We start from the raw sequence: 42,624 nt of genomic DNA on the forward strand, positions 1-42,624 counted from the left end.
CATCTGGCTGCTGAACGGCATGGAGCTGGTGAAGGACGAATTCACCGCGCCGGAGTTGGAGAGTTACAAGCATCGCTTCTTCATTCCGGAAGCGGAGTTTCTGATCGAGAAGGTCGGCGTCACGCCGAACATCATCTGCTGGATGAAAGCGGCGGCCGGCATGATCGGCCTGTTCTTCGACGAGCGGATCTGGTGCGAGCGCGCCGCCGAGGGCGAATACGGCATCAAGAAGAAGCTGGCCGACGGCTTGCTGCCGGAAGGCTTCTGGTACGAGGCGTCCATGCACTATCATTTCTACTGCGCGGAAGGGATGACCTACTATCTCGCCTTCTGCAAAATCTACGGCTATGATTTCCCGGAGATGGAGGACGGACTACTGCGGATGTACCGTTATCCGGTCAACTACGCGTTCGCGAACGGCGAATTTCCGAATCCGAACGACGGCTGGCCGCTGCTCAAGTTCGGCAATTACGCCCAGGCGTACGAATGGGTCCGCAACGTGCACGACGAGGCCGCTTTTCGCTACGCGCTGTCGTTCTGCTACGACGCGCACGACGAGTCGCTGCCCGGCGCCAATATCGGCGGCACGGCCCGTCTGCTCTTCGGCCGCGACTGGGAGAACGAGCGATTCGACCATTTGCCGTCCGGCAGCGGATTGCCCGAAGGCGGCTCCAGATACGATCCGTCGATCTACTTCGCCATGTTGCGAAGCGGCCGGTCGGAGCTGTTCATCAAATACGGCTTCGTGCTGCGCGGCCATTCCCATGCGGATATCATGAACTTCGAGCTGTTCTTCAAGGACGAGGTCATGTCGCGCGACATTTCCAACAGCGGATACGGCTCCGACCTGTTCCGCGAATGGCAGCGCAAGACGATCGCCCACAATTCCGTCATGATCGACCGGCAGACGCAGCCGAATCGCCCGCCCGGCCAAATGCTCGCGTTCGACGAAGACGGCAGCGCCTGCAGCGTCGCCGCGGACGAGGTCTATCCGGGCTACAGCTTCGTTCGCAGCATGCGGCTTCATCCGAACCGGCTGGAGGATCTGTTCGAGGTGATGCCGGCCGCGGGAACGGACGAGTCGGAGGCGCATACGATCGACTGGTTCTTCCATTGCACCGGCGAGCTAAGCTCGGAGCTGCCGTTCGAGCCGTGCGAACGGCCGGGCAGCGAGGACGGCTACCAGCTCATGCTGGAGACGGCCTCCTGCGAGACGGACGCGGATTGGGAGGTGCAGTGGACGCTGGACGACAAGAAGGTGACGCTCCGCATGGAGGGCTGCCCCGGCACGAGCGTGTTTATTTTCAAAGGCTACGAGCACCGGCTCGATCTCGTCCGCTGGGGCGTGATGGTGCGCCGCGTCGCCGGCTCGGCGGCGTTCAAGGCCGAGTACCGCTGGGAAGAAACGAACCAATAGGAACGAACAGGGCGAACAGGAACGAACAGGACGAACAGGACGAAGAGGACGAGCGGAACGAACAAGTCGAACAGGAACGAATAGGAACGAATAACAGGGCGACCGCCCCGGCAGGAGAGAAGCCGCCTTCGACAGGCGCCTTCTCTCTTTTGCCGGGGCCGCTTCATAATAGGCCAGCCGCAGAGCCGCACGGCGGCCGAAAAACGTGGAGGAATGAACATGGATGCGCATGGTGGCATGAGCAAAGAAGAGATTTGCACGCATTTGGGCGACGATTACGACCGTTATCTGGGCGCGATCGTGCCGCCGATTTTTCAAAACTCGCTGTTTACCCGCAAAACGCAGGATCACGGCTACAGCTATACCCGCGCGTCGAACCCGACGATCGAGATCGCCGAACGGAAGATCGCCGCGCTCGAGGAAGCCGAGGATGCCCGCTGCTTCTCGTCCGGGATGGCGGCGATTACGGCCGCGTTGATGAGCGTCATGGAGAAGGATTGCCACATCGTCTGCCCGGCTAACGTATATCCGCCTACGAAAGCTTTCCTGGAGAGCTACATGGCGAAGTTCGGCGTGGAGACGACGTTCGTATCGGGCGAAAGCATCGCGGAATTCGAGCAGGCGCTGCGTCCGAACACGAAGGCGATCTATCTCGAGACGCCCTTGTCGAACGTATTTACGCTGCAGGACCTGCGCGCGATAGCCGCACTCGCCAAGTCGAGGGGGATCACGACGATCGCCGACAACTCATGGGCGACGCCGCTGTACCAGAATCCGATCGGCTGCGGCATCGATATCGTCGTGCACTCGGCGTCCAAATACATGGGCGGCCACAGCGATATCATCGCCGGCGTCATGGTGGGCACGAAGGAGCGGATGGAGCCGGTCACCCATCGCGAGCGGGGCATGTTCGGCGCGTCGATGGACCCTCATCAGGCATGGCTGCTTATTCGCGGCCTGCGCACGCTGCCCGTGCGGATGCGCCAGCATCAAGAAAGCACCTTGCGCATCGCGGCTTTCCTGGAGGAGCACCCGCTCGTGGAACGAGTTCTCTATCCCGGGCTGCCGAGCCACCCTCAGTATGAGCTGGGACGCAGCCAGATGAGCGGTTATTCCGGCCTGCTCGGCTTCGTTCCGAAGGGCAGCCGCGACGAGATCGCGCGTTTCATGAAATCGCTCCGCCTGTTCCAGGAAGGCCCGAGCTGGGGCGGCTTCGAAAGCCTCGTCAACTCCCCGGGTCTCTGGATGGACGAGGAAACCTCGCGCCGAACCGGCATTCCGCAAGGACTGCTGCGCGTTTCCATCGGACTCGAGCATGCCGATTCCCTGATCGAGGACATCGACGCTGCGCTTGCCGGCTTGAAACGGACATAACCGGCCTTTCCACTCGGCCGCGGGGACACGGGCGTATTTATCTCCGCCGACGTCAAGAAACCTAATAAAAAGTAAAAATCCATATATGTAAAACGCTTTCATTCCTAGGTAAACTTAGACTATTCCAAACGGAAAGAGGGGAGCCAAGTGGAAGCGCAAACCAATAAAAGTCCCGCTCTTCCCTACAAGGCGGACATCGACGCCGGCGCGGCCCGAAGTCAAAGCACGCTGTGGAAACGAATCCGCAAAAACCTCGATTTATATCTGTGCCTGGCACCGGGACTCATCTACTTCTTTATTTTCTGCTACATTCCGATGTTCGGACTGCTGATCGCCTTCAAGGATTACAACATGTTCGAGGGCGTCCTCCGAAGCCCGTGGAACCATTTTGCCTACTTCAAGGAAATGGTTCATCTGCCGGACCTGCACAAAATCATTCGCAACACGCTGATGCTCAACGTCCTCGGCCTCGTATTCGGCTTTCCCGCGCCGATCATCCTGGCCATTCTGCTTAACGAAGTGCGCAGCAAATACTTCAAGCGGGTGACGCAATCGCTGCTGTACCTGCCTCACTTCATGTCGTGGGTGCTCATGGGCGGCATGATCTACGCGTTGCTGTCGCCGAAGTACGGCATCATCAACCAGGCGCTGAAATGGATTGGCCTGCAGCCGGTCTATTTCATGGGCGAGAATTCCTGGTGGGTGACCGTCTTTATCGGGTCGGGCATCTGGGCGGGCGTCGGCTGGGGAACGATCATTTATTTGGCCGCGATGACGACGCTCGATCCTCACTTGTACGAGGCGGCATCGATGGACGGCGCGGGACGCTGGAAGAAGATCATGCATATCACCATTCCCGGCATCATGCCGACGATCGTCATTCTACTGATTCTGAACCTCGGCCACATGGTGTCGATCGGCTTCGAGCAGCCGTACGCGCTGATGAATCCGCTCGTGATGGACGTGGCGGACGTGCTCAGCACCTACATTTACGATCTCGGGATCCGGCAGGGCGGCTTCGGACTGACGACGGCGATCGGCATGATTCAGTCGTTGATCAATCTCGCGCTCATCCTCGCCGCGAACTACGCCGCGAACAAAATGGGCCGCGAAGGAATCTGGTAACGGCATCGGCAGTTCATTTTTCGGCAAGAAAGGGGAACATTCCATGGCGCATCAGACGGAAACGGCCGCCAGGCCGCCGCAACGCATCAGACGGCGATATTCCATGTGGGACGTAAGCTTCAACATCTTCAACTACACGATCATCAGCGTGATCGCCTTCATCTGCATCTTCCCGTTCGTCAACACGATCGCGAACGCGTTCAGCAGCAGCCATGCCATTCAATCCGGCAAAGTCTTCCTGTGGCCCGTCGGCATCCAGTTCGACGCGATGAAGTCGGTCTTCTGGGACGACAACGTGATCCGGGCCATGCTCGTCACGATCTACGTCACGGTCGTCGGCACGGCGATCAACATGGTCATGACGATCCTCACGGCGTACCCGCTCTCGCGGAGAGATCTGGTCGGGCGCAAATATTTCATGAACTACATGATCTTCACGATGATGTTCGGCGGCGGGCTCATTCCGAGCTATCTGCTCAACAAGGAGCTGGGGCTGCTCAATACGCTGTGGTCCATCATGATTCCCGGAGCCGTCAGCGCGTTCAACGTCATCATCATGAAATCGTTCTTCCAAAACATGCCCGAGGAGCTGCGCGAAGCGGCCATCATGGACGGCTGCGGCAACATCCGCTATCTGCTGCGCATCGTGCTTCCGCTCTCCGGCGCCGTCATGGCGACGATCGGCCTGTTCTATGCCGTCGGTCACTGGAACAGCTACATGGGAGCGGTCATCATGATCGACAATCCCGATTTGTATACGCTTCAGGTCCGGCTGCGGAACATTCTGCTCCTCTCGCAGATGGACACCTCGCTGGAGGTCATGCAGCAGCAGGGCAAGCTTCAGGTCATCGAGGAGTCGCTCAAGGCGGCAACCGCCGTCTTCGCCACCGTGCCGATCCTCATCGTGTACCCGTTTCTCCAGAAGTATTTCGTCAAAGGTTCTTTCCTAGGGTCCGTCAAAGGCTGACGGTCCGCCAACGAACGACAGGAACGGGAGCGGATTTCGCGGCTCTCCTAGATATAAAGGCCCGGCCGCCGGGAGAGGAAGCAGTACAGAAGCAGTACAAGGCGCGGCGTATTCCGGACCGAAGGCAACCATTCCTGTAAATCAATAAGAGGAGGAAATACGGTGGTCAAACTCAAACCGGGGGTTATGTTGATCCTTGCGCTCATCTTTGCTTTCACCATGGTGCTGGCAGGCTGTTCGAATTCCAATAACGGAAACGGCAATACGAACGGCGCGGCAGCCGGCACGAACAACGGCGCGGGCAACGGCGAAACGGCACCAGCCGACGACGAAGGAACGAAAGCGGCGAACGAACCAAAGACAGAAACGCCGGCCAAAATGACGAAGCTGCGCGTCATGATCTACGATCGGGGCAACGCGCCGGAAGGCATGAAGCTGACGGAAGCGCCGCTGATCAAATGGGCGCAGGAGCAGGTGAAGCCGCTCGGCATCGACCTCGAGTACGTGGCGGTTCCCCGCGCGGAAGCGGAAGACAAGCTGAACGTATGGCTGGCATCGGGCCAAGCGCCGGACATTATTTTCACCTACGACGTCAATACGCTGTTCAAATACGCCGAGCAGGGCGGGATTTGGCAGCTCGACGATCTGCTTGCCCAATACGGTCCGCAGATCCAGAAGAACAATCAGAAGGCGCTGGACGAATCCGGCACGTACAAAGGCAAACGCTACGCCATTCCGGCGCTTCGCGCCAACCCGCATGTCGGACCGGCGATGAAGATTCGCCAAGATTGGCTCGACAAGCTCGGCATGAAGGCGCCGACGACGGTCGACGAGCTGTATAACGTGCTGAAGGCGTTCAAGGAGAAGGATCCTGGCGGCGTAGGCAAGGATAATGTCGTACCGTTCGCGTTCCCGGCGATCGGCAAGGCGTTCATGTACGCGCTGTCCGGCGCCTTCGGCGTAAACCCTCAGTTGATGAACAACGGCACCGACATGTTCGGCGGCATCTGGCAGGACGGCAAATTCGTCTCCAACGTCGCCACGCCGAACGCGCTCGAGATGTTCAAGTTCCTGAACAAGCTGTATAAGGAAGGCCTTATTCCGAAGGAATTCGGCACCGACGTCAACAACCAGCAGTTTAATCAATACGTGGCGCAAGGCGTCACCGGATTCGTGGAAAACAACGATTCCGGCTGGGGGCTGACCGATTCCACGCGCAAAGCGGTTCCGGACGCGAGATGGATGCCGATCGATCCGCTCAAGACGGCGGACGGCAAGCAATATGCCGGCGGCGCCCCGGATTACGGCATGTCCATCATGGTGCCGAAGGCGAGCAAGGAAGAGCAGGCGATCGCCGCGGTCAAATATTTGAACTGGATGGCCGACCCGGCCAATATCATGACGCTGCAGTCGGGTATCGAAGGCGTGCATTACAAGGTTAACGCCGACGGCACGCATGAGGTTATCGATCCTGCGAAGAACGCGAAGGAAGTCGACTGGTACGCAGGTCCCGGCGACCTCGAGATCATTCAGCAGGGTCAGCCGATGAGCACGCCCGATCAGTTGAAGATCGCCGGGGAGAACGCCAAGCTGTTCGACATTGATTACTATGTCGCCGTGACGACCAAATACGATTCCGTCTTCGCGAACTTCACGCCGACTTCCGTCATTTTGACCGATCCGCGTCCGTTCGCGCAGAAGAATCAGGAGACGATCAAGAAATTCCTGAACGAATCGATCACGAAAGTCATCGTCGCCGACGATCCGGAGAAGGAATACAACGCGATGATCGCCGGCTGGAAGAAGCTCGGCGGGGAGAAATACGATCAAGAGCTGACCGACGCCTACACGCAGATCGGGTATAAGCCATAAACGTGCCGCGACCCGGCCGGCAGCAAAGGAGAAGGCCGCTGACGCGATCAGCGGCCTTTCTTTCCTTGAATGCAGAGAGCCGGCCCCGAGACGAAATCGAGCCGGAGCCGAGCCGGAGTCCGAGCTCGAGCGGAAGGCGATAATCGAGGCAAAGGCTTACGGAGCGGGAATACCCTGCTGCGCGGGCCTATCGCCGTTATGAGGAGAAGGAGGCCCGAGAGATGACGCTGCGGGTGGTTGGATTGAGAACGGAATATAGGGTCGATCCGTCCGGGATCGACGTCCTGCGGCCGCGGCTGAGCTGGCTGCTCGATTCGGATGCGCGCGGGACGGCCCAGTCGGCTTTCCGCGTGCTGGTCGCAAGCGACCCGGCGCTGCTGGAGGAAGGCCGCGCGGACGTGTGGGATTCCGGCAAGGTACGTTCGGATCGCTTGGGGCCAGTCGGTTACGACGGACCGCAGCTGCAGTCGGGGCGCAGTTACGTATGGAAGGCGAAAGCATGGGATCAGAACGACTGCGATTCGCCGTGGAGCGATCCGGCGAGCTGGAGCATGGGACTGCTGTCGCGCAGTGAATGGAAGGGGCAATGGATCGGGCTGAAGAGCGGCCATAAGCCGACGCATGAACAGCCGAAGCCGGCCGTTTACTTGCGCGGAACCTTTCGGGCAACCGGACAGATTCGGCGGGCTGTCGTTTATTGCGCCGTGCTCGGTGCCTATGAGTTGTATGCGAACGGGCGGCGTATGGAGGAGGGTACGCTGCTTCCCGAATGGACGGATTACAGCATCCGTTTGCACTATCAGGCGTTCGACGTGACCGCTTCGCTGGAGGACGGCGACAACGCGCTCGCGCTGCTTCTGGGTCACGGATGGTATTCCGGTTACATCGGCATGTTCGGTTATCAGCGCTACGGGCAGGACCCGCGCGCGCTGCTGCAGCTGAACATCGAGTACGAGGACGGCTCCCGGCAGAGCGTCGTATCCGGTACGGACTGGAAGGCATCGTTCGGGGCGCTGCTCGCGACCGATTTCCATATGGGCGAGACCTACGATGCCCGCCTCGAGCAAGAAGGCTGGACCGGAGCCGCCTTCGACGATGGCGATTGGCAGGCGGCGCAGCGATTCTACGATTATAAGGGCAGCCTGAACGGCACGGTCATGCCGCCGATTCGCTCGGTGATGACGCTGGAGCCTGTCTCGGTGACCCGCAAAGAGTCCGGACGCTATATCATCGACATGGGCCAAAACATGGTCGGCCGCCTGCGGCTGAGCCTCGGTGGAGCTGCGGGCAGCATCGTGACGGTGCGCCACGGCGAAATGCTGGATGCGATGGGCGAGCTGTACACGGACAATTTGCGGCTGACGCGTCAGACCGACACGTTTATTTTGCAGGGCGGGAAACGGGAGGAGTTCGAGCCGCATTTTACGCTGCACGGGTTCCGGTATGCGGAAATCTCCGGCTGCGATGATTTCGATGCCTCGGACGCAACCGGCGTCGTTTATTCCACCGCACTGACGGCGACGGGCTTTATGGCGACGTCGAATCCGCTGCTCGATCGGCTTGTGCAAAACATCGAATGGACGCAGCGCGGCAATTTCGTCAGCGTGCCGACGGACTGTCCGCAGCGGGACGAACGGCTCGGGTGGAGCGGCGACGCCCAGGTGTTTTTCCGGACGGCCTGCTACTTCATGGATGCGGCTCCCTTCTTCACCAAATGGATGACCGATTTGACCGATGCCCAGCGTCCGACGGGCGCGTTCACGGATTTTGCGCCGTTCATCGCCGGCGGCAAGACGGAGCACGGCGGAGACATGACGTACGACCATACCGCCTCCGCGGGCTGGGGCGACGCGGGCATTCTCATTCCGTGGATGATGTATCAGGTATACGGAGACACCGCGGTCATCGAGCGGCATTATGGCGCTATGGAACGCTGGATCGCCTTCCTGAGCGAGCGCCATCCCGGCCATCTGCGGGAGGACCTTCCGCAGTTCGGCGATTGGCTTTCGCTGGCCGAGGCGCACGGGCCGAGCGGCGAACCCAATACGGCACAGTTCTCGACGACGCCGTACGACGTGTTCGGCACCGCGTATTACGCCCATTCGGCCGACCTGCTGTCGCGAATGGCGGCTGTTATCGGCAGGCCTAAGGATGAAGAACGGTACGCAGACCTGTTCGAAGAGATCAAGGCAGCGTTTAATGCCGCGTACGTGGATGAACGGGGCCGGATCAAGGGCGATACGCAATCGGCCTACGCGCTGGCGCTGGCGATGAAGCTCCTGCCGGAGCGCAAGCGGGAATACGCGGTGCGGCGGATACTCGAGCTGCTGGAAGAGAACGGCTGGCATATGACGACCGGCATCCACGGCACCAAGCATCTGCTGACCGAGCTCGCGGAAGCCGGACGCGAGGATGCCGCCTACCGGCTGCTTAATCAGCAGGAGTATCCGTCCTGGTTCTACTCGGTGCTGCAGGGCGCGACGACGATCTGGGAGCGTTGGGACGGATGGACCGAGGAGCGCGGCTTTCAGCGGCCGGGCATGAATTCGTTCAACCATTACGCGCTCGGCGCCGTCGGCGAATGGCTGTATCGTTACGTCGGCGGAATCGATCTCGACGAGGAGCGGCCCGGCTTCCGGCATATTCGCGTTCAGCCGCGCATCGGCGGCGGCCTGGACCGCGTCGAATGCCGATACGATTCGATCGCGGGGTCGATTCAATGCGATTGGCGCTTGGCCGAGGATGGGAGGCTGGAGCTTGAGGTCGGCGTGCCGGCAGGTTCGACCGCCTCGGTGCGCATCCCGCGGAGGGACGGTCGGCGGGTCATCGAATCAGGCGCCGATGCGGCGAAGGCACCGGGCGTCACGGCTGCCGAAGAGACGGACGCCGCGTTGTTTCTGACCGTCGGCTCGGGCCATTATCGATTCATCGTGGAATAGAGGGACACGCGCTCCCGGCCCTGAATATATACTTTGAATCGATCGTAGAAGGCCGCGGCGGAATGCCGCAGCGAAGGGAGCTGCTCGGTTGAGAACAATCGGATTAAACGGCGAATGGTCATTGTTCTATTATCCGCAAGAGGAGAGGCGCATCCAGCATCCCAATGAACTGGCCGTCTCCGGGTTGAAGCCGATCGCCTGCTCGGTTCCCGGCAACGTGGAGCTGGACCTGCAGGCCGCGGGCGAGCTGCCCGATCCGCGAATTGGCGGCAATATCGGGCTGCTGCGTCAATACGAGACGTACGAATGGTGGTATCAGCGCCGCTTTACCGGTGACGAAGAGGCGGCGAAAGCAAGGACGGAGATGCTGTTCCATGGCGTTGACTGCTTCGCCACGTATTGGTTGGACGGCAAAGAGCTGGGCCGCTCCGACAACATGTTCATCGAGCATCGCTTCGATATCACCGGCATGCTGGAGCCTCGGCGCGAGCATGTGCTGACCGTGCGGCTGACGCCGGCGGTCGCCGAAGCGCTCTCGCGGACGTATGATCCGTCGAGCTTCGCGCTGCCGGTCAATTACGAGCAGCTGCGGGTGCGCAAAGCGGCGCATAGCTTCGGCTGGGACATCTTCGGACGGGCTGTGACGGCGGGTCTATGGCGTTCGGTGGAGATCGTCGTCTCCGATCCGAACGAAATCGCGGACCTTTATCCGGTGACCGTCTCGGCGGGGGAGCGGAAGGCGGAGCTGCGGCTGTTTTACAGCCTGCGCATCAATCCTTCTCTGCTGCTGCCGTCGGCCGTTGCCGGAGGCGGAGGGCTTCAGCTGCGGTTTCGCGGCGCGTGCGGGAATTCCATATTTTCGCATACCATTCCCGTGCGGTTTGCAGCCGGTTGGGCCGAATTTACCGTCAGTGATCCCAAGCTTTGGTGGCCGCGCGGTTACGGAGACCCCCATCTGTACGACATGACCGCGGAGCTCCTTCATGACGGCCGGGTGCTGGCCGTGCACCGCCAGCAGGTTGGCATTCGCACCCTCGAGCTTGTTCGTACGGACGCGGCAACGCTGGAGCGGCCCGGGCAATTCCTGTTCAAGGTGAACGGCCTGCCGATCCTGATCAAGGGCACGAACTGGGTGCCGACCGATCAGTTTCACAGCAAGGGCGCGGCCAATTACGACAAAGCCATCGCGCTTGCCGCCGATCTGAATTGCAACATGCTCCGCAGCTGGGGCGGAGGCGTCTATGAGGATCACGCGTTCTTCGATCTATGCGACCGCGAAGGCATCTTGGTATGGCAGGACTTCGCCATGGCTTGCGCGATGTATCCGCAGGATCCGGAGTTCCAAGAGACGATTCGCCGGGAGGCGACCGCGGTCGTGCGCAAGCTGCGGCGCCATCCTTCGCTGGCGGTCTGGTGCGGGGACAACGAATGCGACGAGATGTACGCGCTGCGCGGACTTGATCCGAACGACAACGTGCTGACCCGCAGGGTGCTCAAGGAGGTCGTCTTCCAGTGCGATCCGTATCGGCCGTACGTGCCGAGCTCCCCGTACATTTCGCCGGAGGCGTATGCGATGAAATCGGTGGATGCCATGCCGGAGCGCCATCTGTGGGGCGTGAGGGATTATTTCAAAAGCGTCTTCTATACGGAGGCGAAAGCGCCGTTCGCCGGGGAAATGGGCTATCACGGCTGTCCGGGGTTGTCGACGATGGAGCGGTTTCTCGACGCGCCGTTCGTCTGGCCGTGGAAGGACAACCCGCAATGGATCGCCCATGCCACCGATCCGGTAGGCACGCCGGATTCCATGTACCGGTTCCGCGTGCAGCTGATGGCGGACCAGATCAACGAGCTGTTCGGGGAATATCCCGACGAGCCGCTGCCGTTTATTATCGCTTCGCAAATCTCGCAGGCCGAGGCGAAGAAATATTTTATCGAACGCGTCCGCCTGCGCAAATGGGAACGAACCGGCGTCCTCTGGTGGAATCTGCTGGACGGCTGGCCGCAGTTCTCCGACGCGGTCGTCGACTATTACGGCGTCCGCAAGCTGGCCTATCATTATATTCGCAGGGTGCAGCAGCCGGTCTGCATCATGGTCGACGAGCCCGAGAATTGGCAGGTGAAAGTCAAGGCCGGCAACGATTCGCGCAAGCCGGCCCGCGGGAAATTCCGGGTGTGGGACGCCGACTCCGGCGAGACGCTGCTCTCGGGCGCCTACGAGGTGGAAGCGAACGGCTTGGCGGAGCTTGGCGCCATACGCGCGCCGCGCAGCGCGCAGCGGATGCTGCTGATGGAATGGGATTGCGACGGCGTGTCGTACGGCAATCATTATTTGCTCGGCAGTCCGGGGTTCTCGCTGGACCGCTATGCCGGCTGGCTGAAGGCGATTGCCGGTCTGCCGGTACCGTTCGATGCCGACGGAATCGGCAAGTAGAAAATACGATCCGTCCCGAAGGGGCGGGCGGAAGCTGGAGGATCGGATGAACAAGCAGGTCTATCTCGATTATGTCAAAGCTGCCGTAGTAGAAGGACGCAGGCAATACGAGGCTGCGATCGAAGGCTGGCGGGAATCCTACAAGCCCGATAAGTTTCTGGGCATGTACAGCCCGCCCGGCAATCTCGGGCTGCAGGCGCAGACGGAGGCTTTCCTGTATCGCATCACGGGCGAGGAGGAGTATGGCCGGTGGGCGAAGCGGGCGCTGCTCGATATCGAATCGTTCAAGGAGATCGTGCCGGAAACGATTCGCAAGCGCCATCCGGAGTATGAGCAGGGAGTTACGTCCTTCGAGCCGATGTTCCAAGGGACGCATTATCTGCAGGGTTATCTCGACTTGAAGGACTCCGGGCTGTTCTCTGCAGAAGAGAAACGGCAGGTCGAAGGCTCGATTCGCAGCGCCATGGAAGCGGTGAAGCACTATCCGGAATGGGGCGCGCATAACCGCTCCATGCTTCGCGTCTTCAACCTGGCGATGGCCGTGAAGGCGCTCGGCGACACGGACGAGACGCGCGAATGGGCGAAGCTGCGCGATTATTTGGCCGAAGAATCGTTCGGAGGATGGTCGATCGAAGATGCCGAACTCTACTTGCCGCTGTGGCTCGGTTCTACGATCATGTACGCGCAGCTGACCGAACGGGAGAACGAATACTTCGCCAAGCCGCAGACCAAGTATTATTTCGATTTTATCGCGCATCTGATCGCGCCCAACGGGCAAATTCCCGATTTCGGCGACGCGAATTTCAATTCGTTCTGGTATTTGTGGCTGGCTTGCTTGGAGAAGGGCGCGTCAAGATACCGGTGCGGCCATATGAAATACGCGGCGAGCCGGATTTACGACTATGCGATGGCGCTGCAGCAGGGACCGCCGTCGATATATCTGGCTGCCTACTTCGCCAACGCCTACGACTGGTGCGACGAGACCGTGGCGCCGGAGCGTCCGGACAGCAAGAGCGAGCTGCTGCTCGACGATCTCGTCGGCAAGAAAATCGCCTTCCGCAGCGGTTGGGACGAGGACGCTTCTTATCTGCTGCTTAATTACCGCGACGAAGGCGACTATGCGGCGGTGCCCCGCGATTATTTGCGCCGCACCATATTGGCTCCCGCGGAGAAAGCCCATCATGGCCATGCCGACGAGAACGCGGTTTGTTATCTCGTGCAGGAGCAGAACGTGCTGCTGCATGACGGCGGCTATCGCGACGGAGCGCCGAACGGCAGGTACCGCGCCGACATCTACCATAATCGGCTCGTATTCCGATATGGCGCGCCGGAAGGCCCATTGTACGACTTCATTCATGACGACGGCTCTTATAAACGGGTCACGACGGAGAAGCTGCATTTTCAGACGTTCGCCGAGCTGGACTACAGCCGGACGCGGATGGTCGACCCGCTGCGCGCCGTCGTCTGGGATCGCTGCGTGACGTATTTGAAGGAGGAAGGCGTCTATATCCTCGTCGATTGGACCGTTTCGCAGGGCGAGGGATTGCTGACAACCGCGAATTTATGGCATCCGTCGTCCGTGCTGGAGGCGGGCGATCGGCATTTCGTCGGCCAAGTGCAGCAAATCCATCAGCAGCCGAACGATCCGCAGCCGATCGAGAACCGCAAGGAGCTGGCCTTGTTGATCGAATTCCCGGAAAGCGGACGGACCATCGGCCGGGAGAAGATCCGGCGCTGCTACGCCGACAGCGACATGGTGTACGAGACGGATACGCGCGCCGTGGAAGCGGGGACGATGAACGTCTTCGTCACCGTGCTGACGCCGGTTCCGACTGGAAGCGACTGTGCGCTTCCGCTGGGACGCGTCGCCATCGCCGAGCAGCCGAAGGACAACGGCCGTCTCGGACTGCGATTCGCGTCGGGAACGCGCGAAATCGAGCTGTGCTACAAGCTCGATCTGGAAGCCGGGCTGCTGGCGACGACCGCGATTCCCAAGTACAGCTGGGAAGCCAGTCGATTGACATACGGCGCGATATCGACGGATGCCGACTTCGCCTTCGTTTGTCGAGGAGGCGGCGATTCCGGACGCTATGGCTTCGTGAACGCTTGCGGACTCGAACGGGATGGCGCGGCGCTCTTCCGAACGCCGCAAATGTCCGCGTATCAATTCGATACCTCGTCGTTCGTGACGAAGGATCATAAGTGGAGGGCATGGGACGGCTCGTTTTAAGCCCCGTGCCTGCCACAATAAGGAGGAGTGACGATGCTTCGTCCTTTCATGGAAATCGAGCATTGGGACGTCGTCGGCATGTCGGTGGAGGAATCGGCCAAGCGGCTGCAGCGGATCGCCTGGCTGGACCGGCAGCTGATGCGCATCGAAGCCGGCCATATGACGGCACGGCCCGAATACGAGATCAAAGGCGCGCTCGGCCGTCTAACCTGGCAGGACGCCGACCATTACGATCAGCTCCGGAGCCGCGGCAAACAGCTGCGGATGAGCCCGTCGGCCTTCGACAAATGTCCGGACGCCGATCTTGCTGAACTGGCGGAGCAGACCCTTCGTTCGCCGACGACGCTTTGCCTGCTCGTCGCCCTGTTCGAGGTCATCAAGCCGGCGCAGCTGGAGGCGATCGATATTTATATGAAGAAGGCGCAGCCGCTTGTCGACGAGCCGACGATTCGCCTGCTGCGGCATCAGCTCATCGATCGGGAAGCGCAGCTGGCCTGGGGCCGGGAAGCGATTGCCCATATCGCCGGGCAGGCGGACGAGGCCGAGCGCGAGCTCGCGAACCGGTGGAGAAGCTGGCTGCTTGCGCTGTTGAACGCCGCGGGAGGTCCGGACGGCAGCGGCGATCGCAAGCCGGCCGATCCGCTGCTGGCCGTTCCGGCTGAACCGTTCGCGCTGCCTTCGGCGAGCACGCGCGACGAGCGCTTCGTGACTTCGGTCGTGAAGATGCGGGGCATGGCGTTCGAAGATGACGCGCAAGGCCGTTTCCTGCAGATGATGCTGCACCGCTATTTCGAGATGTCGCCGGCCGAGGCAGTTGCTTACGTGCACTTTTCTGCTGAAGATAGGCCGTGGGCCTTCTACCGCGACACCGCGCGTCACATCTGGGACGAGGTGCGGCATTGCTGGTTCGGCGAAGCGGCGCTGCGCGCCAAGGGGTACGACGTGTATGGCTTCGAGAATTGGACCGGTTGGTACGACATGACGAGCCAGCTGTTCGAGGGGGAAGAGGCGTATACGCATTTGACGATCGCGATCGAGAAGGCGGGCATGAAGTATCCGCCCGGGAAGCGCGAGGAGTGGGAGTTTTGCCGGGACGTCGTCAAGGACCCGCTCATGACGACGTTCCAGGACTTCGACTGGGCGGACGAAGTGACGCATGCCGGCTTCGGACAGAAATGGATCGTCGACGGCGTCTTCGGAGGCGATCCTCGCCAAGCCCAGTCGGCTGCGGATGCCACGGTCGCCAAGCGTGCGGCTTATATGGACCGCTTCCGTGATGGCGGCGGCAGCGGCAGCAGCAGCTCCGACGGCGCAGCGGGCGGATATTGAGCTTAGAGGTTTTCCCAGACGCAAAAATAGCGTTACAGGATGTTGTCCCTGTAACGCTATTTACCATTCGCGTTCGCTTCTGTGCCGAAATTCCGGATTCCCTCCTTCGAACCTACCATTCCGGAATCCGGGAACAACAGCGGTCGGAAGAGCATTCGACTGCGCAGTTTAAGCGGTTAGCTAATAATTAATGCTCCGATGCATCCGCATCATTCGACCACCGCGCGATTTCGAATAGCTTGAAAAGCAGGCTGAGCACGATCGCCGTTACCGTCGCGAGCGCCATGCCCGAGAGCGTGAAGTCGCCGATCGTGATTTTGGCGCCGCTAAGGCCGGTCACGAGCACGATCGTAGTCAGATATAAGTTCGTTGGTTTGCTGTAATCGATCTTGGATTCCACGAGCATGCGCAGACCCGAAGCGGCAATGACGCCGAACAGCAGCAGCGAGACGCCGCCCATGACCGGCTCGGGAATGCCCGATATGAGCGCGGAGAATTTGCCGAGGAACGAGAGCAGGATCGCGAAGACTGCCGCGCCGCCAATGACGAACGTAGAATACACGCGCGTAATGGCCAGCACGCCGATGTTCTCGCCGTACGTCGTATTCGGCGTCGAGCCGAGAAAGCCCGACAAGATGGTGGAGACGCCATTGCCGAGCATCGAACGGTGCAAGCCGGGATCCTTGGACAAGTCCTTATGGACGATATTGCCCGTCACGATCAGATGGCCGATATGCTCGGCCACGACGACGAGCGAGGCGGGGACGATCGTCAGGATCGCCGCCCATTCGAAGGACGGCATCGTGAAGTCGGGGGATCTCAGCCAGCCGCTGTCCGCAACGCCTTGGAAGGAGGTAACGTCCAGCGCGTACGACAGCAAGTAGCCGCAGACGATGCCGACGAGAATCGGAATGATGCGCATGAAGCCGCGGAACAAGACGGAGCCGAGCACCGTGATCAGCAGCGTAACGATCGATATCGTAATCGTGGTCGCATCGGGCGTCCATACCGCGTCGGCCGCCGCGCTCGGCGCTTTGATCCAGCCTGCCATGCCGGCCGCGACCGGAATAAGCTCGAGCCCGATGACGGCTACGATTGCACCCATGGCCGCCGGCGGGAACAGCACATGAATCCAACCGGTCCCTGCCGCATGAATGATCAGGGCGATGATGGTGAACACGACGCCAGCCGCGATGAAGCCGCCGAGCGCCGCAGCATAGCCGTCGGCATGAGAGGCATGGTTGCCGATGACCGCGCCAGCCGGAGCGATGAAGGCAAAGCTTGAGCCGAGATAGGCGGGAATTTTACCTTTTACGATAAAGATGTAGAGCAGCGTGCCGATTCCGTTCATCAGCAGGCATATAGCAGGGTCCACGCCGAGCAGGTTCGGAACGAGCACCGTCGATCCGAACATGGCGAAGAGATGCTGGATGCTGAGCATGAGGCTCTGCGCGAGCGGCGGCCTGTCGAGAACGCCGATTTCTTGTTGTTTCATTGAGCTCTGAATCCTCCATTGTTTCGTTATGATCGTGTACGAATGCGCAACTTTTATCGATTCTACATAGACTAGTGTTGGTTGACAAGCGATATCTCAAACTAAATGCATGAAAGCGCAGACTGGTCGGATGATAAAGGACGCGGAGACCAAGTTGACGCGCTAACCGATCTTTTGTTGTAATGAGAGAAGCATGAAGGAATCTACGTGCAGCGAGGAGCGGGAAGACGTGCAAGGCAATGGGATCGAGACGGAAGCGATTGATCGGGAAGAAATCATGGGGCGGGTAAGAAGACTGCAAGCACGCATGTCCGGGGACGGGATGGACGCTTTTCTGGTGACGCAGCATGTGGACCTGGTTTATTTTACGGGCTCGATGCAGGCAGGCTATGCGTTTATTCCCGTCGCGGGCGAGCCGGTATTCTACGTCAGGCGCAGCGTGGAACGGGCGGAGCGGGAGTCGGCGGTCAAGGTGGAAGCGTTGACTTCGCTTCGCGGCTTCCATGCGCAGCTGGCCGGCGGGCATCCGACCGTATTCGGAGGCGACGGTAATGCCGCTCCGAAGAGGATTCGAATCGGAACGGAAATGGATGTGCTGCCGGCAGCGACCTGCGCCAAGCTGGCGGAAGCCGTATCGGGCGGCAACCCCGGCTGTTCGCTGATTGACGGTTCCGCTCTCGTTCGAAGCGTGCGCATGATCAAATCAGACTGGGAAGTAAGCCGCATCGAGGCTGCGGCGACAGTCGTGGCCGAGGCATTGGAAGCTGCCCTTCCCATAATCAAGGAAGGCGTGCCGGAGCTTACGCTGATGGCGCGCCTCGAGTATGAAATGCGCATTCGCGGCCATATCGGCGTCATGCGGACGCGCAGCTACAACATGGAAATCATGACGGGCATGCTCGGTTCCGGCGCCGCCGCCGCCGTGCCAAGCGCTTTCGACGGTCCGGCCGGCGGGCTGGGGCTCGGCCCGGCCGCGCCGCAGAGCACGAGCCGCAAACGCATCCAGCGCAATGAGCCGATTCTCATCGATATCGGCTGCTGCATCGACGGCTACGTCATCGATCAGACGCGAACCGCGGTTATCGGCGCGCTGCCCGACGACCTTGCCGAAGCATACGCCCATTCGGAGCGGATCATCCGGCATGCCGAGGCGCTGATGCGGCCCGGCACGGCCTGCGATGTCGTCTACGCAGCCTCGCTCGAGGATGCCGCGGCGGCTGGATTGGCCGCGCATTTCATGGGCTTCGGCCGCAACCAGGTCAAATTCCTCGGCCACGGCATCGGGTTGGAGGTCGACGAATGGCCCGTGCTGGCCCGGGGGTTCAGCACTCCGCTGGAGCCGGGCATGGTGCTCGCCGTGGAGCCGAAGTTCACCTTCCCCGGACGCGGCGTCGTGGGAATCGAGAACAGCTACCTCATCACGCACGCTGGCTGCCGGCAGCTGACGAAGTCGCCGGAAGGGCTGATCGTGCTCTAGCGAGCCATGTGCAGCAGAAAAACTGCCCGCGGAAATCCTAAGGGATTCTGCGGGCAGTTTTTCTTTTCTTCTTCTCCTTCTTCTCCTTCTCCTTCTTCTTCTTCTTCTTCTTCTTCTCCGCTTTTCTCGTCTCTGCCTGTTCTTGTGACGGCTTTCCTTGATTCAAACAACCGAATACGCCTAATCATTTAACTGTGGTTAATCTCATTGCGGCAGTCGATTATATTCCGATAGCGCTATGCTACAATGAGTCAGGACTACTTGGTAGCTGTTTTTTGTAAGCCTTCACAATTCTGAACGAAGAGGTGTGCTCTCCATGAAAATGACGTTCAGGTGGTTTGGCCAAGACGACCCCGTCACGCTGCAAAATATCCGCCAAATCCCTGGCATGCACGGCATTGTAACCGCGCTTTACGACGTGCCGGTAGGCGAGGCGTGGCCGGTGGATTCGATTCTGGCGCTGAAAGAAACGATCGAAGCTTCAGGATTGCGCATCGCCGTAATCGAGAGCGTTCCCGTACACGAAGATATTAAGCTGGGACGGCCGACGCGCGACCGATTGATTGAAAATTACAGTCAAACCATCCGCAGGCTTGGCGCGGTAGGCGTACCTGTCATTTGCTATAATTTCATGCCCGTCTTCGACTGGACCCGCTCGAGCTTGGCGCATGTGCTGCCGGACGGCTCGACGACGCTGACTTTCGAGGACGCGACGATTTCCCGGATGGACCCGGTGCTCGGCGATTTGTCGCTTCCCGGCTGGGACGCCAGCTACACGAAGGAAGAGATGGGGCAGCTCATCGAGGCCTATGCCGACGTAACGGAAGAAACGCTGTTCGCCAACCTAGCCTACTTCCTCGAGCGCATCATTCCCGTCGCGGAAGAAGCCGGCGTCGTCATGGCGATCCACCCCGACGATCCGCCTTGGCCGATATTCGGGCTGCCGCGCATCGTCAGCAGCTTGGCGCAGCTGCGCCGACTGACGGAGCATGTCGACAGCCGGGCCAACGGCATCACGTTCTGTTCGGGCTCGCTCGGCGCGAACGAGGATAACGACCTGCTGGCCATCATTCGCCATTTCGGCTCGCTGGGCAAGCTGCATTTCGCGCACACGCGGAACATCCTGCGCACGGGACCGCGCTCCTTCCAAGAGTCGGCGCATCTGTCCGCTGACGGTTCCATCGACATGACGCGCGTGCTCGAGGCGCTGCACGAAACCGGCTTTACCGGTCCGCTTCGCCCTGACCACGGCAGAATGATCTGGGGCGAGCAAGGACGGCCGGGTTACGGCTTGTTCGACCGCGCGCTGGGCGCGACGTACTTGAACGGCATCTGGGAAGCGATATCCAAACGAAGGGACTGAACCGGGCACCATGCTGAAACTATCGATTTTCACCGTTGCCGCACCGGATTTGACGCCGGAAGAGCTATGCGAGGCAGCGGCCGCCGCGGGCATAGCGGGACTGGAATGGCGCTGCAAGGAAACGCCGGCCGAACTGCTGCAGGAGAAGCCTTCCTTTTGGGGCAACAATCAGTGCACGATCTCGCCGAATGCGGGCGACGAGGAGATCGGCCGATTCCGACATGCGGCGGCCGCTCATGACCGCCGAACCATTGCCGTCACGCCTTACTTGGCCTGCGGCGATATCGAGGGAACCGAACAAGTGCTGCGGCTCGCGAAGCGCCTCGATGCGTCGATGGTGCGCGTAGGCGTGCCCGGCTATGACAGAAGCAAGACCTACGGGGAGCTGTTCGAGCAAGCCGTACGCTATCTGAAGGAAGTGGAGCGTCTTGCGCTGGAATATGGCGTGAAGGCGTTGGTCGAGACGCATCATCAGACGATTGCGCCGAGCGCATCGCTCGCTCACCGCCTCGTGTCGGCGTTTAATCCGGACGCCGTCGGCGTACTCTATGATCCGGGCAATATGGTGCACGAAGGGTTCGAGAATTATCGCATGGGCATGGAGCTGCTTGGTCCTTATTTGGCTCACGTGCATGTGAAGAACGCGGGCTGGCAGTCCGCTTCTCCTGGCGTAACGGCTGATCATTCGAGCCCCGTGCAGTGGAACAGCGGCTGGGCGCCGATCGCGAACGGCATCGTGCCGTGGAAGCAAGTGCTGCGCGATTTGCGAACCGTCGGTTATGACGGATGGTTTGGCGTGGAGGATTTCAGCGGAACGTTCGATACGCGGACGATGCTGCGTACGTATGCGGATCAAATGAATACATGGATGGAGGAAATCAAATGAATCAGGTGAGATACGGAATTATCGGCATCGGCAACATGGGGTCGGGACACGCGGGAATTTTGACATCCGGCACGATCAAAGGGGCGGTCCTGACGGCTGTCTGCGACGAATTCGAAAGCAAGCGGCAGTGGGCGGAGGAGCAGTACGGAGGCAAGGTCGCCGTGTTCGAGAACGCGTCCGCGATGATCGCTTCCGGGCTGGTCGACGCGGTAGTCGTGGCGACGCCGCATTACGACCATCCGGCCGAAGCGATCAACGCATTGGCCAAAGGGATGCATGTGCTGATCGAGAAGCCGGCCGGCGTTTACGCGAAGCAGGTCCGCGAGATGAATGACGCGGCTGCGGTCAGCGGCCGCAAGTTCGGCATTGTCTATAACCAGCGCATGAACCCGCTCTACCAGAAGCTGCGCGAGCTGATCGCATCCGGCGAGATCGGCGAAGTCAGACGCATCAACTGGATCATCACCAACTGGTATCGGACGCAGGCGTATTACGACTCCGGCACTTGGCGCGCTACATGGGGCGGCGAAGGCGGCGGCGTATTGATTAACCAATGTCCGCATAACCTCGATCTGTGGCAGTGGACGACGGGCATGATGCCGACCCGCATGCGCGCCTTCTGCCAATTCGGCAAGAATCGCGACATCGAAGTGGAGAACGACGTGACGGCATACGCGGAATACGCGAACGGCGCGACGGCGGTGTTCATTACGTCGACGTCCGACGCTCCGGGCACGAACCGTTTGGAAGTGTCGGGCAGCCGCGGCAAAATCGTCATCGAGGACGATCGCATGACGCTCTATCGCCTGCGCGAGGACGAAGCGGCCTTCAACGCGCGCAATAAAGCGCCGTTCGCTTCCCCTGAAGTGTGGAAAATCGATTTACCTGCGGCCGGACCTAGCCCCGAGCATGCCGGCATTCTTCAGAATTTCACCGATGCCGTGCTTCACGGCACGCCGCTGGTTGCACCCGGCGAAGAGGGCATTCATGGTCTGACGCTCTCGAACGCGATGCATCTGTCCACGTGGCTGGACGACTGGGTTGACCTGCCGCTCGACGAGGCGCTTCATGAAGCTGAATTGAACAAACGGATCGCAACGTCCAAATTCAAGCGGCCGCAGCCGGCAGAGGCGAAGAACTGATGGCGGCGTTCAATCGTACGGACGGCATGAATTACGCGCCGGTTTCGGTCGCGAAGCCGGAGCCCGTGTGCGGCCCGGGGGAGTTCGTCATCGCAGCGATGGCGCTGGATCACGGCCATATTTATGGCATGACGAACGGGCTGTTGGAAGCGGGCGCGACGCTCAAGTGGGTCTACGATCCGGATCCTGCGAAGGTCGAGCAATTTCTGAAGGCGTATCCGCAGGCGCAAGCCGCTTCCTCGCCGGAAGTTATTCTTGAAGACGCCGAAGTCAGGCTGGTAGCGGCGGCAGCGATTCCCTCCGACCGCGGACCGCTCGGCGTCCGGGTCATGAAGCACGGCAAGGATTATTTTACGGATAAAACGCCGTTCACGACGCTGGAGCAGCTCGCGGAAGCGAAAGCGACGGCCGAAGCGACGGGACGCAAATATATGGTTTATTACAGCGAGCGTCTTCATGTGGAGAGCGCGATCTATGCCGGCCGGCTCATTCAAGAAGGTGCGATCGGCCGCGTCGTGCAGGTAATCGGAACTGGGCCGCATCGCCTTAACAAGCCTTCGCGTCCGGACTGGTTCTTCCGCAAGGAGCAGTACGGAGGCATCCTGACGGATATCGGCAGCCATCAGATCGAGCAGTTTCTGTATTTTGCGGGCTGCAAGGACGCGACGGTCGCGAGCAGCAAAGTAGCGAACTACAACAACCTCGACGTGCCGGAGCTCGAAGACTTCGGGGATGCGACCCTGATCGGCGACAACGGCGCGACGAACTATTTCCGCGTGGACTGGCTGACGCCGAACGGTCTCGGCACATGGGGCGACGGCCGGACGATTATTCTCGGCACCGACGGCTTTATCGAGCTGCGCAAATACATCGACATCGGCCGCGACCGGAGCGGCGACCATGTCTATCTGGTCAATCACGAGGGCGAGCATCATCTGTCCGTCGGCGGTCAGGTCGGCTTCCCGTACTTCGGCGAGTTGATCTTGGACGGTTTGAACAGGACCGAGAACGCCATGACGCAGGCGCATGCGTTCAAGGCGGCCCAGCTTTGCATCGAAGCGCAAAATAAAGCGGTCCGGCTGTAGGCGGATATGACCCTTGAAGGGAGCGTCATGGTACAATGAGTTCAATAGCTCGCCCGGATACGGGCATCCATTTGGAGGGGTCGGAAATGCCGGTCACGATGCAATGGCAGCAGCCGATTGAACTTAATTACCGCAACGCCGCTCCCATGCCGGGGGCCCAGTTTCATTCGCATGCGTTCTATGAAATGTATTATTTTCAAGAGGGCGAATGCAACTACCTGATCGGCGATAAGCTGATTACGCTGCAGCCCGGGGATTTGATTCTGATGCACGGCATGACCCTGCATTGCCCGAATCCGTCGCCGGAGAAGCCGTACATTCGCACCATTATCCATATGGATCCGGCATACGTGCACCGCATTCTTCAGCCTGACACGGCGGCGATGCTGCTAAAGCCGTTCGAGAATCTGCGCAATATCCGGATCTCGCTTCGTCCCGAGGAGCAGGAGGAACTGGAGTCGCTGCTGAACGAGATGAACCGGCTTTACTTGCGCACGAATGAAGCGGGTGTCCGGACGTCGTACGACCGATTCGTCATTCGCGTCATCGAGCTGCTTCATCTGATCCGGGACTGGTGCATCGCGCCGGTGAACGAACGGGACCACCGTTCCTTGAAGGAGCAGCATGTGCAGAGCGTCATCTCCTACTTGGAGGATCATTACGCCCTCGAGATCACGCTGGACGATATCGCCGGCGCGCTTCATCTGACCAAGCCGTATCTATCCAATTTATTCAAAGACGTCACCGGCACGACCGTGTTCAAATACTTATACAACCGGCGCATCAATCAGGCGAAAATGATGTTTCGGCTGGAGCCGAGGCAATCGGTGTCGGACGTTTGCCGCGCCGTCGGCTTTCATCAGCTGCCCCATTTCAGCCGGCTGTTCAAGACGACCGTCGGCGAAAGCCCGGAGTCGTACCGGCGGCGAATGCTGCAGCTGTCGACCGAAGGCGGGAGCCTGACTTCATCCGCCGCCCTTGGAGGAGAAATGAATTCATGAGTACGTTATTTGATTTGACGGGCCGTACGGCGGTCGTTATCGGCGCGGGCAGCACGCTCGGCAGCGTGATGGCGGAAGCATTGATCGAACATGGCGCCCATGCGGCGCTCGTCGTCCGCAATCCGGAGAAGGCAGAGCCGAAGCTGGCGCAGCTGCTTGCTTCGGGCCGCGCTGCGGTCTTCCGGGCTGATGCTGCTTCCAAATCCGATCTCATTCGCGTAGCGGGCGAGATCAATGCTTGGTCGCCAAACGGCAGAAGCGATATTTTGCTGCACACGGCAGGCACGAACAGCGCAACGCCGTTCTTCGACATCACGGAGGAAGAATGGGATGCCATCATGGACGTGAACGCCAAGAGCGTCATGCTGACCTGCCAAGTATTCGGGCGGTCGATGATCGACGCCGGTCACGGCGGAAGCATCATCACCATCAGCTCGGTTTCCGCGGGACCGCCGCTGTCGCGCGTGTTTACGTATTCGGCTTCGAAGCATGCGGTCAACAGCATGACGCAGTTTCTGGCCAGGGAATTCGCGCCGCACGGCATTCGCGTAAACGGAATCGTGCCGGGCTTCTTCCCGGCGGAGCAGAACCGCGCGATTCTATCGGAGGAACGCGTGGCCAGCATTATGGGCCACACGCCGATGAAACGGTTCGGCGATCCCAAGGAGCTGCAAGGCGCGGTCGTTTGGCTGGCATCGGAAGCGGCTTCCGGCTACGTGACGGGCTCATTGATTCGCGTGGATGGCGGCTTCGGCGCCATGACGATCTAGCGGTTAAGAGACAACGACAACCGGAATAAGGCCGTTCCTCGTTGAGGAATGGCCTTGTTTTTGTTATGTACTGCACTTTTACCTCGCATGAGCGTGCAGGTTATCCCGGATTACGTCCCGAAGCAGGGCCGGCCGCAGCCTTTACACGAATGTCTTTTCTTTGTGACTGCGACAGAAATAGGAGCAGAGAGAACGGCTCGTCGCCATTTGCGGCGTCATCGACCTGCGCGATTAGTTCTGCATCAGACTCGAAATCCTTCTTATCCAGTACCGATTGATAGATATCATATAGCAGTCCCATTGTTCTCTCCTCTATGCATGCTAGAATTTTATACTGGTATTTCGCTTAATTTACCGTGTGCAAAGGTGTATGCAGGGATGTTAGGGCTTGGAATAACTTCATCATAATTGATAATGATTATCATTGTCAATAGTGACAAAAGGCTCAACTGTTTCTCGAATTTAATCGGTTGGGGTAGCTTTATCATGCGTGCAATTTGTATATTGAACGGTTGTGCAGCAGTTGAAAATGATTACGCAAACGGAAGCGACGCAAAATAAAATTAATTTACATCATTTGCAAATGAACAAAACGGCAGTCTCCGCCGTCAAACAGGCGACAACAACTCCAAACCTACGGAAAGGAGCCCGGACATGAGCAGCGCTGAACCCCATCCCGAGGAAGAACGACTAATCGCGCGAGCGGTCCGCGGCGACGATCAGGCACTTGCGGAATTGCTTCGGCACCATTACGCGTTTCTGTATCGGTATCTGCTGAAAATCGCGATGAACAAACCGATGGCGGAAGATTTGGTGCAGGACACCATGCTGAGGGCAATTGAACGCATCGGAGACTTCCAGAACAGAAGCAAGTTGTCGACGTGGCTGATTTCGGTCGGCACGCGGCTCTATATCGACGAAATGCGCAAGGCGCAGCGCTCTCGGAAATGGCAGTCCGAGGAGCAGGCGCTTCAAGGAATTCGATTCCAAGCCGCGCTGCAGCAGCAGGAATGGCCGGATGCGCTCGATGCGCTCGGCGGGCTGCCTTACGAGCAGCGCGTTCCGATTTTGCTGAAATACTATTATGGTTACGCGTACGAAGAAATCGCCGACTGGATGAACATTCCCGTCGGAACCGTGAAATCCAGGCTGCATAACGGATTGGGCAAGCTGAGAAAGGAGCTGAGGACGGATGAAGAAACGTGACGGAGATCCGGAACGGGAGCAAGAGCAATTTTTCAATGAACGGCTGGGTGGGGCATTGGAACAATGGGATGCATCCATCGTGCCGCCCCCTATGCATGAGGATGCTTTCGCGCGACTTGTGCGGGAAGGCAAGGAGGAGCTGCGAAGCCGGCAGCGAGCGGAGCGTTATCTATTTTGGCTGGTCAGTGCGGTCGTGCTCGGCGGCCTGCTGCTGCTTTGGCAGAACAGCTTCGTGTTTTTCGCCGTCCTTCAGGCTTGCGTCTTCGCCGGCGCCGGTATCTTCCTGATCGTTGGCTACTCCCGGTCAAGCAGAGCGAGGAGGCGTCATAGATGAATGCGCTGAAAATAGTAACTCTCATCGTCGCTGCGATCATTTTGCTCGTCCAGTCCAACTGGTTGTTCTCGGATGCCCGCAAGCACAGCCGATATCCATGGTTTTGGGGACTGTGGGGACTTATTCAATGTCCGATGCCTTTGCTGTTCTATTGGTTTATCGTACGGCGCCCAGTGAATGCGAGAAAAAGGCACGGTAATGGCAATGAAGCCGGGACCGGAAGTGGGATTTGACTTGAACTTGAATCTGAACTTGAACTGAACTTACTTGAACTTACTTGAACTGATGAACTAGAACCGGGACAGGAACCTGAACAGGAACCCGACCGGGACTGTGAAACATAGGGAGGTGCACAGCATGGATCAACTTTCGACGGCGCAGCTGATTTCTATCATCCTGCCGCTTGCCGTTGTAGAGCTTGTACTCATCATCTCAGCAATCGTCGCCTGCGTCCGGGCGGAGCATACCCATGGTCCGAAGTGGATGTGGATCTTGATTATTATCGTCTTTAATATCGTCGGATCGATCGTGTTTTTCTTATTCGGGAGAAGGCAGTCATGAGAATGCCAGCTAAGCAAGATAAGGCTGCAGAGACACTGGCGTCTACTCATCGCAAGGAAGCCATCGTTCGTTTTCACGACGTCTCCAAAAGCTTTGGTGCCGTGCAATCCCTGCGGCAGATCGACTTGACGCTTTACGAGGGCCGCTGCGCCGCGCTTCTGGGTCCGAACGGAGCGGGCAAGACGACGCTGATCCGCATATTGACCGGATTGCTCGCGCCGTCTTCGGGCAGCGTGCATGTTCAAGGGCTGGCTCCTGGAGCCGATCCGCGCGCGCTCATCGGTTATTTGCCGCAGCTTCCGGCCTTTTACGGCTGGATGAGCGGCACCGAGTTCGTGCGCTATGCCGGCCGACTTTGCGGATTGTCCCATCGAGAAGCCGCTTCGCGCGGGACTGAGCTGCTCGAGCGCGTCGGACTCGGCGCTGCTGCGGGCAAACGCCGAATTGCCGGTTACTCGGGCGGCATGAAGCAGCGGCTCGGTTTGGCGCAGGCGCTCATGCACCGCCCGAAGCTGCTCGTTCTTGACGAGCCCGTGTCCGCGCTCGATCCAATCGGCAGACGCGATGTCATGGAACTGCTCCGGGAGCTGAAGCAGGAGACGACGATTTTATTCTCGACCCATGTACTGCATGACGCGGAGGAGCTATGCGACGATGTCATCCTGCTGCAGGGTGGCGGGATTTCAATCAGTGGCGCCATCGGCGACATACGCGGACTTCATCGTACGCCTGTCCTGACGCTGGAAGTGGAGGACAATCGGCCGGCACGGATGCAGCTTGCCGCATGGCTGGGCGGGCTCTCCCATCCTTCCATCGCCTCTTCTGCGCTGCTGCCGGGCGAACATGCCGCCAAACTTCAAGTTCACGACGCAGAAGAAGCGAAGACGTACGTGCTGCAGCAATTGCTGGAGACCGGCCTGCCGCTGACGAGGCTCGAAATCGGCCATGCCTCGCTGGAAGATATTTTCTTGAAAGCGGTGGATGCGCCATGAGGCAATGGGCGGTCATGTATCGGAAGGAGTGGCTGGAGCTGATTCGTACGTATAAGCTGCTCTGGGTACCGCTTGTCTTTGTTTTGCTCAGCGCGATGCAGCCCGTGTCGACGTATTTTCTGCCCGATCTTCTTGCCCATGCGGGCAATTTGCCCGAAGGAGCGGTCATCTCGATCCCCGTTCCTACCGCAAACGAGGTGATGGCGCAGACGCTGCAGCAACTCAATGTCTTCGGGCTGCTGATTCTAGCCTTGTCATCGATGAACGCCATATCCGCGGAAAGGACCGGCGGCATGACGGCCATGATTCTTGTGAAGCCGGTTTCCTTCCGCAGCTTCGTCGCTTCCAAGTGGGCAGCGCAGTTGACGCTGATCACCATCGCATTCGCGGGTGGCTTCGGGGCAGCCTATTATTATACGAGCGTCTTGTTTCAAATGCCGGATTGGCACCGCAGCCTGAACGCCTTTGCGCTATACTGGCTGTGGCTTGTCTTGGCCGGGCTGCTGACGCTCGCGTTCAGCGCGCTTCTGCGAAGCGGCGCGGCAGCTGCGGCCTGTTCGCTTGCCTTGCTCGCGGCGCTTTCCTTAACGGCTGGGCTGTTTCCGGATATGTTGTCCGCGAGTCCGGGCATGCTCCCGAAGCTTGCTTCGGCGCAATTTCTCGATCCTGCGGCTGGCAGTCGTTGGCCGTCCGTAGTCAGTACTTTATGTATCCTGGCGGCCGCGATCGAGACAGCCGCTTTCGCGCTTCGCAAACGGCCGACGCTCCTATCATCGTAGTCTGGCGCTCTATTGGACTTCCATCTTATTTTTTAGTAGGATAGAGTCATAGAGTAACGGAGTAACGGCTATTGTGTGACAGGAGCTGACAAATAACGTGTTTAAATTAGGTCAACGTATCGTGATCATGTCCGACATATTCGAACAAAATCTCCCGATTGGGGAGTATGGCTATATTATTGCGTACGATAGAAATGCCGATAATGCTTTCGATTACGTCATTCGGGTGCCGAAGGCGAATCGGAATTTCTACGTGCCTGCCGTCGATATCGAGCTTGAGGAAGTGCTGATCAAGCTGGAGGTCGATAAGCTGGAACGCGAAGCGCTGATCGATTTCGCGCTGGCTACGCATAACGAGGAACTGTTTCTCCGGATCATGAACGGGGAGCAGGAAGCGGAAGAAGAAGAGAGCGGCAGCAGCGAGCCGCAATCGCAAGAGGATTTCATGCGCCAAGTGCGCTTGAAGGCATGGATTTGACGGTAACGCAGCAACGATAGCATAGCTGCATCCTATCGACAACGACGCAAACTGTCGGTCATTGATTGGACAAGAAGAAGCCTCCTTTCCCGATTGGGGAAGGAGGCTTCTTTGCTGTTTATAGAGTTTGCTTGGATTTTGCCTAGACCTTGCCTAGACCTTGCCTAGACCTTGCCTAGACCTTGCCTAGACCTTGCCTAGACCTTGAACGTGTAGAAATTCGCTTAGGCTATGTCTGCCTATACGCCGCTTCCATCGGCAGCGGCGGTATCCGACGCTGCGCCAGCGTCGGAGGAAGCTCCCGTTTTACCTTCGTCAGCGCGCAGGTGACCGCCTCTATGTCCGGCAGGTCCTTTGCCGCCCTTCGGCTCCGTGCCGTTGACGATTTTTTCGGCGATGACGGCGGCATCGGCGGTCAATTTATCCGCTTGCTCCTGCGTCAATTTGCCTGCTTTGACTGCCGCGTTCTGGCTGTCTACGATTGCCTGTTTGACGGAGTCGATGACGGTCTGAGCGGCTACGCCTTTTTCTTTGGCAATGTCCGCGATCGATTTGCCCGCAGCTTGCTGCGTTTTCAGTTCAGCCGCGCTAAGGCCGAGCAGCTTGGCCGTTGCCGTCAGATCCAGGCTGTCGGAGGAGAGGAAGAAGCCTCTCTTGCCTTCGAAGCCCTTGCCTTTGCCCGGACCTTGATCGAATTTCATTTGACCGTCAACCGCTTTTTCCAGGTTATCGGCAAAAGCTTGCTTCTGTTCAGCTTGCTGCTTGTCAAACGCGGTCGTCATCGCGGCTTTTAGCGCCTCGCGCGTGACGCCCTGATCTTCCGCTATTTGAGCCAACGTTTTACCTGCAGCGAGTTTTTCTTTCAAGGCTGCCGCGTCGAGCTTCAACAGATCCAACACCTCTTGGCTGACGGCATTGCCTCGCAAGCCTTCCCGCTGGACCTTTTTCGGTGCGTCTGTCGCACCTTTCTCGGTCGTTACCGCACTGTTCGTATTGCCTGCTGCCGTCGAGTTCGTCGCTGCGTATGCACTGATTGGAATCATGACGGCAAGCGCCGCCCCGATCGTCAACGTCTTCATCGTTTTGCTCATGTTCATGCTTATTACCTCCAGTTTTTGGATGAGTTGAAGCTGGTTACATGTCCCAGTATGTACAGCCAACCTTAAATCAAGCTTAAATTGGTTTAAGCGTTCCCTTAGATTCGTATGAAATTTATCTTCACATTGAAGCGGGATAGTTGAATCGAGAAAAATACAATTTTCCAAAGACTGTTATTCAAAATAGGCCTTTAGTCTCTCTGGAGAAAATCCGATATATAAATTGAACATCATCCAAACAGGGGGAGTAATAATAATGAAAACGTTAAAATGGACGGGCGCGTTGCTGCTGGGGTTGACCGTCGGCGCTTCGTTCGCGGCCGAGGCCAGCGCCAAGACGTCTGCCGATTTCACCGATTTGAAGGATTTGGACGCCGCGACGAAAGCGAAATTCGACGCCATGATCAGCGCCGGCATATTCGACGGGATCTCGGACACGTCGTTCGGCTTGAAAGACGAAATGAACCGGGCCCAATTCGCTAAAGTCGCCGCATTGATTACGGGGCTCGACGTGAACAAGGATTTGAAAACCTCCAGCTTCACGGACGTAAAGGCGGACGATGCGGCGAATGGCTACGCGCTTCCGTATATCGAGGCTCTGAAGAACGCGGGAATTACGGACGGCTTCGGGGAAGGAACGTTCAACCCTGCCGGCACGGTCACCAAAGAACAACTGGCGACCTTCCTTGTTCGCGTCTTGGGCAAGGACAAGGATGCGAAGTCGATTACGCCCGTCAATGATCAGTCCGTTTCGGATTGGGCGAAAGGGTATGTGTCGCTGGCGCTCAAACTGAAGCTGCTGGAGGAAGGGACGGACGGTAAATTCGGCGGGAAAACGAACGCGACGCGGGATCTGCTCGTAACCGGATCGTACGGGAGCGCGCAAACGTTGGAAGAATCGAAGCCGCTCGCGGTATCCGGCGCGGAGTTTGCGGCCGGCAACAAGCTGGAGTTGACGTCGACGACGGCGCTGGACGAATCGTCGATCGACTTGTCTAAGATTACGGTCAACGGTGTCGCGCTGGACCCGAAGAAGGACAGCTTCAAGCTTTCCGACGACAAGAAGACGATTATCATCACGCTGCACGACGGCTTTACGCTGGATAATACCAAGACGCCGGTAATCGAAGCGACGGGCTTGAAGTCGTTGTACGGCAACGAAATCAAGAAAGACGCGGACAAGCCGGTTCCGGTTAAAGTGACAGAGGCGCCGCCGGCCCCTCCAGCGCCGCCCGCTAATACGGGCTCGAATTCGAATACGAACCCGCCGACTCCAGCAGGTCCGACGCTGACGATTGATAAGGAGCATGCCGTTATCAGTGCGAAAGGCGTTTCTTTCTCCGTTACGACCAATCTATCCAAATCAACGGATGCGACTTATTATATTGTTCGGCAGGGCGATGTTACCGACGTGAGTGCCTCGGCGGTCAAAGAGCCAACCGGCGAACTAAACGTTCGAACGGGCTCCGCCACATATGCTGATTCGGCGATAGTCGATTTCAATATAGGCAATAATCATGGATTTGATCTTGATTCGGCTACGAAGTATACCGTTTATTTGATCGCCAGCTCCGATGGAGTGAATTCGGCCGTCGCCAGCTACACGTTTACGACTGAAGAGGGCCAGGCTGCCATCCCGGCGCTCATCGTGCAGTCCGATGGAACGACTCGTGAACCGGGGGATGACGCGGATTCGATTCATGTTGCACTGAATATCCAGAATGCAACTAAAGTCCATTATGTCTTGCTTCCGGACAGCGAAGACACGTTGACGGCAGAGGAGATAAAGGAATTCAGTGACGACACGTTCCAACATGGCGAATCGATCGTTGACGGCCACGCAGCAGGGATTTCACTGGAAGATTTAGCGAAGGACAAGACGTACAAGCTCTACATGGTCGCATCCAATAACGAATTCGATAGCAGTTTTACGGTTTATACGTTTTATCGCACCGATGATATCCTGACTTTCGATGGCTATGGAACCGGCTATAATAATGGATTATTGACGCCGGACTATACCCCTGTATCATCGATTAATGGATATACGTTTTACTACTGGACCTCGACAGATGTCAGTGAAAGCGCAGTAGCTCCAAGCGCGGATTACGTTATCAACAATTCGCAGCCGACCAATATCTTAGGTTCCACTACTGGTGCGACAATTAATGGTGTCTTCGGAAATGCTCGCGTATACGGCGTCATCGTCGACGGAGGCAAGCGCTCAGACGTAATTGCAATCGATATCGATATCGAGGGAAATGTTGGAGGCCCATGGCCGGGAGGAGACAATCCTCCACCACCACCACCACCATACCTACCTTAAGCTTACATGGACTTTAGCAGCAGTTAAGCAATATACGTTGAACCTGCCGGAACAATCGGCAGGTTCTTTTCTTTCAGCAAGAAGCGATGCCCGTCGCTGTGCGTATTTGCATTGAGTTTGCTCCGATCCTTGCGTTATAATGGGTAGAATGTGTGCAAATTGGTTGGAAAGGACGGGACATGATACGATGAGCATCACGATCAAAGATGTTGAGCATGTGGCCAACTTGGCCCGGCTGGAGCTTTCCGAGCAGGAGAAGGAGCAGTTCGAAGGACAGCTGAACGCGATCTTGAAATACGCGGAGAAGCTGAACGAGCTGCAAACCGACGACGTTGAACCGACGACCCATGTGCTGCCGGTCTACAATGTCATGCGGGATGACGTCATCCGCGAGTCCGTTTCGAACGAGACCGCGCTGCGCAATGCGCCTGAAGATGAAGACGGTCAGTTCAAAGTGCCGGCCGTACTGGAATAAATTCGCTCGCAAGGAAATGAAGGGAGGAACGGCTGTTGGCTCTATTCGATTTACGCCTGCAGGAAGTACATAATCAATTGAAGAAGAAAGAATTGTCGGTCGCCGATTTGGTGGACGCTTCGTATTCGCGTATCGCCGCGACGGATGCATCCATCCAGGCGTTTTTGACCTTGAACGAAGAGGGAGCCCGTGCCGCGGCCGCCGAGCTGGACAAGGTACTGGCCGAGGACGGCGAACAGGGTCTGCTGTTCGGCTTGCCTGCCGGAATCAAGGATAATATCGTCACGGAAGGTTTGCTGACGACTTGCGCCAGCCAATTTCTGCGCAACTACGATCCGATCTATGACGCAACGGTGACGAAGAAGCTCAAGGCCGCGCAATCGGTCACGATCGGCAAGCTGAACATGGACGAGTTCGCCATGGGCGGCTCCAACGAGAATTCGAGCTTCTATCCGACGCGCAACCCGTGGAATACGGATTACGTGCCGGGCGGCTCCAGCGGCGGCTCCGCGGCTTCGGTCGCGGCAGGACAAGTCTATTTCGCACTGGGCTCCGATACCGGCGGTTCTATCCGCCAACCGGCAGCTTATTGCGGCATCGTCGGCCTGAAACCAACCTACGGTCTCGTATCGCGCTTTGGCCTCGTGGCGTTTGCTTCGTCGCTCGACCAGATCGGTCCGCTAACGAAGAACGTCGAAGATTCGGCTTACGTGCTGCAATCAATCGCCGGTTATGATCCGAACGACTCCACATCGGCGAACGTGGACATTCCCGATTACGTCAGCGCTCTCACAGGCGACGTGAAAGGGCTCCGCATCGGCGTACCGAAGGAATATTTGGGTCAAGGCATTGATCCAAAAGTCAAAGAGGCGGTGCTCGCTGCGCTCAAGCAATTCGAGAGCCTCGGCGCGACCTGGGAAGAAGTATCCTTGCCGCATACGGAATACGCGGTGGCAACGTACTATCTGCTGGCTTCGTCGGAAGCTTCCTCGAACCTGGCCCGTTTTGACGGCGTTCGCTACGGCGTCCGCGCGGACAATCCGGACAACCTTCTGGATCTGTACCGCAAATCGCGCAGCCAAGGCTTCGGCCCTGAAGTGAAACGACGCATCATGCTCGGCACCTATGCGCTCAGCTCCGGCTATTACGACGCTTATTATTTGAAGGCTCAGAAAGTGCGCACGCTGATCAAACAGGATTTCGACAACGTGTTCCAAAACTTCGATCTCATCATCGGACCGACGGCGCCGACGACGGCATTCCCGATCGGGGAGCAGGTCGGCGACCCGCTCACGATGTATTTGAACGATATTTGCACGATTCCGGTCAGCTTGGCAGGAGTGCCTGCCATCAGCGTGCCGTGCGGATTTGCGGACGGACTGCCTGTTGGATTGCAAATCATCGGCAAAGCGTTCGACGAGCGCACGGTGCTCCGCGCCGCGCATGCGTACGAGCAGCATACTGAGCATCACAAACAGCGTCCGCAGCTGTAGCGGAACGTTTAGGAAGCAGGAGGGCGAAAACATGTTTGAACCGAACAAATACGAAACGGTCGTCGGGCTGGAGGTGCACGTCGAGCTTCACACGAAGAGCAAAATCTTCTGCGGCTGCTCGACCTCCTTCGGCGCGCCGCCGAACTCCCATACATGTCCGGTCTGTCTCGGACACCCCGGCGTGCTGCCGGTCTTGAATCGCCAGGCGCTTGAATTCGCCATGAAAGCCGCAATGGCGCTCAACTGCCAAATCGCGGACATCAGCAAATTCGACCGCAAGAACTACTTCTATCCGGATTCGCCGAAGGCGTATCAAATCTCCCAATTCGATAAACCGGTTGGTGAGCACGGCTGGATCGATATCGAGGTCAATGGCCAAACGAAACGCATCGGCATCACGCGCCTTCATTTGGAAGAGGATGCCGGCAAGCTGACGCACATTGACGGCGGCTTCGGTTCGCTCGTCGACTTCAACCGTGTCGGAACGCCGCTCGTGGAGATTGTCTCGGAGCCGGATATCCGTACGCCGGAGGAGGCTAAAGCTTACCTCGAGAAATTGAAAGCCATCATGCTCTACTGCGACGTGTCGGACGTGAAGATGGAAGAGGGCTCGCTGCGCTGCGACGCCAACATCAGCATCCGTCCGTATGACCAGGAACAGTTCGGTACCCGCGCGGAGCTCAAGAACATGAACTCCTTCCGCGGCGTGCAGCGCGGCCTGGAGTACGAAGAGATGCGCCAAGCGGATATTCTCGACAGCGGCGGCAAGGTCGTGCAGGAAACGCGCCGTTGGGACGAGTCGCAAGGCAAGACGTTCACGATGCGGAGCAAGGAAGAAGCGCATGATTATCGCTACTTCCCGGACCCGGATCTCGTGCAGATTCACATCGACGACGAGTGGAAGGCACGCGTGCGCGCGTCCATTCCGGAACTCCCCGATGCGCGCCAGGCGCGTTACTCGTCCGAGTTCGGCCTTCCATCCTACGATGCCGGCGTCATTACGGCGTCCAAGAAGCTGGCTGATTTCTTCGAAGAGAGCCTGCAATACACGAAGGATGCCAAATCCGTATCCAATTGGATTATGGGCGATCTGCTCGGCTACCTCAATGCAGGCGGCCTGGAGCTCGAAGATATCAAGCTGACGGGCCAGGGACTTGGCGAAATGATCGGTCTCATGGAGAAGGGGACCATCAGCAGCAAAATCGCGAAGACCGTCTTCAAAGAGATGCTGGAAACCGGCAAGCGTCCGCTGCAAATCGTCGAGGAGCAGGGACTGGTCCAAATCAGCGACGAAGGCGCGATTGCCGAAGTCGTCGATCGGATCGTCAGTGCTAATCCGCAGTCGGTTGAAGATTTTAAAGCCGGCAAAGAGAAAGCCATCGGTTTCCTGGTCGGACAAGTCATGAAAGAAACCAAGGGCAAAGCGAACCCGGCGCTGGTTAACAAGCTGCTGCTCGCGCGTCTCAATCAATAATGCTTTCCAGGAGAAGAGGCATGTCCGTCAATAGGCGGTCATGCCTCTTTGCCGCATAGGGAATATGTTACAATACGAATAAAGACTGATTTACGATTGGAGGGGGCTTATGCGCGGGCCGTCAAGCATCAAAACATCCTTAGCACCCTTGATAGCTTTCCTCATTCCCGGCGGCGGGCATATGTTACTGGGCAGGCCTGCAGCGGGGCTGCTTCTCCTTCTCGGAACGCTGACCGATATTGCGGCCATCATTCGATTAGCCGATGAAAGCGGCGGTCGCTTTGCGCTGGTCATTATTTTTCTCGGGTTAGGCGTGCCTTGTTTTTGGTTTTACAGCGTGTTCGGGACGCTCCAGCTGGCAGCGAAACTTCGCAGGGAACCGCAGCAGACCGAACCGGACGATGGAGATCACGGCAGGGGATGGATAGGGATTTTGCAAGGAATTGGTGCCATTGCCATGGGCTGCGTTCTGCTCGTTCTGGTACAGAAATCACTGGATTTCTCGCCGCTAATCGAGAGCTTCGCCGCGTATGCGCCAGGGCTGCTGCCTATAGCGCTTGCGCTTGTCATCCTGGGGAGGAGGAAGAATGCGATGTTTAAAATGGGACGGTTCACTTCAGCGGCCGTGCTCGTCACCGTAGGCGGACTGCTGCTGTGGGATCAAGTACAAGGTCTTAACGATATCTCGCTACTGGGGCAATGGTGGCCTGCGGCGTTCGTGCTGTTAGGTTTTGAAGTCGTCATCTCCAGCGTCGTTTATCGGCAGGTAGCCAAACGTCCGTCTTTTGATATCGGCGGCGCTTTTTTGGCAGTTCTCGTGGCAATTACGGCTTTTGCCGTTACGCAATATGCTGCGATGCCGTTCCGGTGGCTGGACGAATTCAAAGTCAATTTGACCGGTACGAGCGGGTTCGGTGAGGAGAAGGGCTATCGTTTCGTGAAGGATACGGTGCATCAACCGCTGCTCCCGGAGACGAAGGCCATTGCGATCAACAACACGAACGGAAATGTGACCGTCAAGAAAGGCGAGGTCGACAGCGTCGTCGTGGAGACAGTCATGTGGGTCGATTCCGCAGATAAGACGGAAGCCGACGACACGGCTGATAAGTCCACTGTAGACGTGAACGGCGGAGAAAAAATCGAAATCAAGGCGCAAGGTCATCCTTACGGTACTAACGGGGAACGTAAGCCGCGTATGAATATGGTAGTCACCATTCCGGCGAATTCTTCATTCGGCATGGAAGTACAGCCTTCTTCATCCGATTTGGATCAATCAGCTGACTCGCCCTCGGACGTGAACAATGCTGCCTCCAATTCAACCGATTCGGTGAACACGGGCTTGAACGGTAATAAAACTGAAACCTCGGAGGATGAAGATACGTCTAATGAAGTAGAGGTGCCGAACACCGAGCTCTATATCAGTACCGTGAATGGCTCTGTTGATATGGCGGACCTTCATTTGTCCGGTGGACTGACCATTAAAGTGACATCAGGCGAAATAGCAATTCACGATATAGAAGGTCCGGTCGACGCGGAAACGAAGAATGGAAGCATAGCGGCTTCAGGGATGAAAGGAAACCTAACACTTAATACGTACAACGGCGATATTAAAGCCTCGGACATTGACGGCAGCTTCGACGGATCCACGTTGAGCGGGAACATCGATTTGCAGCGCGTGACGCAGGACACGGACGCGGATACGAAGAATGGGCAGATCGGAATCAAAGAAGTTCAGGGAACGGTGAGAGCAGACACGCTGAACGGAGACATCAACGTATCCAGCAGCATCGTTGGCGGCGACTGGGACATCGACAGCTCCATCGGCGAAATTCATGTCTGGATTCCCGAGGCGGGCAATTATTCCGTGAACGGATCCGTGACGTTCGGAGACATAACGAGCGATTTGCCGATCGCGGTTAATAAGAAAACGATCCGTGGCAGCATCGGCACAGGCGCTTACCGGATCAATATTGACGCCAACAGCAGCATCGCGGTAAATCGTTACAAGTCATAAAATGATTTCCGCTTTCATTGACAAATTGAAAACGATGCACGTACAATAGTTCTAAACTATTGCAGAAAGGACGTGTTGGGCATGGGTGCGACCGTGGAACAAGCTTTGGAGCAATTGAAAAGTACCGGCGTTCGTATGACCCCGCAGCGTCACGCTATTTTAAGTTTTCTCATGCACTCCATGACTCATCCGACTGCAGATGAAATTTATAAATCGCTCTCCCCTTCATTTCCAAGCATGAGCGTGGCGACCATATACAACAACCTGCGGCTGTTTGTCGAAGCCGGACTCATCCGGGAACTAACCTACGGCGATGATTCCAGCCGATTCGATGCCGATTTATCCGAGCATTATCATGCGATTTGCCGTACTTGCGGCACGATCGTCGACTTCGACTATCCTCCTTTGACGGAAGTGGAGATTGCCGCTTCCAAGGAAACCGGATTCCGAGTCGAGGGACATCGCATGGAAATCTACGGACAATGCGCAAGCTGCGCATCGCGGCATAAGGCAAACTAAACGATAACGACTCCAATCGATGATGAATCGAATGAACGCGCAAGGGTTGAGGAAGCTCGCCATATGCGCGTTTTTTATTTGCCAAACTTCAGAGGCTCGAGGCGCTGACTGTCGTGTAATCCTGCAGCATGGCGATCTTGAGCTGCATGTTTTTCCGTTTTCGGGAATAGCATGTCTATATGAAAGGAGCGATTTACAACGTGGAAACGGTTCGATACCGGCCCAAACGGCGCAGCGGCGGATGGCTGAAATGGCTCGTTATCGCATGCGGACTGTCCGCTATGCTTTTAGTGATTTGGTTCGGCTGGCAGCGGTTTGAGCCGAACAATACGATCGTCAAGCCGGACTATGGTGAAGACTATCCGTTGCTCTATCATGGACAAGTCATACCGAAGGGCGCTTTGGTCGACGGCGAGCAGGTGAGAATTCCGATTTCATTTATTCAGGATCAGCTGGGATTGAAGGAAGAAGTCTATTACGAGAGCAAAACAGGATCGATCGTGCTCACGACATCCAACAAAGTACTCCGCATGCAGACGAATACGCTGACGGCGAAGCTCAATAAAACGCCGTACCAGCTTCGAATTGCTGCTGAAGTGGTTGATAAGACCGTCTATATCCCAACGCAGCCCCTGCAAGAATTGTTTGGCCTGCAAGTGTCCTACAACCCTACGAACCGCATCGTTACCGTTCTATCCGCGGGCGACGCCATCCAACTCGGGGCCAAGAAGAAGGGGGAACTGACGATCCGCCGCGGACCGTCGATGAAAGAACCGATCTACGAACGCATCGCCGCGTCCAAGGAAGTCAGGATATGGGGCGAGAAAGATAAATGGTATGTCGTTCAAAGCGCGGACGGTATTATCGGTTACGCGGACAAGTCCTCCGTCGCCTTGACGAAGATGGAACAGATCAAGCCCTTGAAGGATGCGCCGGTTTACCCTGCGTGGAAGGCTGTTGGCTCCAAAATTAATCTAACTTGGGAAGCCGTCTACATGAAAGCGCCGAGTCCGGACGTCATCGATAACTTAACCGGCGTGAATGTCGTCTCTCCGACCTGGTTCGCGTTGGTTGATGGCAGCGGCAGTATCCAGAGCAAAGCCGATAAGGCTTATGTCGACCGGGCGCACAAGCTTAATATACAAGTGTGGGCGGTATTCAGCAACAGCTTCGATCCTGATCTCACTACGAAAGCGTTGGCCAGCGCCGAAACCCGATTGAAGATGATTCAGCAGTTGGCCGCATTTGCGCAAATGTACAAGCTTCAGGGCATTAACCTTGATTTTGAAAATGTGTATACGGCCGACAAAGCCAACCTCGTTCAGTTTGCTCGCGAGCTGACGCCTTACATGCACGAGATGGGCGTCGTGGTATCGATCGACGTGACACCGAAGTCGAACAGCGAGATGTGGTCTTTGTTCTTGGACCGTGCAGCCCTCGGCAAGGTCGTCGATTATATGATGATCATGGCTTACGACGAGCATTGGGCGGCGAGTCCAATCTCGGGCTCCGTAGCCTCGCTGCCTTGGACCGAGCAGTCGGTGAAGAAGATTTTAACGGAAGACGGCGTTCCGCCAGGCAAGCTCGTGCTTGGTATGCCGTTGTATACGCGTCAATGGACGGAGAAGAAGGATAAGGACGGCAAAACCGTCGTCTCCTCCAAAACGCTCGGCATGGAAGCTGTCCAGAAGCTCATCGCACAACGCGGGTTGAAGCCGGTAATTGATGCGGAATCCGGACAAAGGTACGTGGAGTATTCCGCGGATGGCGCGCTGCAGCGTATTTGGATTGAGGATTCCTTATCAATGAAGGCGAGAGTCGCTTTAGTGAAGAAGTACAATTTGGCCGGCGCGGCAACCTGGCAGCGCCAGTTCCAATCCGACGACATTTGGGGCATCATACATCAATCTTTGACGAAGCTTCCCTAGTAACGCACAATAAGAGCTCACAATGAAAAATGCCCTGCAGCCGGATTAATCCGGCTGCAGGGCATTTTGGCGTTAAGCTCAATTCCTATGCAAATTCAGTTCATGGCTTAGCTCGGTGCAAGCATTAAGCTTGCGGTTGAGCGGTTTCTTCGACGGATTCGGTTTCATCGAGGTCGGTCGCTTGCTTTGGATCGAGCGTCATCTTTGTTTTGCAGTACATGCAGCGGTCGGTTTTACCGAGCAGCTTCGTATGGCGGTTGCACTCCGGGCACACGAGAATGGTGGCGCTGGTGGAGAGCATGCCTGCCCAGAAATAAACGCCTACGCTGAGCAGCATCGCGATCATGCCGATAACCATAAAGATGGCGGCGAATACTTTACCGGCTTGTCCCCAGAAGACGATGCCGGCTGTTCCCAATATCATTAGACCCATTCCGAATAGGGTAAAGAGTAGTCCCCATAACCGAAACTCATTGATTTTACTCGATTTTCCGAACATAATTTCAATCCTTTCTGGCACTTCCCAGTTGTTTCTAAGACTTTAGGCAGGAAAACGGACGGACATTGTCGAACAAGTGAATAACAACTGCGAAATAATTATAGCTAAATGTAAGCATGAAAGCTATACGGGGGATAGACGTGGAGCATATAAAATCACATTTCAAAGCCGCATATGAGCATCAGGAAGGACTCGTCAGTCTGGCGGCGATCGACAACCCGTTTCCGTACAATCCGTTGATCGACGGCTTGGACCTGCTCATACTCGTCGTTATCGAGCGCGAGAACCCGGCCAAAGGAACGGAGCACATCAGCTTTGACGGAGAACGCGTGCAAATCAGAACGGTCACGCCCGCGACATTGGATCAGTGGACGCGAGGCGGCGAGAACCGGAGTATTATACAATGGCTTGCTCGGGGGGAAATCCTGTTGGACCGAGACAATTATTTGGCGAATTTGCGCGACGGCTTGCTTTCGTTTCCATCCGTATTACGCAGTCAGAAGGAATTGGTGGAGTTCGGGGGGTTCATTCGTACGTATCTCCAGGCCAAACAGGATCTTCAGGACAACAACCTGCTCGATGCTTACAGCAACATACTAGCTGCGCTCAACCATTGGGCTCATATTGCTTTTATAGAAAAAGGCGTGCATCCGGAACTCGGCATTTGGCGTCAAATGCGCCGGTTTAATCCAGGCATCTATAAACTCTACGAAGAGCTGACGGTTTCCCCGGAAACGTTGGAGAAGCGGGTTCAGCTCGTGCTGCTTGCCTGTGAGTTCTCGGTCATGAGTAAAATGAAGTCTTCTTGCGGACTGCTGCTTTCGATCTTGGAGAGCAGGGAGGAACCGTGGAGCGTAATGGAGCTTCAACTGCATCCGATGCTGTCCGAGCTGCACATGGATCTTTCGCTACTGCTGCAAAAGCTGGTCAAACGCGGATATGTGCGCGAAGTGGCCTACATGCCTACAGCAGGCGATATGGAAGTGTTGGAACTCCGCTATCATTAAGGTATAACGCATGCCTCCAAGCATGCGTTATTTTATTTTTAAAAGTGCTTGACGGGCATGCTGGGGATATGATAAATTCTTTATTACCGCCTCCGGGAAAAGCCCATTTGGGTGAAAAGGTGGCAAGCAAGTAAGAAAAAAGATTTAAAAAAAAAGCTTGCAAACGAATGACCGGATGTGATATATTAATCAAGTCGCCGCTGAGACATTAGGCGAATGAGAAATGAATTTGTTCCTTGAAAACTGAACAATGAGCGACCTGTCAAAAGGTCATTAAATGTAAGTCAGCGATGAGCTAACAAGCACATCCTGAAAATGATGCGTCTTCGGACAAGTCACTTTTATGGAGAGTTTGATCCTGGCTCAGGACGAACGCTGGCGGCGTGCCTAATACATGCAAGTCGAGCGGAGTTATTCCTTCGGGGATGGCTTAGCGGCGGACGGGTGAGTAACACGTAGGCAACCTGCCTGCAAGACCGGGATAACATTCGGAAACGAATGCTAATACCGGATACGCAGTTTCCTCGCATGGGGAGACT

36 protein-coding genes and 1 rRNA gene (1 of these 37 cut by a window edge) are annotated in these 42,624 nt (G+C 57.4%); 32 read left to right on the forward strand and 5 right to left on the reverse strand.

From position 1 onward, the window contains the following. The 9 genes from AC0YNU_RS24850 to AC0YNU_RS24890 all read left to right on the forward strand — a co-directional run. Positions 1–1,417: the 3' portion of a heparinase II/III domain-containing protein gene (locus AC0YNU_RS24850; protein WP_475761376.1), read on the forward strand. The gene continues 482 nt to the left of window position 1, outside the view; 1,417 of the gene's 1,899 nt are visible here — the last part of the coding sequence; the start codon falls outside the window, past its left edge; it ends in the stop codon at positions 1,415–1,417. A 219-nt stretch (positions 1,418–1,636) separates the two neighbouring features. Then, entirely contained in the window at positions 1,637–2,791 is a 1,155-nt protein-coding gene (locus AC0YNU_RS24855; RefSeq protein WP_475761377.1) for a trans-sulfuration enzyme family protein, read from the forward strand. A gap of 147 nt (positions 2,792–2,938) precedes the next feature. Continuing rightward, positions 2,939–3,916: an ABC transporter permease gene (locus AC0YNU_RS24860; RefSeq protein ID WP_475761378.1), complete on the forward strand. Its 978-nt coding sequence runs from the start codon at positions 2,939–2,941 to the stop codon at positions 3,914–3,916. 43 nt (positions 3,917–3,959) lie between these two features. Continuing rightward, complete coding sequence (locus tag AC0YNU_RS24865) at positions 3,960–4,883, forward strand: carbohydrate ABC transporter permease (RefSeq protein ID WP_475761379.1); 924 nt, start codon at positions 3,960–3,962, stop codon at positions 4,881–4,883. Positions 4,884–5,045: 162 nt separating this feature from the next. Then, positions 5,046–6,755, forward strand: coding sequence for an extracellular solute-binding protein (locus AC0YNU_RS24870; RefSeq protein WP_475761380.1), 1,710 nt, complete (start codon positions 5,046–5,048; stop codon positions 6,753–6,755). A gap of 221 nt (positions 6,756–6,976) precedes the next feature. Further along, complete coding sequence (locus tag AC0YNU_RS24875) at positions 6,977–9,694, forward strand: alpha-L-rhamnosidase (protein ID WP_475761381.1); 2,718 nt, start codon at positions 6,977–6,979, stop codon at positions 9,692–9,694. 88 nt (positions 9,695–9,782) lie between these two features. Next, on the forward strand, positions 9,783–12,125 hold the full coding sequence (locus tag AC0YNU_RS24880) for a glycoside hydrolase family 2 protein (RefSeq protein WP_475761382.1): 2,343 nt from the start codon (positions 9,783–9,785) through the stop codon (positions 12,123–12,125). Between the two features lie 46 nt (positions 12,126–12,171). Continuing rightward, positions 12,172–14,355 carry a hypothetical protein gene (locus AC0YNU_RS24885; protein ID WP_475761383.1) on the forward strand — a complete coding sequence of 728 codons (2,184 nt, stop codon included), beginning with the start codon at positions 12,172–12,174 and terminating at the stop codon, positions 14,353–14,355. A gap of 33 nt (positions 14,356–14,388) precedes the next feature. Beyond that, positions 14,389–15,684 carry a hypothetical protein gene (locus tag AC0YNU_RS24890; RefSeq protein WP_475761384.1) on the forward strand — a complete coding sequence of 432 codons (1,296 nt, stop codon included), beginning with the start codon at positions 14,389–14,391 and terminating at the stop codon, positions 15,682–15,684. A gap of 187 nt (positions 15,685–15,871) precedes the next feature. Here the strand turns inward: AC0YNU_RS24890 and uraA are convergent, their stop codons facing one another. Further along, positions 15,872–17,179 (reverse strand): uracil permease, encoded by a 1,308-nt coding sequence (gene uraA / locus AC0YNU_RS24895; RefSeq protein WP_475761385.1) that lies wholly within the window; start codon positions 17,177–17,179, stop codon positions 15,872–15,874. A gap of 277 nt (positions 17,180–17,456) precedes the next feature. On the opposite strand from uraA, the gene AC0YNU_RS24900 reads away from it, so the two are divergent. Next, entirely contained in the window at positions 17,457–18,656 is a 1,200-nt protein-coding gene (locus AC0YNU_RS24900) for a M24 family metallopeptidase (protein WP_475761410.1), read from the forward strand. On the opposite strand, the gene AC0YNU_RS24905 is transcribed toward AC0YNU_RS24900, so the two are convergent. Further along, positions 18,653–18,826, reverse strand: coding sequence for a hypothetical protein (locus AC0YNU_RS24905; protein WP_475761386.1), 174 nt, complete (start codon positions 18,824–18,826; stop codon positions 18,653–18,655). The genes AC0YNU_RS24900 and AC0YNU_RS24905 overlap by 4 nt on opposite strands. Positions 18,827–18,972: 146 nt before the next feature. Between AC0YNU_RS24905 and uxuA the strand changes: the two genes are divergently transcribed. Genes uxuA through AC0YNU_RS24935 form a run of 6 tightly spaced genes read left to right on the forward strand, consistent with a single transcriptional unit; the run spans position 18,973 to position 24,903 of the window. Beyond that, a complete protein-coding gene (uxuA, locus tag AC0YNU_RS24910; protein ID WP_475761387.1) occupies positions 18,973–20,019 on the forward strand; it encodes a mannonate dehydratase in 1,047 nt (348 codons plus the stop codon). A 13-nt stretch (positions 20,020–20,032) separates the two neighbouring features. After that, on the forward strand, positions 20,033–20,905 hold the full coding sequence (locus AC0YNU_RS24915; protein ID WP_475761411.1) for a sugar phosphate isomerase/epimerase family protein: 873 nt from the start codon (positions 20,033–20,035) through the stop codon (positions 20,903–20,905). Next, positions 20,902–22,047 carry a Gfo/Idh/MocA family protein gene (locus tag AC0YNU_RS24920; protein ID WP_475761388.1) on the forward strand — a complete coding sequence of 382 codons (1,146 nt, stop codon included), beginning with the start codon at positions 20,902–20,904 and terminating at the stop codon, positions 22,045–22,047. The genes AC0YNU_RS24915 and AC0YNU_RS24920 overlap by 4 nt, the downstream gene beginning before the upstream one ends. Continuing rightward, positions 22,047–23,132 carry a Gfo/Idh/MocA family protein gene (locus AC0YNU_RS24925; protein WP_475761389.1) on the forward strand — a complete coding sequence of 362 codons (1,086 nt, stop codon included), beginning with the start codon at positions 22,047–22,049 and terminating at the stop codon, positions 23,130–23,132. The genes AC0YNU_RS24920 and AC0YNU_RS24925 overlap by 1 nt, the downstream gene beginning before the upstream one ends. Positions 23,133–23,167: 35 nt before the next feature. Further along, positions 23,168–24,133: an AraC family transcriptional regulator gene (locus AC0YNU_RS24930; RefSeq protein ID WP_475761390.1), complete on the forward strand. Its 966-nt coding sequence runs from the start codon at positions 23,168–23,170 to the stop codon at positions 24,131–24,133. After that, positions 24,130–24,903: an SDR family oxidoreductase gene (locus tag AC0YNU_RS24935; RefSeq protein WP_475761391.1), complete on the forward strand. Its 774-nt coding sequence runs from the start codon at positions 24,130–24,132 to the stop codon at positions 24,901–24,903. Before AC0YNU_RS24930 ends, AC0YNU_RS24935 begins: the two co-directional genes overlap by 4 nt. A 100-nt stretch (positions 24,904–25,003) precedes the next feature. Here the strand turns inward: AC0YNU_RS24935 and AC0YNU_RS24940 are convergent, their stop codons facing one another. Beyond that, a complete protein-coding gene (locus AC0YNU_RS24940; protein ID WP_475761392.1) occupies positions 25,004–25,204 on the reverse strand; it encodes a hypothetical protein in 201 nt (66 codons plus the stop codon). A 353-nt stretch (positions 25,205–25,557) separates the two neighbouring features. Here AC0YNU_RS24940 and sigY point away from each other — a divergent pair, with 353 nt between their 5' ends. The 7 genes from sigY (at position 25,558) to AC0YNU_RS24975 (ending at position 29,253) form a co-directional block, all read left to right on the forward strand. After that, positions 25,558–26,109 (forward strand): RNA polymerase sigma factor SigY, encoded by a 552-nt coding sequence (gene sigY / locus AC0YNU_RS24945; RefSeq protein WP_475761393.1) that lies wholly within the window; start codon positions 25,558–25,560, stop codon positions 26,107–26,109. Then, a complete protein-coding gene (locus AC0YNU_RS24950) occupies positions 26,096–26,443 on the forward strand; it encodes a DUF5345 family protein (protein ID WP_475761394.1) in 348 nt (115 codons plus the stop codon). The genes sigY and AC0YNU_RS24950 overlap by 14 nt, the downstream gene beginning before the upstream one ends. Next, a complete protein-coding gene (locus tag AC0YNU_RS24955; protein WP_475761395.1) occupies positions 26,440–26,676 on the forward strand; it encodes a hypothetical protein in 237 nt (78 codons plus the stop codon). Before AC0YNU_RS24950 ends, AC0YNU_RS24955 begins: the two co-directional genes overlap by 4 nt. Before the next feature lie 124 nt (positions 26,677–26,800). Further along, positions 26,801–27,004 carry a PLD nuclease N-terminal domain-containing protein gene (locus tag AC0YNU_RS24960; protein ID WP_475761396.1) on the forward strand — a complete coding sequence of 68 codons (204 nt, stop codon included), beginning with the start codon at positions 26,801–26,803 and terminating at the stop codon, positions 27,002–27,004. Next, the gene (locus AC0YNU_RS24965) at positions 27,001–27,996 is read left to right on the forward strand and encodes an ABC transporter ATP-binding protein (RefSeq protein ID WP_475761397.1); all 996 of its coding nucleotides are present in this window, start codon (positions 27,001–27,003) and stop codon (positions 27,994–27,996) included. Before AC0YNU_RS24960 ends, AC0YNU_RS24965 begins: the two co-directional genes overlap by 4 nt. After that, the gene (locus AC0YNU_RS24970; RefSeq protein ID WP_475761398.1) at positions 27,993–28,775 is read left to right on the forward strand and encodes an ABC transporter permease; all 783 of its coding nucleotides are present in this window, start codon (positions 27,993–27,995) and stop codon (positions 28,773–28,775) included. Before AC0YNU_RS24965 ends, AC0YNU_RS24970 begins: the two co-directional genes overlap by 4 nt. A 97-nt stretch (positions 28,776–28,872) precedes the next feature. Continuing rightward, a complete protein-coding gene (locus AC0YNU_RS24975; protein WP_475761399.1) occupies positions 28,873–29,253 on the forward strand; it encodes an ATPase in 381 nt (126 codons plus the stop codon). 239 nt (positions 29,254–29,492) lie between these two features. Here AC0YNU_RS24975 and AC0YNU_RS24980 read toward each other — a convergent pair whose 3' ends face one another. Next, positions 29,493–30,350: a hypothetical protein gene (locus AC0YNU_RS24980; protein WP_475761400.1), complete on the reverse strand. Its 858-nt coding sequence runs from the start codon at positions 30,348–30,350 to the stop codon at positions 29,493–29,495. Positions 30,351–30,606: 256 nt separating this feature from the next. Between AC0YNU_RS24980 and AC0YNU_RS24985 the strand changes: the two genes are divergently transcribed. The 7 genes from AC0YNU_RS24985 to AC0YNU_RS25015 all read left to right on the forward strand — a co-directional run bounded on the left by AC0YNU_RS24985 (position 30,607) and on the right by AC0YNU_RS25015 (position 40,579). Beyond that, entirely contained in the window at positions 30,607–32,676 is a 2,070-nt protein-coding gene (locus tag AC0YNU_RS24985) for an S-layer homology domain-containing protein (RefSeq protein WP_475761401.1), read from the forward strand. 187 nt (positions 32,677–32,863) lie between these two features. Continuing rightward, entirely contained in the window at positions 32,864–33,151 is a 288-nt protein-coding gene (gene gatC, locus AC0YNU_RS24990) for an Asp-tRNA(Asn)/Glu-tRNA(Gln) amidotransferase subunit GatC (protein ID WP_475761402.1), read from the forward strand. A gap of 35 nt (positions 33,152–33,186) precedes the next feature. Then, positions 33,187–34,644 carry an Asp-tRNA(Asn)/Glu-tRNA(Gln) amidotransferase subunit GatA gene (gatA, locus tag AC0YNU_RS24995; protein ID WP_475761403.1) on the forward strand — a complete coding sequence of 486 codons (1,458 nt, stop codon included), beginning with the start codon at positions 33,187–33,189 and terminating at the stop codon, positions 34,642–34,644. A 31-nt stretch (positions 34,645–34,675) separates the two neighbouring features. Further along, positions 34,676–36,118 carry an Asp-tRNA(Asn)/Glu-tRNA(Gln) amidotransferase subunit GatB gene (gene gatB / locus AC0YNU_RS25000; RefSeq protein ID WP_475761404.1) on the forward strand — a complete coding sequence of 481 codons (1,443 nt, stop codon included), beginning with the start codon at positions 34,676–34,678 and terminating at the stop codon, positions 36,116–36,118. 181 nt (positions 36,119–36,299) lie between these two features. Further along, positions 36,300–38,132 (forward strand): DUF4097 family beta strand repeat-containing protein, encoded by a 1,833-nt coding sequence (locus AC0YNU_RS25005; protein ID WP_475761405.1) that lies wholly within the window; start codon positions 36,300–36,302, stop codon positions 38,130–38,132. 81 nt (positions 38,133–38,213) lie between these two features. Then, entirely contained in the window at positions 38,214–38,651 is a 438-nt protein-coding gene (locus AC0YNU_RS25010; protein ID WP_161698341.1) for a Fur family transcriptional regulator, read from the forward strand. 200 nt (positions 38,652–38,851) lie between these two features. Next, positions 38,852–40,579, forward strand: coding sequence for a glycosyl hydrolase family 18 protein (locus AC0YNU_RS25015; RefSeq protein ID WP_475761406.1), 1,728 nt, complete (start codon positions 38,852–38,854; stop codon positions 40,577–40,579). Positions 40,580–40,703: 124 nt separating this feature from the next. On the opposite strand, the gene AC0YNU_RS25020 is transcribed toward AC0YNU_RS25015, so the two are convergent. Next, positions 40,704–41,078 carry a YgzB family protein gene (locus AC0YNU_RS25020; RefSeq protein ID WP_475761407.1) on the reverse strand — a complete coding sequence of 125 codons (375 nt, stop codon included), beginning with the start codon at positions 41,076–41,078 and terminating at the stop codon, positions 40,704–40,706. Between the two features lie 140 nt (positions 41,079–41,218). Here AC0YNU_RS25020 and AC0YNU_RS25025 point away from each other — a divergent pair, with 140 nt between their 5' ends. Together AC0YNU_RS25025 and AC0YNU_RS25030 are read left to right on the forward strand one after the other, a co-directional pair. After that, positions 41,219–42,085, forward strand: a complete 867-nt coding sequence (locus tag AC0YNU_RS25025; RefSeq protein WP_475761408.1) for a nucleotidyltransferase-like protein — start codon at positions 41,219–41,221, stop codon at positions 42,083–42,085. Positions 42,086–42,425: 340 nt separating this feature from the next. After that, a 16S ribosomal RNA gene (locus AC0YNU_RS25030) occupies positions 42,426–42,624 on the forward strand; the annotation flags it as partial.

This window comes from Paenibacillus sp. J31P316, from assembly GCF_056269105.1.

Excerpts from the sequence above, each read along its gene's own strand:
- AC0YNU_RS24855 (WP_475761377.1), top strand. The coding sequence starts at position 1,637 with ATGGATGCGCATGGTGGCATGAGCAAAGAAGAGATTTGCACGCATTTG.
- AC0YNU_RS24865 (WP_475761379.1), top strand. The coding sequence starts at position 3,960 with ATGGCGCATCAGACGGAAACGGCCGCCAGGCCGCCGCAACGCATCAGA.
- AC0YNU_RS24875 (WP_475761381.1), top strand. The coding sequence starts at position 6,977 with ATGACGCTGCGGGTGGTTGGATTGAGAACGGAATATAGGGTCGATCCG.
- AC0YNU_RS24885 (WP_475761383.1), top strand. The coding sequence starts at position 12,172 with ATGAACAAGCAGGTCTATCTCGATTATGTCAAAGCTGCCGTAGTAGAA.
- AC0YNU_RS24890 (WP_475761384.1), top strand. The coding sequence starts at position 14,389 with ATGCTTCGTCCTTTCATGGAAATCGAGCATTGGGACGTCGTCGGCATG.
- uraA (WP_475761385.1), bottom strand. The coding sequence starts at position 17,179 with ATGAAACAACAAGAAATCGGCGTTCTCGACAGGCCGCCGCTCGCGCAG.
- AC0YNU_RS24900 (WP_475761410.1), top strand. The coding sequence starts at position 17,457 with ATGGGGCGGGTAAGAAGACTGCAAGCACGCATGTCCGGGGACGGGATG.
- uxuA (WP_475761387.1), top strand. The coding sequence starts at position 18,973 with ATGAAAATGACGTTCAGGTGGTTTGGCCAAGACGACCCCGTCACGCTG.
- AC0YNU_RS24920 (WP_475761388.1), top strand. The coding sequence starts at position 20,902 with ATGAATCAGGTGAGATACGGAATTATCGGCATCGGCAACATGGGGTCG.
- AC0YNU_RS24925 (WP_475761389.1), top strand. The coding sequence starts at position 22,047 with ATGGCGGCGTTCAATCGTACGGACGGCATGAATTACGCGCCGGTTTCG.
- AC0YNU_RS24930 (WP_475761390.1), top strand. The coding sequence starts at position 23,168 with ATGAGTTCAATAGCTCGCCCGGATACGGGCATCCATTTGGAGGGGTCG.
- AC0YNU_RS24935 (WP_475761391.1), top strand. The coding sequence starts at position 24,130 with ATGAGTACGTTATTTGATTTGACGGGCCGTACGGCGGTCGTTATCGGC.
- AC0YNU_RS24940 (WP_475761392.1), bottom strand. The coding sequence starts at position 25,204 with ATGGGACTGCTATATGATATCTATCAATCGGTACTGGATAAGAAGGAT.
- sigY (WP_475761393.1), top strand. The coding sequence starts at position 25,558 with ATGAGCAGCGCTGAACCCCATCCCGAGGAAGAACGACTAATCGCGCGA.
- AC0YNU_RS24950 (WP_475761394.1), top strand. The coding sequence starts at position 26,096 with ATGAAGAAACGTGACGGAGATCCGGAACGGGAGCAAGAGCAATTTTTC.
- AC0YNU_RS24955 (WP_475761395.1), top strand. The coding sequence starts at position 26,440 with ATGAATGCGCTGAAAATAGTAACTCTCATCGTCGCTGCGATCATTTTG.
- AC0YNU_RS24960 (WP_475761396.1), top strand. The coding sequence starts at position 26,801 with ATGGATCAACTTTCGACGGCGCAGCTGATTTCTATCATCCTGCCGCTT.
- AC0YNU_RS24965 (WP_475761397.1), top strand. The coding sequence starts at position 27,001 with ATGAGAATGCCAGCTAAGCAAGATAAGGCTGCAGAGACACTGGCGTCT.
- AC0YNU_RS24970 (WP_475761398.1), top strand. The coding sequence starts at position 27,993 with ATGAGGCAATGGGCGGTCATGTATCGGAAGGAGTGGCTGGAGCTGATT.
- AC0YNU_RS24980 (WP_475761400.1), bottom strand. The coding sequence starts at position 30,350 with ATGAACATGAGCAAAACGATGAAGACGTTGACGATCGGGGCGGCGCTT.
- AC0YNU_RS24985 (WP_475761401.1), top strand. The coding sequence starts at position 30,607 with ATGAAAACGTTAAAATGGACGGGCGCGTTGCTGCTGGGGTTGACCGTC.
- gatC (WP_475761402.1), top strand. The coding sequence starts at position 32,864 with ATGAGCATCACGATCAAAGATGTTGAGCATGTGGCCAACTTGGCCCGG.
- gatB (WP_475761404.1), top strand. The coding sequence starts at position 34,676 with ATGTTTGAACCGAACAAATACGAAACGGTCGTCGGGCTGGAGGTGCAC.
- AC0YNU_RS25005 (WP_475761405.1), top strand. The coding sequence starts at position 36,300 with ATGTTACTGGGCAGGCCTGCAGCGGGGCTGCTTCTCCTTCTCGGAACG.
- AC0YNU_RS25010 (WP_161698341.1), top strand. The coding sequence starts at position 38,214 with ATGGGTGCGACCGTGGAACAAGCTTTGGAGCAATTGAAAAGTACCGGC.
- AC0YNU_RS25020 (WP_475761407.1), bottom strand. The coding sequence starts at position 41,078 with ATGTTCGGAAAATCGAGTAAAATCAATGAGTTTCGGTTATGGGGACTA.